The 57,671-nt window shown below is 37.0% G+C and carries 48 protein-coding genes (2 of these 48 cut by a window edge); 30 read left to right on the top strand and 18 right to left on the bottom strand.

Annotated elements, in window-relative coordinates; genetic code table 11:
• From ACFIO5_RS03455 to ACFIO5_RS03415, 9 genes are all read left to right on the top strand, one after another.
• On the top strand, nucleotides 1-157 hold the 3' end of the coding sequence (locus ACFIO5_RS03455; protein ID WP_375633902.1) for a nicotinate-nucleotide adenylyltransferase. The gene continues 437 nt to the left of window position 1, outside the view; 157 of the gene's 594 nt are visible here — the last part of the coding sequence; its start codon lies beyond the left edge, outside the window; the stop codon is at nucleotides 155-157.
• 111 nt (nucleotides 158-268) lie between these two features.
• Entirely contained in the window at nucleotides 269-655 is a 387-nt protein-coding gene (gene rsfS, locus ACFIO5_RS03450; RefSeq protein WP_375610572.1) for a ribosome silencing factor, read from the top strand.
• 1 nt (nucleotide 656) lies between these two features.
• Nucleotides 657-1,139 carry a 23S rRNA (pseudouridine(1915)-N(3))-methyltransferase RlmH gene (rlmH, locus tag ACFIO5_RS03445; protein WP_375633903.1) on the top strand — a complete coding sequence of 161 codons (483 nt, stop codon included), beginning with the start codon at nucleotides 657-659 and terminating at the stop codon, nucleotides 1,137-1,139.
• 133 nt (nucleotides 1,140-1,272) lie between these two features.
• Entirely contained in the window at nucleotides 1,273-2,514 is a 1,242-nt protein-coding gene (locus ACFIO5_RS03440; RefSeq protein WP_375634022.1) for a murein hydrolase activator EnvC family protein, read from the top strand.
• Complete coding sequence (locus tag ACFIO5_RS03435) at nucleotides 2,504-3,814, top strand: S41 family peptidase (RefSeq protein WP_273790634.1); 1,311 nt, start codon at nucleotides 2,504-2,506, stop codon at nucleotides 3,812-3,814. The genes ACFIO5_RS03440 and ACFIO5_RS03435 overlap by 11 nt, the downstream gene beginning before the upstream one ends.
• Nucleotides 3,815-3,853: 39 nt before the next feature.
• Nucleotides 3,854-4,381, top strand: a complete 528-nt coding sequence (locus ACFIO5_RS03430) for an RNA pyrophosphohydrolase (protein WP_375633905.1) — start codon at nucleotides 3,854-3,856, stop codon at nucleotides 4,379-4,381.
• 99 nt (nucleotides 4,382-4,480) lie between these two features.
• Nucleotides 4,481-5,041, top strand: a complete 561-nt coding sequence (locus tag ACFIO5_RS03425; RefSeq protein WP_375633907.1) for an invasion associated locus B family protein — start codon at nucleotides 4,481-4,483, stop codon at nucleotides 5,039-5,041.
• A gap of 327 nt (nucleotides 5,042-5,368) precedes the next feature.
• Nucleotides 5,369-5,662, top strand: a complete 294-nt coding sequence (locus ACFIO5_RS03420) for a YggT family protein (RefSeq protein WP_375633909.1) — start codon at nucleotides 5,369-5,371, stop codon at nucleotides 5,660-5,662.
• A 22-nt stretch (nucleotides 5,663-5,684) separates the two neighbouring features.
• On the top strand, nucleotides 5,685-5,999 hold the full coding sequence (locus ACFIO5_RS03415; RefSeq protein ID WP_375618079.1) for a DUF167 domain-containing protein: 315 nt from the start codon (nucleotides 5,685-5,687) through the stop codon (nucleotides 5,997-5,999).
• 53 nt (nucleotides 6,000-6,052) lie between these two features.
• Here the strand turns inward: ACFIO5_RS03415 and ppa are convergent, their stop codons facing one another.
• From ppa to mgtE, 3 genes are all read right to left on the bottom strand, one after another.
• Nucleotides 6,053-6,583, bottom strand: coding sequence for an inorganic diphosphatase (ppa, locus tag ACFIO5_RS03410; protein ID WP_375633911.1), 531 nt, complete (start codon nucleotides 6,581-6,583; stop codon nucleotides 6,053-6,055).
• Between the two features lie 79 nt (nucleotides 6,584-6,662).
• Nucleotides 6,663-8,489, bottom strand: coding sequence for a translational GTPase TypA (gene typA, locus ACFIO5_RS03405; RefSeq protein ID WP_375705097.1), 1,827 nt, complete (start codon nucleotides 8,487-8,489; stop codon nucleotides 6,663-6,665).
• 1,265 nt (nucleotides 8,490-9,754) lie between these two features.
• Nucleotides 9,755-11,131: a magnesium transporter gene (gene mgtE, locus ACFIO5_RS03400; RefSeq protein WP_375633915.1), complete on the bottom strand. Its 1,377-nt coding sequence runs from the start codon at nucleotides 11,129-11,131 to the stop codon at nucleotides 9,755-9,757.
• Between the two features lie 548 nt (nucleotides 11,132-11,679).
• On the opposite strand from mgtE, the gene ACFIO5_RS03395 reads away from it, so the two are divergent.
• Nucleotides 11,680-13,704, top strand: a complete 2,025-nt coding sequence (locus ACFIO5_RS03395) for a M3 family metallopeptidase (RefSeq protein ID WP_375634600.1) — start codon at nucleotides 11,680-11,682, stop codon at nucleotides 13,702-13,704.
• A 163-nt stretch (nucleotides 13,705-13,867) separates the two neighbouring features.
• On the opposite strand, the gene ACFIO5_RS03390 is transcribed toward ACFIO5_RS03395, so the two are convergent.
• Entirely contained in the window at nucleotides 13,868-14,944 is a 1,077-nt protein-coding gene (locus ACFIO5_RS03390; RefSeq protein WP_375634599.1) for an SGNH/GDSL hydrolase family protein, read from the bottom strand.
• A gap of 14 nt (nucleotides 14,945-14,958) precedes the next feature.
• Nucleotides 14,959-16,215 (bottom strand): lytic murein transglycosylase, encoded by a 1,257-nt coding sequence (locus ACFIO5_RS03385; protein ID WP_375633921.1) that lies wholly within the window; start codon nucleotides 16,213-16,215, stop codon nucleotides 14,959-14,961.
• A gap of 265 nt (nucleotides 16,216-16,480) precedes the next feature.
• On the opposite strand from ACFIO5_RS03385, the gene ACFIO5_RS03380 reads away from it, so the two are divergent.
• Together ACFIO5_RS03380 and ACFIO5_RS03375 are read left to right on the top strand one after the other, a co-directional pair.
• A complete protein-coding gene (locus ACFIO5_RS03380; protein WP_375633923.1) occupies nucleotides 16,481-17,371 on the top strand; it encodes a UTP--glucose-1-phosphate uridylyltransferase in 891 nt (296 codons plus the stop codon).
• Between the two features lie 39 nt (nucleotides 17,372-17,410).
• The gene (locus tag ACFIO5_RS03375) at nucleotides 17,411-18,403 is read left to right on the top strand and encodes a KpsF/GutQ family sugar-phosphate isomerase (protein ID WP_375634598.1); all 993 of its coding nucleotides are present in this window, start codon (nucleotides 17,411-17,413) and stop codon (nucleotides 18,401-18,403) included.
• A gap of 274 nt (nucleotides 18,404-18,677) precedes the next feature.
• Here the strand turns inward: ACFIO5_RS03375 and omp10 are convergent, their stop codons facing one another.
• Nucleotides 18,678-19,037, bottom strand: a complete 360-nt coding sequence (gene omp10, locus ACFIO5_RS03370) for an outer membrane lipoprotein Omp10 (protein WP_375618071.1) — start codon at nucleotides 19,035-19,037, stop codon at nucleotides 18,678-18,680.
• Between the two features lie 253 nt (nucleotides 19,038-19,290).
• Here omp10 and ACFIO5_RS03365 point away from each other — a divergent pair, with 253 nt between their 5' ends.
• The 3 genes from ACFIO5_RS03365 (at nucleotide 19,291) to guaB (ending at nucleotide 24,300) form a co-directional block, all read left to right on the top strand.
• Entirely contained in the window at nucleotides 19,291-20,676 is a 1,386-nt protein-coding gene (locus tag ACFIO5_RS03365) for a sigma-54-dependent transcriptional regulator (protein ID WP_375633926.1), read from the top strand.
• Nucleotides 20,677-21,079: 403 nt separating this feature from the next.
• On the top strand, nucleotides 21,080-22,651 hold the full coding sequence (locus ACFIO5_RS03360) for a phospholipase D family protein (protein ID WP_375633928.1): 1,572 nt from the start codon (nucleotides 21,080-21,082) through the stop codon (nucleotides 22,649-22,651).
• Nucleotides 22,652-22,800: 149 nt separating this feature from the next.
• Complete coding sequence (guaB, locus tag ACFIO5_RS03355; protein ID WP_375633930.1) at nucleotides 22,801-24,300, top strand: IMP dehydrogenase; 1,500 nt, start codon at nucleotides 22,801-22,803, stop codon at nucleotides 24,298-24,300.
• Nucleotides 24,301-24,479: 179 nt separating this feature from the next.
• Here the strand turns inward: guaB and ACFIO5_RS03350 are convergent, their stop codons facing one another.
• Nucleotides 24,480-24,626 (bottom strand): hypothetical protein, encoded by a 147-nt coding sequence (locus tag ACFIO5_RS03350; protein WP_273722522.1) that lies wholly within the window; start codon nucleotides 24,624-24,626, stop codon nucleotides 24,480-24,482.
• Between the two features lie 519 nt (nucleotides 24,627-25,145).
• Here ACFIO5_RS03350 and ACFIO5_RS03345 point away from each other — a divergent pair.
• From ACFIO5_RS03345 to ACFIO5_RS03315, 7 genes are all read left to right on the top strand, one after another.
• A complete protein-coding gene (locus tag ACFIO5_RS03345) occupies nucleotides 25,146-26,432 on the top strand; it encodes an RsmB/NOP family class I SAM-dependent RNA methyltransferase (RefSeq protein WP_375684040.1) in 1,287 nt (428 codons plus the stop codon).
• A 132-nt stretch (nucleotides 26,433-26,564) separates the two neighbouring features.
• Complete coding sequence (gene guaA, locus ACFIO5_RS03340; RefSeq protein WP_375634023.1) at nucleotides 26,565-28,121, top strand: glutamine-hydrolyzing GMP synthase; 1,557 nt, start codon at nucleotides 26,565-26,567, stop codon at nucleotides 28,119-28,121.
• A gap of 169 nt (nucleotides 28,122-28,290) precedes the next feature.
• Nucleotides 28,291-29,013: a glycerophosphodiester phosphodiesterase gene (locus ACFIO5_RS03335; RefSeq protein ID WP_375611843.1), complete on the top strand. Its 723-nt coding sequence runs from the start codon at nucleotides 28,291-28,293 to the stop codon at nucleotides 29,011-29,013.
• Between the two features lie 964 nt (nucleotides 29,014-29,977).
• Nucleotides 29,978-31,312: a sn-glycerol-3-phosphate ABC transporter substrate-binding protein UgpB gene (gene ugpB / locus ACFIO5_RS03330; protein WP_375633933.1), complete on the top strand. Its 1,335-nt coding sequence runs from the start codon at nucleotides 29,978-29,980 to the stop codon at nucleotides 31,310-31,312.
• A gap of 95 nt (nucleotides 31,313-31,407) precedes the next feature.
• Nucleotides 31,408-32,292 carry a sn-glycerol-3-phosphate ABC transporter permease UgpA gene (gene ugpA / locus ACFIO5_RS03325; protein WP_375621175.1) on the top strand — a complete coding sequence of 295 codons (885 nt, stop codon included), beginning with the start codon at nucleotides 31,408-31,410 and terminating at the stop codon, nucleotides 32,290-32,292.
• A gap of 10 nt (nucleotides 32,293-32,302) precedes the next feature.
• Nucleotides 32,303-33,154, top strand: a complete 852-nt coding sequence (ugpE, locus tag ACFIO5_RS03320; RefSeq protein ID WP_375633937.1) for a sn-glycerol-3-phosphate ABC transporter permease UgpE — start codon at nucleotides 32,303-32,305, stop codon at nucleotides 33,152-33,154.
• Nucleotides 33,155-33,156: 2 nt separating this feature from the next.
• Nucleotides 33,157-34,203, top strand: coding sequence for a sn-glycerol-3-phosphate import ATP-binding protein UgpC (locus tag ACFIO5_RS03315; RefSeq protein WP_375634596.1), 1,047 nt, complete (start codon nucleotides 33,157-33,159; stop codon nucleotides 34,201-34,203).
• Between the two features lie 1,934 nt (nucleotides 34,204-36,137).
• Here the strand turns inward: ACFIO5_RS03315 and ACFIO5_RS03310 are convergent.
• From ACFIO5_RS03310 to ACFIO5_RS03300, 3 genes are read right to left on the bottom strand one after another with little or no spacing between them, the layout of a single operon-like run.
• Complete coding sequence (locus ACFIO5_RS03310) at nucleotides 36,138-37,055, bottom strand: metal ABC transporter solute-binding protein, Zn/Mn family (RefSeq protein ID WP_375634595.1); 918 nt, start codon at nucleotides 37,053-37,055, stop codon at nucleotides 36,138-36,140.
• Between the two features lie 10 nt (nucleotides 37,056-37,065).
• On the bottom strand, nucleotides 37,066-37,935 hold the full coding sequence (locus ACFIO5_RS03305) for a metal ABC transporter permease (RefSeq protein WP_375618061.1): 870 nt from the start codon (nucleotides 37,933-37,935) through the stop codon (nucleotides 37,066-37,068).
• A 9-nt stretch (nucleotides 37,936-37,944) separates the two neighbouring features.
• Nucleotides 37,945-38,694, bottom strand: coding sequence for an ABC transporter ATP-binding protein (locus ACFIO5_RS03300; RefSeq protein WP_375634594.1), 750 nt, complete (start codon nucleotides 38,692-38,694; stop codon nucleotides 37,945-37,947).
• A gap of 680 nt (nucleotides 38,695-39,374) precedes the next feature.
• On the opposite strand from ACFIO5_RS03300, the gene nrdH reads away from it, so the two are divergent.
• From nrdH to nrdF, 4 genes are read left to right on the top strand one after another with little or no spacing between them, the layout of a single operon-like run.
• On the top strand, nucleotides 39,375-39,599 hold the full coding sequence (nrdH, locus tag ACFIO5_RS03295) for a glutaredoxin-like protein NrdH (protein WP_005774163.1): 225 nt from the start codon (nucleotides 39,375-39,377) through the stop codon (nucleotides 39,597-39,599).
• Nucleotides 39,599-39,997 carry a class Ib ribonucleoside-diphosphate reductase assembly flavoprotein NrdI gene (gene nrdI / locus ACFIO5_RS03290; protein ID WP_375618059.1) on the top strand — a complete coding sequence of 133 codons (399 nt, stop codon included), beginning with the start codon at nucleotides 39,599-39,601 and terminating at the stop codon, nucleotides 39,995-39,997. Before nrdH ends, nrdI begins: the two co-directional genes overlap by 1 nt.
• Nucleotides 39,979-42,129, top strand: coding sequence for a class 1b ribonucleoside-diphosphate reductase subunit alpha (gene nrdE / locus ACFIO5_RS03285; protein WP_375618058.1), 2,151 nt, complete (start codon nucleotides 39,979-39,981; stop codon nucleotides 42,127-42,129). The genes nrdI and nrdE overlap by 19 nt, the downstream gene beginning before the upstream one ends.
• An 11-nt stretch (nucleotides 42,130-42,140) precedes the next feature.
• Nucleotides 42,141-43,115 (top strand): class 1b ribonucleoside-diphosphate reductase subunit beta, encoded by a 975-nt coding sequence (gene nrdF / locus ACFIO5_RS03280; protein ID WP_273722534.1) that lies wholly within the window; start codon nucleotides 42,141-42,143, stop codon nucleotides 43,113-43,115.
• On the opposite strand, the gene prmC is transcribed toward nrdF, so the two are convergent.
• The 4 genes from prmC to secA form a co-directional block, all read right to left on the bottom strand.
• On the bottom strand, nucleotides 43,112-43,978 hold the full coding sequence (prmC, locus tag ACFIO5_RS03275) for a peptide chain release factor N(5)-glutamine methyltransferase (protein ID WP_375634593.1): 867 nt from the start codon (nucleotides 43,976-43,978) through the stop codon (nucleotides 43,112-43,114). The two genes, nrdF and prmC, sit on opposite strands and share 4 nt — an antisense overlap.
• The gene (gene prfA / locus ACFIO5_RS03270; protein WP_375627655.1) at nucleotides 43,975-45,051 is read right to left on the bottom strand and encodes a peptide chain release factor 1; all 1,077 of its coding nucleotides are present in this window, start codon (nucleotides 45,049-45,051) and stop codon (nucleotides 43,975-43,977) included. Before prfA ends, prmC begins: the two co-directional genes overlap by 4 nt.
• Nucleotides 45,052-45,273: 222 nt before the next feature.
• Nucleotides 45,274-45,765 carry a Fur family transcriptional regulator gene (locus tag ACFIO5_RS03265; protein WP_375618055.1) on the bottom strand — a complete coding sequence of 164 codons (492 nt, stop codon included), beginning with the start codon at nucleotides 45,763-45,765 and terminating at the stop codon, nucleotides 45,274-45,276.
• Nucleotides 45,704-48,421 (bottom strand): preprotein translocase subunit SecA, encoded by a 2,718-nt coding sequence (gene secA / locus ACFIO5_RS03260; protein WP_375633952.1) that lies wholly within the window; start codon nucleotides 48,419-48,421, stop codon nucleotides 45,704-45,706. Before secA ends, ACFIO5_RS03265 begins: the two co-directional genes overlap by 62 nt.
• A gap of 434 nt (nucleotides 48,422-48,855) precedes the next feature.
• Between secA and ACFIO5_RS03255 the strand changes: the two genes are divergently transcribed.
• The 3 genes from ACFIO5_RS03255 to mutT all read left to right on the top strand — a co-directional run bounded on the left by ACFIO5_RS03255 (nucleotide 48,856) and on the right by mutT (nucleotide 51,712).
• A complete protein-coding gene (locus ACFIO5_RS03255; protein ID WP_375633953.1) occupies nucleotides 48,856-49,809 on the top strand; it encodes a peptidylprolyl isomerase in 954 nt (317 codons plus the stop codon).
• Nucleotides 49,810-49,940: 131 nt separating this feature from the next.
• Entirely contained in the window at nucleotides 49,941-51,173 is a 1,233-nt protein-coding gene (argJ, locus tag ACFIO5_RS03250) for a bifunctional glutamate N-acetyltransferase/amino-acid acetyltransferase ArgJ (protein ID WP_375633954.1), read from the top strand.
• A gap of 125 nt (nucleotides 51,174-51,298) precedes the next feature.
• Complete coding sequence (gene mutT / locus ACFIO5_RS03245) at nucleotides 51,299-51,712, top strand: 8-oxo-dGTP diphosphatase MutT (RefSeq protein ID WP_375633956.1); 414 nt, start codon at nucleotides 51,299-51,301, stop codon at nucleotides 51,710-51,712.
• A gap of 921 nt (nucleotides 51,713-52,633) precedes the next feature.
• Here mutT and ACFIO5_RS03240 read toward each other — a convergent pair.
• From ACFIO5_RS03240 to ACFIO5_RS03225, 4 genes are all read right to left on the bottom strand, one after another.
• Nucleotides 52,634-53,497, bottom strand: coding sequence for a C40 family peptidase (locus ACFIO5_RS03240; RefSeq protein WP_375634025.1), 864 nt, complete (start codon nucleotides 53,495-53,497; stop codon nucleotides 52,634-52,636).
• 152 nt (nucleotides 53,498-53,649) lie between these two features.
• Complete coding sequence (locus tag ACFIO5_RS03235) at nucleotides 53,650-55,023, bottom strand: leucyl aminopeptidase family protein (protein ID WP_375633958.1); 1,374 nt, start codon at nucleotides 55,021-55,023, stop codon at nucleotides 53,650-53,652.
• Nucleotides 55,024-55,036: 13 nt separating this feature from the next.
• Nucleotides 55,037-56,035, bottom strand: a complete 999-nt coding sequence (coaA, locus tag ACFIO5_RS03230; RefSeq protein ID WP_375633960.1) for a type I pantothenate kinase — start codon at nucleotides 56,033-56,035, stop codon at nucleotides 55,037-55,039.
• Nucleotides 56,036-56,157: 122 nt separating this feature from the next.
• Nucleotides 56,158-57,147, bottom strand: coding sequence for an asparaginase (locus ACFIO5_RS03225; protein ID WP_375633962.1), 990 nt, complete (start codon nucleotides 57,145-57,147; stop codon nucleotides 56,158-56,160).
• Between the two features lie 220 nt (nucleotides 57,148-57,367).
• Between ACFIO5_RS03225 and hslV the strand changes: the two genes are divergently transcribed.
• Nucleotides 57,368-57,671: the 5' portion of an ATP-dependent protease subunit HslV gene (gene hslV / locus ACFIO5_RS03220; RefSeq protein WP_375633964.1), read on the top strand. The gene runs 278 nt beyond the window's last position; 304 of the gene's 582 nt are visible here — the first part of the coding sequence; the start codon lies at nucleotides 57,368-57,370; its stop codon lies off the right edge, out of view.

The following is a 57,671-nucleotide window of genomic DNA, read 5'->3' as shown; positions in this document are numbered from 1 at the left end:
TTCTCCTATGGCACATATTTATCGCCGTTTTCGTTTGGATGAGAGAGAAAGTAAGCGATTACCTTTTATCAAGCCACCAGTTTGGACTTATTTGCATGGACCTTTATCTTTTCAGTCTTCAACAAACCTTCGTTTGAAGAAGAATGATTTTTCTTGAACATTTCATAAGATTCTGCTTCTCTTTAGAGAAGTCTCTTTTTTAGATTCCACAACGATAAGAAAGGATATTGATCTGAAAAACGTTGCACACAAACACTCTTACAATATTATGCCTTCAAAAGAAAAAAAAGTTTTTTCTGTGAGTGAGAGTCTTGAAGTTATTCTCAAGAGTTTAGAAGATACAAAAGCAGAAGATATTGTTGCTATTGATATTCGAGGGAAGTCATCTTTGGCTGATTATATGGTCATAGCTTCAGCAAATTCGCAGCGTCATGTATCGTCTGTTGCTGATCATTTATTACATACTTGGAAAGATAGTGGGCAGGGGCTTGCGCGTGTAGAAGGGCTTGCTGGAGGTGACTGGGTATTGATTGATACAGGTGATATTATCATTCATCTTTTTCGTCCAGAAATTCGTCTTTTTTATAATTTAGAAAAAATATGGATGACGCCGGATTTAAACGATACGGCTTTGCTTCTCTTCGGAGATCATTAAAATGCAAATTTCTGTTTTTGCGGTTGGTCGTATGAAAAGTGGGGCGGAGCAAAAATTAGTTCAGCATTATTTGGATCGTTTTTCTAAAATTTCTGGAGATGTAGGCTTGCATTTAAAAAAGTTACAAGAGATACCAGAAAGTCGTGCTCAAACAGTTTGTCAACGTATGGATGAAGAGGGGAGAAAACTTATTGAATTTTTACCTGAAAAATGTCGATTAATTGTGTTAGATGAGCGTGGAGAATCGATTTCTTCAACTTCTTTTTCTGAAAAATTGAGGTGTTATCGTGATGAGGGCATTCGAGATGTCGTCATCGCTTTGGGAGGACCTGATGGGCATAATGAACAAATAAGGAAGCGTGCTGATTTTCTTTTATCTTTTGGTTTGATGACGTGGCCACATCAAATTGCACGTATTCTTCTTACAGAACAACTTTACCGCGCTGTAACAATTGAAAATAATCATCCGTATCATCGTTTTTAATATTTTTGTTCAATTTTTAGCACTTATTTATATGTTTATTAATATTGTTTTAGCTGACACCATTTAAAGCATCTCTAATGTATACGATGAGGTGTCATGGTTTTTGCAAATGAAAAAGCTTCTTCATAGAAAGATGCTATATTTATATGAGGAGTGCGTCATATTTGTCATTCTGCTCTTGAGTATGTTTTTTTGCTTTTCTGTATCGCATGCGGAAGAAATGAGGAGTACGGAAGTACATAAAGAATTGGGAGAAATTCGCCAAAATATTTCACTTTCGCGTGAGCGTGTTACTTTTCTTATGCATCAAGTTGAGCATTTAAAAAAAGATCAACGTGTTTTGAGTGATGCACTCATAAAGGCGGCTAAAGAAGAACGTATAGTAGCAGATGATATTGCTAAAAGGGAAGAAAAGCTTAAAAAAATGATAGAAAAGCGGGTACAAGTCTATCAAAGTTTAAAAAATCGTCGTGCTGAATTTGCGGAAGTTCTTGCAATTTTGGAACGTATGGGATTGAATCCGCCTCCTGCTCTTATGATACAGCCAGAAGACGCGTTGGCTTCTATACGTAGTTCTGTTTTATTAGGTACTGTTATTCCTCAGATGCAAGAGAAAACACGAGATTTAAAAGGGGAACTCAAGGAGTTGACCAATTTGAGTAATTCCATTACTACGGAATATACGGCATTAAAGACAAAACTGCAAAATCAAGCAGAGCAGCGAAAACGTCTAGAGCTTTTATTAGACCAAAAAAACAAACTACAAAAAAAATCAGAAAAAGAACTTACAGAACAGCAACAAAAAAATATTGCTCTTGCTAAAAAAGCGCAGTCTTTGGAAGAATTGATTTTAGAGCTCGATCGTCAGTCAAAACTTAGCTCTGATGCATCAGTACAGGTACGGAAAAGTTTACAATTGTTAGAACAGTCCAATTTTGAAAGCCGAAAAGGTTCTTTACTTTTTCCTGTTTCAGGAAAAAGAATACATCACTCTAACAAAAGTTCGCAGATTACGCGCTTTGGTGAAACGATAGAAACAGAGTCAGGAGCTGTTGTTATTTCACCTGTGGATGCTTTTGTTGCTTTTGCTGGGCCATTTCGTTCTTACGGACATTTAATCATTCTCAATGTTGGAAATGGTTATCATATCATTTTTACTGGAATGTCGAGAATTAATGTAAAACAGGGGCAGTTTGTTCTTTCAGGTGAGCCTCTGGGTATAATGGAGATGCAATTTATTTCAAACAGTGTTGCATTGGATATAGGAAAAACTTCTCCAATGCTTTACATTGAGTTTAGAAAGCAGGGAAAACCTGTAAATCCAACTCCTTGGTGGCAGACTGAAAAAATAAGAAGGAGCCAAAATGATTCGTAAAGTTATTCTTTTGGTCGCTGGGGTATTGCTCGGCGCCTGTTCAATGATTATGGTGCAGTCTGTTGCTGCGAATAATGAAGATAATGCATATAAAAAGCTAGCTATATTTGGCGATGTTTTTGAGCGTGTGCGTATGCAATACGTTACAGTTCCAGATGATAAAAAGCTTATTGAAAATGCTATCAATGGCATGCTCACATCACTGGACCCTCATTCATCTTATTTGAATGCTGAAGAAGCCAAGGATATGCGGGATTCTACGAAAGGAGAGTTCGGAGGTCTTGGTATTGAGGTCACTATGGAAAAAAACTTAATTAAAGTTGTTTCACCAATGGATGATACTCCCGCTTCAAAAGCAGGTATTCTAGCAGGAGACCTTATTTCAAAAATTGATGATGTACAAACGAATGGTCAAACATTGAATGAAGCTGTTAATAAGATGCGAGGTGCTCCTGGAACACCAATTACCTTAACAATTATTCGTTCTGGCGTTGATAAGCCATTTGAAGTGAAGATTGTTCGTGATATTATCAAAGTAAAAGCGGTGAAATATCGGGTTGAGGGTGATATTGGATATTTAAGAGTTATCCAGTTTTCTGAACAGACATTAAATAATCTTCTAGCGGCAATTAAAGATATCCAATCTAAAATTCCTGAAGATAAGCTAAAAGGTTACGTCCTTGATTTGCGGCTTAATCCGGGTGGGCTTTTAGATCAAGCTGTTAATGTTTCGAGTGCTTTTCTCAATAAAGGTGAAATTGTGTCGACTCGTGGGCGCAAAAAGAGTGATGTGACAAGATTTGATGCGAAGCCAGGTGATGTCATCAATGGAAAACCGCTCATTGTTCTTATTAATGGTGGTTCAGCAAGTGCTTCTGAAATTGTTGCGGGTGCATTGCAAGATCATCGTCGTGCAACAATTTTAGGGACGCAGTCTTTTGGTAAAGGATCTGTTCAAACAATTATTCCTTTGGGTGAAAATGGGGCTTTACGCTTAACAACAGCACTTTATTACACGCCATCAGGCACTTCTATTCAAGGAACAGGGATTACGCCTGATATTATTGTAGAGCAACCACTTCCTGAAAAATATAAAGGTTATGATGTAAAAGTTGGTGAGTCTGCATTAAAAGGACATATCAAAGGAAAACGAGAAAGTAATAAAGGATCTGGTTCAGCTGCTTTTGTTCCCAAAGACCCTAAAGATGATATTCAATTGAATGAGGCCTATAAACTGTTACGAGGTGAAATGGCAAATGCAGCATTTCCACCAGATCCCAATAAGGATGTGTTAAAGTGAGAATTGATATCTATAGCTTGCGATTTTGAGGAATATTAAATGGATGCAGATATTAATTTGAAGATTCTTCCATATCGCAAATGTGTTGGGATTGTTGTCTTTAATCATGAGGGGAAAGTGTGGGTTGGGCGTCGTTTAATGATGCCCATTCATGCAGATGCAGATATTGACATATCTCATCGTTGGCAGCTTCCTCAAGGAGGGATTGATGAAGATGAAAAACCATTAGATGCGGCATATCGTGAACTTTATGAAGAAACGGGTATTCGATCTGTAAAGTTGATTAAAGAAGCACAAAATTGGTTCCATTATGATTTTCCACAAGAACTTATTGGGTGCACATTAACAAATAAATATCGTGGGCAAATACAAAAATGGTTTGCTTTCCAGTTTACAGGAAAGCTTTCTGAAATTGCGATTAATCCGCCACCAGATGGCAATAAAGCAGAATTCGATCAATGGAAATGGATTGATCTAGAAACCCTTCCGTTGATTGCTGTTTCTTTTAAAAAGCACGTTTATACGAAAATTGTCAGCGAATTTCGAGGTAGCCTTAGACCATTATAAAAGCTATATGATTATGAGAAAGCTTTTTTTATTAAGATGCTTTATATTATAATAAATAATAAACATGTTTATCTTTTATGTAAAGAACAGGAATATAAAATGAAAAAGTTATTTAATTTACTTATAGTTTTTACTCTCTTGAGTATTTCATCTGTTGCATTTGCAACAAGTTCAAAGCCTCCTGCATCAAAAGATGCGGCAGCGACATTGCCAAATGGAGCTTCTTCTTTGACTGAAACCTACGGTTTGTGGACTATTAACTGTGGTATACAAGAAGGGAAAAGAATTTGTTTTATGCACCGTCAAGAAGTGAATGAGCAGGGGCGTGTTGTTGTGGCTATGGGACTTACTCTCGATGCTGAGGGTGTTGTATCTGGTAATTTAACAGTTCCTTTTGGCATTTTGGTTTCTAAGCCTGTTCGTTTACAAGTTGATGAGGGAAAAGCTGTTATCGAAACCGGTATCCGGACTTGTGTACCAGCAGGTTGTGTAGTTCCTGTCGTTTTTGACAAAAATCACGTAGCAGCTTTACGTTCTGGAAAAAAGTTAAAGTTGGCGATGACAATTGCTGCTGCAGGTGAACCAGCTTTGAATGATTTATTTGTTCAGCTAGATGGTTTTAGCAGTGCTCTTAATCGTTTGACTGCTTTGCAGAAATAATTTTAAAACTAAAAGCGGACTTTAAAAGGCCGCTTTTAGTTTGTTTGTTTTTTATAATTAATAATTAAAACGATGAGATTTAAGATTAATCCTATTAAGGAATATTCAGATTTTTTGCTGTTTCTTCTATTTTATGTGCTATTTTTAATTTTGATATTTGTTTTCTAACTGCATCGTCATTAAATAGAGAGATGAAGAATTTAGATGTCTGGTTTTTATTCAAGAAAAAAGAGTATTGAAATATAAAACCATTTTTTGATACACAGACCTGCTTTAATGAAGGTTTTCTATACGCTCTTCTGTTTCCTTGATTGAAAGGGATGACGCATGATTTATGCATTGCTTCGAACGATTGATTTGATTTTTGAGATTTATATTGATATTTTAATCGCTAGTGTCATTTTTTCTTGGCTTTATGTCTTTAATATCATAAATTCGCGCAATCGCTTTGTTGTTTTGATAGGAAGCTTTCTATATCGTCTTACAAATCCCATTCTAAGCCGTATCCGGCAAATTTTACCAAATTTTGGAACAATTGATATTTCACCTATTATAGTTTTTATTATTATTTATTTTATTCGTACTTTCATGTGGCGCGTTTACGCAAACATGTATTTATAGAAATATTACTTGAGGCGAATACATGTTTTATCAAGTTGATGAAAATAACTTGATTTTGTTTGTATATCTCATTCCTAAATCATCCGTTGACAAAATAATAGGGGTTGAATGTAGGGATGGTGAAAAACAATATCTGGTTATACGCCTTCGGGCTGTTCCTGAAGATGGAAAAGCGAATAAAGCTCTCATTAAATTTCTTGCGAAGCAGTGGAAAATCCCATCTTCTTCTATTTCTCTGAAAAGCGGCGCAATATCTCGCTACAAACAACTTTACTTTTCAACACATTTAGAAGAGCTAAAGCAGATATGGCAATCCTTTAGAGATTACATCTCGTAGAAAAAATAAATAACAAAGCCTATTTTTTTATAGGCTTTATTTTATTAAAATCTTTATACTTTTTTATTGCGCTCAACAGCTTGCTTAATTAATTCATGAGCAAAGTTTTTATCACGCCATCCTTCAATTTTAGCCCATTTTCCAGGTTCCAGATCTTTGTAATGCTTGAAGAAATGTTCAATTTGTTTGAGTGTAATCTCGGGCAGATCTGTATAGTCATGAATATTGATATAGCGTTTTGTTAATTTTGTAGTGGGAATGGCAATAATTTTTTCATCTTTACCACCATCATCTTCCATCATTAGAGCTCCGATGGGGCGAACATTGATAACACAACCAGGCATAAGTGGACGGGTATTACAGATAAGAACATCAATAGGATCACCATCATCTGAAAGCGTATGAGGGACAAAACCGTAATTTCCAGGATAAACCATTGATGTATGAAGAAAACGGTCAACAAATAATGCACCCGACTTTTTATCCATCTCATATTTTATTGGTTGACCACCAAGGGAGACTTCCACAATAACGTTAATATCTTCTGGTGGATTTTTGCCTACGGGTATTTCCTTAATATTCATAGAGACATCCTTTCTGGAATATAGTGAGGCTCAATACAATTAAATATTTTATAAATATTTTACCAAAGAGATTATGAAATTAACTTGAAATTGATGCACGTGTTTTTTCAAAACGTTTACGTTCATTAGGATCAAGATAGAGTTTGCGGAGACGAATATTTTTAGGGGTTACCTCCACAAGTTCATCATCTTGTATCCACGATAAGGCACGTTCTAATGTCATTTTAATGGGAGGCGTTAACTTTACGGCCTCATCTTTTCCAGAAGCGCGCATATTGGTAAGTTTTTTCCCTTTTAAGACATTGACTTCTAAGTCATTATCTCGTGAGTGGATGCCAATAATCATACCTTGATAGACTTTCACACCCGCATCGATGATCATAGGACCACGATCTTCAAGATTAAAAAGAGCATAAGCGACAGATTCACCGTTGTCATTTGAAATCATAACACCATTAACACGACCAGCAATGTCTCCTTTATAAGGTTCATAAGCATGGAAAAGGCGATTCATAATTGCTGTACCACGTGTGTCCGTTAAAAGTTCAGATTGATAACCAATGAGTCCTCGGGTTGGTGCATAAAAGACAAGGCGGACACGATTACCTCCAGAAGGACGTAATTCCACCATTTCGCCTTTACGTTCAGACATTTTTTGTACAACAGTACCGGAATATTCTTCATCAACATCGATAACAACTTCTTCGATTGGCTCAAGAGTTATTCCATTTTCATCTTTTTGCATAACAACACGTGGGCGTGAAACACTAAGTTCAAATCCTTCACGGCGCATATTTTCAATGAGAACTGCAAGCTGTAATTCTCCTCGTCCTGAAACGTAGAAAGAATCTTTATCGGCTGATTCTTCAATTTTAAGAGCGACATTGCCTTCTGCTTCTTTTAACAATCGGTCACGAATGACACGGCTTGTTACTTTATCGCCTTCAGTTCCAGCAAGGGGACTATCGTTGACGAGAAAACTCATAGTAACAGTAGGAGGATCAATTGGTTGGGCAGTAAGGGGTTCATTGACAGTAGGATCACAGAAAGTATCAGCTACGGTACCTTTTTGTAGACCTGCAATCGCAACAATATCACCAGCACTTCCTTCTTCAATAGGTTGCCGTTCTAAGCCACGAAACGCTAAAATTTTTGAAATACGCCCAGTTTCTAAAAGTTTTCCATCTTGTCCAAGAACTTTGACATTTTGATTGGGTTTTAGAGAGCCAGAATGAATCCGCCCTGTAATAATTCGTCCCAAAAACGGATCCGCTTCAAGAATAGTTCCAATCATGCGAAACGGTCCTTCTGCTACACTAGGAGAAGGGACATGCTGCGTCACAAGATCAAATAAAGGACCTAATCCCTGATCTTTTGGTCCTTCAGAGGCTTCAGCCATCCATCCATCGCGTCCAGATCCATAAAGAATAGGAAAATCAAGCTGTTCATCGGTTGCATCAAGAGCAGCGAAAAGGTCAAAAACCTCATTGATGACTTCATCAACGCGTGCATCCGGTCGGTCAATTTTATTAATAGCAACAATAGGGCGCAATCCTACTTTCAATGCTTTGCCAACAACAAATTTTGTTTGTGGCATTGGTCCTTCAGCAGCATCAACAAGTACAATGGCTCCATCAACCATATTGAGGATGCGTTCAACTTCTCCACCAAAGTCGGCGTGTCCTGGTGTATCAACAATATTAATTCGAGTATCTTTCCAAACAACAGATGTCACTTTCGCTAGGATTGTAATTCCGCGTTCTTTCTCAATATCGTTTGAATCCATCATACGTTCGCTTGTACGCTGATTATCACGGAAGTTTCCTGATTGCTTGAGAAGCCCGTCTACAAGCGTTGTTTTCCCATGGTCAACGTGGGCAATGATGGCAATGTTACGCAATTGCATAAATTTTCTTCTTTTCGTTTAATGAAATTTCATTTGAGGCAAAGTCTTTACATTCTTTGCCTGACTATTAGAAAATCTTTTACATGTTTTTTTATAATTTTGGAAGATGGAGGCAATATTTTTATGGCAAAACTATTTATCCAAGTCTTTAAGGCTCTATTGAGCTTCAATTTCTGAAGCTTCGTAAAAGTTTTTTATAGTACGTATGTTCTATTCTCGAGCTAAGAATTATCTCAAAAATCACAGTCAATTTGATTTTTATCAATATGACACAAGAAATTTATATGAATTCTTGTAAGAGTAAGTAAGTATAAAGCTAGCGGTATTGTTGTTGTTGTTTTGCAAAGAGATTGATAAAAATCCGGAATATCTCTCAATCCATAGCCAATTTATTGACAACTTTACAACATTTTTATTCTAAATAAAGCTTTTTCTTATTCCATAACTTGTCAATCAAAATACAGATCTAATGCAATCGTGTATTTGAGGTAAATATTGAGACGATTAAGAATTTTATAAGAAGTTCTAGCTTTTGTATGCCAGATTAGGGCAAGAGTTATATCTGTTTGATTTATTTATGAACCCGGCATACAGTCTTATTTAGAAAGAATATGAAGGCATCCAAAGAAAATTCCCATCTTTGCTGTTAATCCAATTTATGATTTCAAAAGCATCTAAAGTAATATCTTTTAAACCATGGAGATAGTGCATTGCCTTACACTTTTGTTAATTGCACTCTCTAATAGGAGTATGCTTTTTATGCCAAACAGAACACTTTAAACAGAGTATACTTTTTGTTGCATATTCATGTACTTAAGAGAGATTTCTTAACGTACACTACATCCATTCCATGATAGGGCTCATAAATGATATAACATACGCGAATAGTATACTATTAACGCCTTTGTGAAGAAATATAAAGCCTGTTGAGTATCATCATTATTATTTTTTCTCAGCTGTCAATATTGCGCCAGTTTTTGATACGAGAGAGAGGATATAAGAAGTATTTTATTTTTTCTTGAATAGTTTTTAGCCATACACCGATCTCGTTTGTGACTGGCAAGAAGATGACTTTAATCGATTTAATATGAGAAGCTTTATGATGAGGTAAAATTACGTTATCCGGAGCTGTTATTCAAAAAAATAATAAATTATCTATAGAGCGGTGCGCTAGAAAATAAATAATAAAGCTTATTCTCTTATGGAAAGAATCTTAGGTTACATGACGAGATTTTTCCATAAGTAAGAGTTTTTACTTTACATGTTTAAAGAAGAGTTCCTGACAAAATGAGAGAAGCTACAGAAAAATAGATTATAATGCCCATGACATCTACTAAAGTTGCCACAAAAGGAGCAGAAGCACTTGCTGGATCAAATTTTAAACCTTTAAGAATAAAAGGCAACATAGATCCAGAAAGAGAACCAAAGGTAACGATTCCAACTAAAGCTGTACCCACTGTTGTCGAAATAGCAATCCAATGTTGGCCATAGTCGTAGATACCCAGTTTTTGCCAAAGAGCAATGCGCGTAACACCAATAATTCCTAGTAAGAGACCAAGGGATAGTCCTGTTGGAATTTCACGAATGATCACTTTCCACCAGTCTTTCAACGTGAGTTCACGTAAAGCCAATGCACGGATAATAAGGGATGTAGCCTGTGAGCCGGAATTTCCTCCTGAGCTCATAATGAGAGGTATGAACAGTGTAAGAATAATCGCTTTTTCGAGTTCTGTTTCGAAATGTTGCATAGCGCTTGCTGTCAGCATTTCACCGATAAAGAGTAAAGCGAGCCAGCCTCCGCGTTTTTTCATCATTTCAGGAAACTTAATTTGCATATAGGGCTTATTAAGTGCTTCCATACCCCCAAATTTATAGGCATCTTCATTCATTTCATCGACCATAGTATCAAGCACGTCATCAACGGTTACAATGCCAATGACATGGTTACTTTCATCAACTACAGGCACAGAGAGAAGATCATGGCGCTGGAAAAGGCGTGCGATATCTTCATGATGTGTGAAAGGTGATATTGTAATGGGCGAGTCATGGGTAGGGACATTAAGAATTTGTTCATCAGGTGAGGCAAGAATAAGGTTACGCAGGGAAACAGCTTTGAGAAGAGTACCTGTTTTGGGGTCAATTACATAGCTGGTATAAACTGTTTCACGTGTTCGCTCGACCTCACGAATGTGATCCAAAGTTTTTTGTATGGTCCAGTTTGAAGGAACGGCTATAAACTCTGTTGTCATCAGTGCTCCTGCTGTATGATCAGGATAACTGATGAGTTTTTTAAGTTCAGCGCGCGTTAAGGGGTTAAGCAAGGCATAAAGTCGTGTACGGGTTTCCTTATCCATTTCTTGAAAGACGTCTGCAGCAGCATCGGCAGACATGCCATCAAGAATTTCAACAGCACGATTTATAGGGAGAAGTTCTAGGATGGCAGCAGGTTGCTCAAGCTCTGGTTTATCAAAAAGTTCGATAACATAATCAAGAGGCAGAAGACTAAGAATAGTTACACGTTCCATGATATCGAGCTCATTGATGATATCAATAGAGTCTGCAAAATGCTGGTTCTTTAACTTTTCAGCGAGAGCTTCAGGAGAAAAATTTTTGAAGTCGAAGGCCGTTTTGATTTCAGTCATGATAAAGTACCTCCTGAAGAGTTGGAGAGTTGTAAATCTAGATAATAGATGAGATAAAAACAAAAGTTTATGGAAGATTTAAAAAAACTCCCCAACTATATTCCCAATTGTTAATATTTGAAGTAAAGTCAAGGATAAATTATAAGTTATAAACAAGTTTCTGAATCACTAAAACGAGAATACAGCTTAATTTGAGGATAATATAAAAACGTAAATGTAAAAATCAGTTCTGATTTTACCATCATTTCTTTAATGCAGTTTGCGATTTTCAAAATAATCTACAGCAATATTTTATAAAGAGTGGAGATTATGCTTTTCTCCAAGTGTTTTTGTTAATATGTAATTCTATTGTGATGTGCGAGCGAATAATCTTTATTGCTTCAATATAATATGGTTTGAATGAAAGAATTTTACGATTTTCAGGTTTTTTATTCAATAGCGTTTTGAAAGGTAGTTTTGAAACTCACGAAATAGTTTTAGTATGTTATCAATTTGTGTCGTAAAGATAATTGTTACAGTTTAAATTTATAATGGAGACATAAAGTATTATGACAAAAGCAGCAGTGCTGGACTGGAAGGGATTTTCAGGTCTTCCTGATTTTTCTTCTATAAGTGACGAAGATTTTAAACCCGCTTTTGAACAGGCACTTCAAGAAGCAGAAGAAGAACTAGAAGCAATTGCGATGGTGCAAGAACCACCAACGCTTGAGAATTTTTTGCAGCCTTTTGAGCTTTGCGGCAAAGCGCTTGATCGTGTCTGTTCAATATTTTTCTTACGCACCAGTGCTCATACGAATGTATTAATTCAACAGCTAGAGCAAGAGTTCGTTGTAAAACTTTCTCGTTATTCTTCAAAAATGATGATGGATGCACGGATATTTGCGAAAATAGATATGCTTTATAAACAGTCGCAGTTGGGCACATTTGAGAGTGAAACAACACGTGTTCTGGAATTATGGTGGAAAAAGTTTGTTTGTCATGGGGCAAAACTCGATGAAAAAGCTAAGAAACGGCTTTTGGAAATTAATGAAAGACTTGCTTTTTTAAATGCTACTTTTGGACAAAATGTCTTAAATGATGAAGCTGAATGGATTCTGTTTTTAAAACAAACAGACTTATCTGGTTTACCGCAAGATCTCATTGCTTCAATGAAGGAAATTGCGTGTGAAAGAGGCAATGAAAAAGCGTATGCATTAACACTAGCACGTTCGATTGTTGAACCTTTTTTAAAATTCTCTGATCGTCGTGATTTGCGTGAGGTTGCATTCCAAGCTTGGGCTAAACGTGGTGAAAATAATAACAAGAATGATAATAAAACAATTATTGTAGAGATTGTTGCGCTTCGAGATGAGCAGGCTAAATTATTGGGATATAAATCTTTCGCAGATTTGAAGCTCGATAATACTATGGCTAAAAGTGTTGATTCCGTTATGGATTTGCTTATGCCTGTATGGGAGCGCGCAAGAGCGAAAGCTTCTACTGAGCAAATTGACTTACAAAATTTTGCCAACAATCAGGGCAGCAATGAATCTTTAGCTGCTTGGGATTGGCGTTATTATGCTGAAAGACTTCGCACTGAAAAACTTTCTTTCGATAGCGCTGAGATTAAATATTATTTTCAGCTTGATCTTATGATTAAAGCGGCTTTTGGGGTAGCCGAAAAACTCTTTAGCATTACATTTGAAGAAAAAAACGCTGTTACACTTTGGCATCCTGATGCACGTTTGTGGGAAGTAAAAAAGTCTGATGGAAGTCTACTTGGGCATTTTATTGGTGATTATTTTGCGCGTTCTTCAAAACGCTCCGGTGCGTGGATGAGTAGTTTGCAATCACAACATAAATTGGATGGCGGACAAAAGCCTATTATCTACAATGTTTGTAATTTTGCTAAACCACCTAAAGGGGAAGTTGCTCTTTTATCACTTGATGATGCACGTACGCTTTTCCACGAATTTGGACATGCATTGCATGGTTTGCTTTCTGATGTCACATGGCCATCTGTGTCGGGAACATCTGTTTCACGTGATTTTGTTGAGCTACCTTCTCAACTTTACGAACATTGGTTAACAGTACCAGAGATATTAAAATCTTATGCTATACATACAAAAACAGGTCATCCTATGCCACAAGAGTTGATAGATAAAGTCTTAGTAGCACAGACATTTAATGCAGGATTTTCTGCCGTTGAATTTATCTCATCAGCTTTAGTGGATATGGCTTTTCATCAAGGCGAAACAGTCACTGATCCAACAGTGTTTGAACGCCAAGAATTAGAAAAGCTGCAAATGCCTGATACAATTATTATGCGTCATCGTCCCCCACATTTTATGCACGTGTTTGCGGGGGATGGTTATGCATCTGGTTACTATTCTTATATGTGGTCGGAAGTCCTTGATGCTGATGCTTTTCAAGCTTTTGAAGAAACGGGAGATGTTTTTAATTCAGAGCTTGCTGATAAGTTGAAACGTTTTATTTACTCCGCTGGAGGAAGTCGTGATCCAGAGGAGCTTTATAAAGCTTTTCGGGGACGAATGCCTTTACCAGAGGCAATGATTAACAAACGTGGACTATAAGATATAACGGTATGGTTAACACCATGCCGTTTTCATATTATTCGAAAGGTGCAGTTGCGATTTATGCAAATTTTTTCTTCATTATAGCTCTGTAAACAGAGTTTTTTTATCGTATTCGCTTTTTGTTTATAGAGGAAAATAGATTTTGTATTTTAAATAGACATTATGGGAAAGAAAAATTATCAGCTCGATCTTTTTGATGCCCATTTGGTGGAAACCATGATTTTTTTATAAAACTTGACTTTCTTTTGCCTAAAAGGTGAGTGTTTTTTTGTACCATATCATCGAGGCTCATTGGAAGCTGACGCATAATTTTACTCCGCTCTTGATTCTCTGATTCTTGTATAAGTTTTTGAATAGCTTTATCGGTTGAGTATGAATTTTCATGAGAAAAGGCGTGAAAATTTAAAATATTTTTCAATGGTTTTTCTAAATAAGAGGCAAGTTTTTTCTTTCCTTCAGGGGTGAAATGCATGCCATTATTGGTGCGTAATTTGGTTGTTTTTCCATTAATATCATAGCCTGAAAAAGAAAAAATTCCTTCTTCATCACTAAAGCCGCTCCAGATATCGAGAAAATACCCTCCTGCTGTTTCTGTTTCTTGTTTATAGAGCGCATTAAAAATTTTCATTTTTTGTGTCAAAAGGTCATTTCCAAAAGAAGGTTGACCTATCCATATCCATGATTTTCCAGAGGCGTGAAGACTTTCAGTAATTTCGATAATTCTTTGTTTGTAGATGCGTATCCATTCTGACTGATCTGTGTTAATCATGTTATGAGAGTCTGTGATGGGTTGATTATCATTTGCACCGATCATCATGATAATAACATCGGGGCTATTTTGGTCAATGAGTTTAGAAATATTGCTTTGCCAAGAATAATAATCCGTTCGAACTAAGCCGGAAGCTGGTATTGTGTTGTTCATGATAACGATATCGCTATTATTTATAAAAAACTTTTTAAGTGCATCGGCAACAGCGGAGGCTGCAAAATCCCCTACAACAAGAATGCGTTTTGCATTCTCATTTTTTAGCTTTTGTATGTTTTTTTGTGTTACGATCTTTTTTTGCGGCTTGTCTATTTTTTGTTCTATAATTTGCGGTGGCTGCTGTGTCTGTTTGTTTTGTTGTGATAACCATTTGAAGAAGTTCGTTGCTTTACTTGGGGATGGCTGTAAGATCCCCACAATAGAAAGTGAAAACAGCAATAATGTCAAGTATATCAGGCGAAAAGAAGACAAAACCTTAGTCTCCATTATTGTTTGCGAAGGAGAAAAAGCACTTGAGATGATGGATATCCATTTTCTTTTAGACCGTAATGCAGCTGAAAAGCTTTGATTGCTTTGCGAGAGGCGGTTCCGATTTGTCCATCAATATCTCCTTTATAATATCCCAATGCACTTAAGCGAGATTGCAGTTCTTTGCACTCTTGGAAGGTAATAGGCTGAAAAGGTCTTTGCCAATCATGCACTAATCCAAGATGTCCAGCAATACGATCAGCAAGAAGGGAAACAGCAAACGCATAACGATCTGCATTATTATAATGTTTCAGAACAAAGAAATTTTTTGTGACTAAAAATATAGGTCCTTTTGCTCCATCTGGATATTTTAATATTGCTTGTTCAGCTGATGTAGGAAGAGGGTGCCCATTTGCGTGTTTTACACCTAATTTTTTCCATTGATCAAAGGAATACCAGCCTTCAGGAAGGTTTTTCCCCTGCGGCACTTTTACCTCTACTCCCCAAATAAGATTAGGTTGCCAGCCATTTTTGTGGAGAAGGTTAGCAGCAGTAGCCAGAGCATCTGGAACAAAGTTCCAGATATCACGCCGTCCATCTTGATTTATATCAACAGCATAGGCGAGATAACTGCTTGGAATAAATTGTGTATGCCCCAATGCACCGGCCCAAGATCCTGTGAGTTGAGAGCGTTTAATTTCGCCACTTTGTAGAATTTTCATAGCAGCAATCAGCTGTGTATATGCATATTTTGCACGTTTTTTATCAGCATAGGCTAAAGTTGCAAGAGAGCGAATGGTATCACGCATTACACTTTTATTGGCTAAAATTTTCCCATAATTGCTTTCCATTGACCAAATAGCAAGCAGAATATTACGGTCAACACCAAAACGTTCTTCAATTTGAAGAAGCCATTTGTTCCATTTTTTTGCTTGGCGCCGTCCTTCCACAATTGCGATATCATGGACACGATTATCAAAATAGTTCCAGGAAGGAGCAACAAATTCCGGTTGGTATGCGGCGCTTTTTAGAACTTCAGGATCAATGGCATTAACACTTTTAAACGCCATATGAAACGTAGAAGGGGTAATATTGTGAGCAATAGCTATTTTTTTAAATTCTTTAATCCAGTGTTTAAATCCGCTATCAGCATATGAAAGGGATATAAAAAACATAAAAAAAGCAGAAAAAATAACGGCAGAGACAGTGAAAAGAGTTCTCCAAGCTATTGACTTCTCTAAAAAAGAGAAAGTCTTCAATTCTGTTTTTTGCATTTTGAAATCCCCATTAATATTCAATTTATTAGATGTGCAATAACTTTATTTTGTATTTAGTTTAATCGATAATATGATCAAGAAGAGGAAAAAACTGAAATAAATAATTCGTTTAATCCTTTCAATAAATTCTCAGACTCTTTTTACATTTTTGATTGCCCATTATAATGATAATCAAAACAATAAGATATCTTTTTTACCATTTCGTAAAAACATATGATAAATAAAACAAAAAAGTTATATGAATTCATTGAGGAGGGTGAGTGTGCGTAAAATCCGGAAAGCAGTATTCCCAGTAGCAGGTCTTGGTACGCGTTTCCTTCCTGCGACAAAAACGATTCCTAAAGAAATGTTAACAGTTGTTGATAAACCTGTTATTCAATATGTTGTGGATGAGGCGAGGGAAGCTGGTATTGAGCATTTTATTTTTGTGACTGGACGTAACAAAGCAGTCATTGAGGATTATTTTGATGCGCAAGTTGAATTATACACGACACTTGCTGAATGTGGAAAGAAAGAAGATCTTGCACACTTATACCGTTTACAGCCATTACCAGGGTCAACTTCTTTCACTCGGCAACAGCAACCTTTGGGATTAGGGCATGCTCTTTGGTGCGCGCGTGAATTAGTTGCAGGGGAACCTTTTGCTTTATTATTACCCGATATGTTGATACAGGCGAAAAAGGGCTGTCTTTCTGAAATGATGAGCCTTTATGAAAAGGTGGGTGGGGGAAATATTATAGCAGTTCAGGAATGCGATCCTAGAGAAACACATAAATATGGTATTGTTGGGAAAGGCAAACAGATTGCAAATGGTTTTGAAATCACAAAAATGGTAGAGAAACCGGCACAAGGAACGGCACCATCAAATTTGTACATCAATGGACGTTATATTTTGCAGCCAGAAATTTTTAATATTCTTTCCACTCAAGAACGGGGAACAGGAAATGAAATTCAATTAACAGATGCTATGATACGGCTTTCAAATGAGCAAGATTTTTGGGGTTTGCAAGTAAAAGGGCGCACTTTTGATTGCGGTTCTAAAGCTGGTTTTATTGAAGCCAACGTTGCATTTTCTTTGGCACGCGCTGATATGCACAGCCACGTTTCTACTTCATTGAAAAATTTACTAGAAACCATTAATGTTGAAAAGTGATATAGATCTCTCACTTAATTTTATTGATCGAATTTGATTATGACAATACCGTCTCCTCATATGGCTTTGCAAGGTGCAGTTGCATCAGCGCTTAAAACACTTGCTAGTGAAAAGCAGGGGCTTGAAGCCCTTGAAAAAGCTCTTCTGGAAAGTCTTTCTTCTTCTTTTGAAGCGGCTGTTCAAACTATTAGAAATGCTCGTGGACATGTGGTCATTACTGGTCTTGGAAAAAGTGGTCATATAGGGACAAAAATTGCAGCAACCTTAGCCTCAACTGGAACACCTGCCTTTTTTGTGCACGCTGCAGAAGCCAATCATGGTGATCTTGGTATGATTGGTTCTGATGACGTTATTCTTGCTTTATCATGGTCTGGTGAAACTCAAGAGTTAAGTGGTATTATGAGTTATGCGGCGCGTTTTCGTATTCCTCTTATTGCGATGACATCAAGTAAGCACTCTGTGTTAGGACGACAAGCTGATATTGTGCTATTATTACCAAAGATAGAAGAGGCTTGCCCCTATGGTTTAGCCCCTACAACTTCAACAATTATGCAATTGGCAATGGGAGATGCATTAGCGGTTTCTCTTTTAGAAATGCGTGGTTTTACCGCAACGGATTTCAAAATATATCATCCTGGTGGCTCTCTTGGTGCAAGCCTTAAATACGTGTGTGATATTATGCATGAGGGTGATAATATTCCTTTGGTTATGCAGGGAACAGCTATGACTGAAGCGATGAATGTTTTGGTGGAAAAACATTTTGGTTGTGTTGGTGTTGTGAATCAAGAAGGTGAACTAATCGGAATTGTAACTGATGGCGATCTTGCACGTAACATTCATTTTAATTTATCAAAATTTAATGTTGACGAGGTGATGACCAAAGCTCCTAAAGTTGTAAAGCCAAATACACTTGTTGGTGCAGCAACAGCTTTTATTAATGATCATCAGATTGGTGCATTTTTTGTGGTTGAAGATAAAAAACCGATAGGAATTGTTCATTTTCATGATCTTTTGCGCATTGGCGCTGCTTAGATTAAGCTTCCCTATCAAATAAAATGTTATAGGTTGAAATAGATTGAATGATACAAAGTTACAATTTTATTGTGAGGTGGCTTTATTGATATTTTGTGGAAGAAAATGATTATTTTACGCATTTCATAATGTTTAAAAAATTCTCAGGGGCTAGATTATACTAGCCTCTTTGCGTATTTTAGAGAGGATTTTCTATCAGGAGGAGAAAGGATATCGCCTTCTGCTTAATGTATGTGCTCCCTCTGTTCTTAAGAGAGGTTTCCCTTGTACTTTGTTAAGATTTCCGCTTAAGGAAAAACTGTGCTCCTGTATGCGAGGTGCAGAGAAGTTGTGTGGCGTCATATGACATTGTACAATTGACTCTAGAAATTGTTCCACGGAGAATAGAGCGTATTTCAATTTCTATATTTTGGGCATTGAGATAATTATATGCTCCTTCTGATAGTTTTTCTTCTGTATCTGCTGCACGCGTTTCAAAAACACCATTGTGGAAAGAAGAAATAATACCATTCTCATCAACCCATTTTCCATCAATTCCAGTTGGCATATTTGAGTTATAATATCGCGAAAAGTTACAGGCACTTAACAGCAAGGCGGTAATTGTAAGACATAAAATATGATAGGGATGTTTCATTTATTGCACTCTATTTAGATTATTTTGCTCTCTAGTTTCTATAACATTATTAAATTACCCCATGAGTCAATATGAAAAATTTGATAAAAATCAATGAAAAAGCAAAAAAATGGAAAAAAATGCCTTAATGTTGTATTTAATTGACAGCTTGATGAAGTTCGTAAGTGAAACACAAGAGGTAAAATATTTCTTATGGTTTACAACAATTTTTATATTAAGCTGCTAAGTAGTCTCAAAGGAGATTATTGACATTATGGTTGGTCCCATTCTTGTTGCGAGTGAAGATTATGGAAGACGTATAGAACTTTCTTCTATGCTGCGAGGTTTTGGTTATCGTGTCATTGAAGCAGAAAATGGTCTCCGTACGATTGATCTTTTACACAGGCGTAAAAACATTGTGCTTGCACTCCTTGATGTTGTTATGAGTGATTTGAGTGTGAGCGATTTGATTAAAATGATTAGAGTTGCTGGTGTTTCTGTTCCTATTGTCGTTATAGCACAACAAGAGAATCAGCATTTACTCCAGAAAGCTTTAACAGCTGGAGCTATTGATTATTGGATCCATCCAGTAACATTATTACGCGTAAGAGTTACTTTGGATATCCTTGCTCTTATTTCTGCCTTGGAGCATGAGGTTCGAGATATTCGGCGAAAAAAAGAGAATCATTTACGGTTTTCTGATCTTTGCGTAAAAAGTAGAGCTATGCAGATAGTGTTAGAACAATCGAGACAAGCAGCAACTTCTTTACAGAATCTTTTGATAGAGGGGGAAGCTGGAACAGGACGTGAGACATTAGCTCGGATTATTCATCATGAGGGATTATTTTCGGAGGGTGTTTTTGTTCGCTTTCAATGTTCAGCCATCGTTGATCCAGAAGAAGAAAATCAGCAGTGGTTTAAAGAATTCCTACCATTGGTTTCTTCTCTTGAAAAAGGGACACTTTGCCTTTGTGATATTGATCGACTTGAGCCCATACAGCAAAAACGGTTTGCTCATTACCTTAAAGAAAGGGAAAGGGATAAAAAAGGAGATTTTTTTCCTTTTCGGATCATCGCTATTTCAACATCGCGTTTAAAGGACTTGGTTAATGAGAACTTTTTTTTGCATAGTTTGTTTGAACAATTTTCTCACTTGTCTATTAGCGTCCCTGCTTTACGAGAATTAAGGGATGATTTTCCAGAGATCACACAACGTTTGATTGATCGCATTATCACAGAAACAGGGCGATCACATGTCCATGGTTTAGCAGGCTCTGCTCTTTCCTTGCTTATGCAGTATGATTGGCCTGGCAATAGAAATGAGCTTGAAACCTTTTTATTTCGTGCGATTTTACTCAGTGAAGGACCGTTATTAACTGTTCGAGATTTTCCGCAATTAATGGGAAATTCATTAATGAATGTTCCCAATATCATTGAGGGTAATATGCAAGAAGATAATGAGCAAGAATCGATAAAATTTTTGAATACTGATGGGCATGTACGTACTTTTGCAGAGATGGAACATGATATTATAGAGAAAGCGATTAAACATTATAAAGGACATATGAGTGAGATTGCGCGCCGCCTTCATATTGGTCGCTCTACACTTTATAGAAAAATGGAAGAATTGAGAGCAATAAGAAATCAAGAACGAAAGTAAAATTCATAACAAATTTCTCTTCATGACAAGCATGCGTTTCAAAAAAATAGAGTGGATTTTGATAAAGTCCGTGGAGGAAGCTTAAGAAAACAATCATTTATTGTAAAATTTATCTATAGAGGATGATTTTGTAGATTTAAATCAAATATAAATTTTATGTGACTATTTTAATCGTTTGTTTCAATTTATACAATTTTAGTTAAGTTTACATTTATTAAAAAAGAGAAGCATTTTTAAAAACTTTTAAATACTACCGCTAAAATTTTTGTATCATCAATATTAAATTTATACTCTCTTAAGCAAGAAGTGGCATTTTATTTGCTATACGATTAAGATAAAGTGATTAGTGTTATCGTTTGCATTACTGATGATGTGATAGTTTAAAATAGAAAGTTTACCCTCTTTGACTCTTTTACAGATTGTTATTGGTTTTGTCCTCTTTTTTTTTATTGCATCTATGTTGGCAATCTACACCTATGGGCGTTTTGTGAAAAATGCTAGGGGGCAATGTTCTTATGCGTTACCTATTCAGAAAGATGAAACTAAGCTTGATCGTATCGTCAGTCAATTAGCTGAGGAAGAAAATGGATTGGGGATTGATAAAGATGCCCTTTCCCTCATTATCAGCAATTTGGATGCGTTTTGTGTTCGTGCAATAGGAGCTGCAGAGGCTGGGCGTAGCCTTGATCTGATGTATTATATTTGGGATGATGATTTAACGGGGCGTCTATTATTAAGTGAAATAGTTGAGGCAGCTGATCGAGGGGTTCGGGTACGGCTTCTTTTGGATGATATTAATGCTCAGGCACGTGATCCAGCTTATATTGCGCTAGATAGACATCCTCATATTGAGGTGAGAATGTTTAATCCAGGGCGATCGCGTAAAGGTGGTTTACGCCGTGGTTTAGAAATTATATTACGGGCAATTACTGTAACACGTAGAATGCATAATAAAGCTTTTATTGTTGATGGCAGGGTCGCTTTTGTAGGAGGACGTAATCTTGCAGATTCTTATTTTGATGCTGGTAAAGAATCCCATTTTCGAGATTTAGATTTGATGTTAATCGGTCCTTCTGTTAAAAAGGTAGAAAGTATCTTTGATGATTTTTGGAATAGTGCTGTTGTTTTGCCAATTCATACTTTGGTTGTTCCTAAAAGCGCAAGTGATCTTAGCTATTGGAAAGATAAATTACGAAAGTTTCGTGATTCCAAGGTTGCAAAAGTTTATTTAGATTATGTCAAAGAGCACATTAACTTTAATTGTTTTATCCAAACAGGAAAGCGGTTATTTTTAGCAGACAAAGTTGTTGTTCTTTCTGACCCTCCAGAAAAAGCATTGCGTAAAAAAGCAAGCAATTGGCTTATGAAGGCACTTTCAAAGGTTATTGGAAATGCCAAAAAAACGGTTCAGATTACGTCACCTTATTTTGTTCCTGGTAAGGTTGGCACGCAGAATTTTAGTAATTTGGTTTCAAAGGGTGTTGATGTCAAAATTCTGACAAATTCTTTAGCTGCTACTGATGTAGCATTAGTGCATGGTGGTTATGTACCTTATCGTAAGGCATTGTTGAAAAGTGGTGTTAATCTTTATGAATTAAAAGCGGAAGGCAATACTCATGGGTTGCGATTGTTTCGATCGAGTAAGGCAAGTTTACATGCTAAAGCTTTTTTAATTGATCGTAAAACAGCTTTTATTGGATCTTTAAATTTTGATCCAAGATCAGCATCATTAAATACAGAAATGGGCATTCTTTTTGAATGTGCTCCCATTACAGCAAGATTAGATTTGTTGTTTTCTGAAGAAACCACAGGGGAAATGAGCTATCATCTGCGTCTTGGTGATAATAATCGTATTTATTGGGATTTTATTGAAAATGAAAAAAAATATAGCATTGACTATGAGCCAGAAAGTAATTTTTGGCGTCGCGCATTTGCAAAAATAATAAGTTGGTTACCTATTGAATCACAATTGTAAATTTTTATAAACCACACTTAAAAAAATATTTATTTTTCTTTTCATTTTGTTTGTAGCATGGCATAATTTTTTGCCAATCTACCATGTATGAGAACCGCAGTTGTATTTTAAAGCTTCTTGCGGTGTTTTATTATAAAAGGAATTTTGATATGGCAAAGATTGTTGAAACGGGGACAGGTGCATTGGCACTGACTTTTGATGATGTACTTTTACAACCCGGTCATTCTCTTGTTATGCCTAGTCAAGTGGATCTCAGTACGCGCATTGCAGCGGATATTAAGCTCAATTTGCCATTGCTTTCTGCGGCAATGGATACGGTAACAGAATCGCGTTTGGCAATTGCTATGGCTCAAGCTGGTGGTCTTGGGGTTATTCATCGTAATATGTCTCCTGCAGAGCAGGCAGAAGAAGTTCGCCAAGTAAAAAAGTTTGAATCTGGTATGGTTGTTAATCCAGTCACCATTGGACCAGATGCAACACTTGAAGAAGCAAAATCTTTGATGCGCTCTCATGGTATTTCCGGTATTCCGGTTGTTGAAAATGGTGCTAAAGGTGAAACTGCTGGACGGCTTGTTGGCATTTTGACAAATAGGGATGTGCGTTTTGCAACGGATCCCAAACAAAAAATTTATGAATTAATGACGCATGAAAATTTAATCACAGTGCGTGAAAATGTTCAACTCAATGAAGCGAAGTATCTTTTACACCATCATCGTATTGAAAAATTATTAGTTGTGGATGAACAGAATCGTTGTGTCGGACTGATAACAGTTAAGGATATTGAAAAAGCAAAATTAAATCCAAACGCTGCCAAAGATTCACAAGGTCGCTTGCGTGTTGCAGCTGCAAGTAGTGTAGGGAACGATGGGTTTGAGCGGGCTGAACAATTAATTGATGCAGGCGTTGATATTCTAGTAATTGATACTGCACATGGACATTCTCAGCGTGTATTAGACACTGTTGAGCGTATTAAAAAAATGACGTTTTCTCCAGCTATTATTGCTGGTAATGTGGCGACTGCTCAAGCAACACAGGCTTTGATTGACAGTGGTGCGGATGCTATAAAAGTTGGGATTGGTCCTGGTTCTATTTGCACAACGCGAATTGTTGCAGGTGTTGGTGTTCCTCAGCTTGCAGCCATTATGAATGCTGCAGAAGTTGCTGAAAAAGCGGGCATTCCCGTTATTGCTGATGGGGGGATAAAAGCTTCCGGTGATTTTGCTAAAGCCTTAGCAGGTGGGGCTTGTGCTGCTATGATTGGCTCTCTTTTAGCGGGTACAGAAGAAAGTCCTGGCGAAGTTTATCTTTATCAAGGACGATCCTTTAAAGCTTATCGCGGCATGGGATCTGTTGGTGCTATGGCACGAGGATCGGCAGATCGCTATTTTCAAGATGATGTTCGTGATGAACTTAAGTTAGTTCCTGAAGGTGTGGAGGGGCAGGTGGCTTATAAAGGTCCTATAGCATCAGTTCTACATCAGCTTGCTGGTGGACTTCGTGCTTCGATGGGGTATGTTGGAGCAAAAGATCTCGTAGAGTTTCGTGAAAAAGCAACGTTTGTACGTATTACGAATGCGGGACTCCATGAAAGTCATACGCATGATGTTTCTATCACACGAGAGAGTCCAAATTATCGTGGACCAGTTTAAAGATACAAGATCCTAATATCATATTGCATAAATATAAAATTTTCCGAGAACAAGAAAGAGAGACTGCGCTTTTTTCTGTTTGTAATTTGGTGTAATAATCCCAAAAAGGAAAGAATTAGAGGTTAAAACTCTAATTCTTTCTGTTAAGACTATATGAAATAAGTTATATAAAATTAGAATTAACTTTTTGTTGTCTTCCGTCCAGTCTTTGACGCACGTTGGCGAGTGTTTGTCTGATCACTTTGGACGGATTTCTTTCCGTTGTTTGAGGGCATTGTATTATGACGGCTTTTAGACGAAGTTGTTTTTCCATTATTATAAGTCATTATTTTCTCCTTTAAAATTGTCTGGCAGTTGCCATTAGAGTAAAAACGGTCATGCCAAATAGTGGTTCCAAGCATTTTCTAAAAAGTTAATTTTTTGTTGAACGTAAGATGAACTTGTTTAATTTTATGAGAAGATTTTTTCTATTTTTTCAGAAGGATAGCCATATAAAGATGGGAGATATTTGATTTTTTTCTATTGTTCAGACAATCCTCGTAAATTTTATTTTACGCAAATAAATTAAAGAGTTTGGTTTTTTCGTAATGCATGGCGGAAATAAGTTCTTTATGGATGGCTACGTATCTTTTAGCATAAGAGGTAGAAGGATAAAAAGCGAATGGGCAGAAGATGAAAGGAAAAATTTAAATACTCTAAATTGGATCTTATAAAAAAGTATGATCAGATCATTTTAATATTGAATGTAAATTTTTTATGGCTTTGAGAAGGTTTCATTGGCAAGAAGGCGATAATATTATTTTTTTAGATGATTTAAAATTTTATTATTTTAATGGGAGAAATGAATGCGATTAGGTGGGCGTTTGCAAGCAGCAATAGATGTTCTCACAGAGATAGAAGTGAAGCATCGCCCAGTAGGAGAAGCTTTAAAGGATTGGGGTCTTTCTCATCGCTTTGCTGGAGCAGGTGATCGTGCAGCTATTGGTACAATCGTTTATGATGTTTTAAGACGACGTTATTCTTTGCAATGGCGTATGGAGAGTGATGATATCCGAGATATCGTTTTTGGTGCCTTATTAGATTCTGAAAAAATGACGCTGGAGCAAATTGACGGTGAATTGGCAGAAGATCGGTTTGCACCGCAGTTATTAGGGGCTAAACAGCGTAAATCGTGGCAAGGTCAGCAATTAGTGGATGCTCCAGACTATATTCGTGGTGATATTCCGCAATGGTGTCAAGCGCATCTGCGTCCTTTATTTGGTGATAATTGGATCACTGAAGCGGCTGCGTTAGCAACGCGTCCTTCTTTAGACCTACGGGTAAATAACCTAAAGGCAACACCAGAAAAGGTGCTGAAAGAATTAGCAAAAACCAAACTTAAATCTTTTCCATGGTTTGGGCAAGCTTTAAGAATTGCACCGATTGAAAAGTTTAATCGTCATCCCAATGTTCAAGTGGAACCAGCTTTTCAAAAAGGACACTTTGAAATACAGGATTTAGGATCTCAAATTGTTGCTCACCTTGTGGAAGCGCAAGAGAGAATGCAGGTATTAGATTATTGTGCAGGTGCTGGGGGCAAAACATTAGCTTTAGCTTCCGATATGAACAATCGTGGGCAAATTTATGCTTATGATTTTGATAAAGCGCGCTTAGCTCCTATTTTTGATCGTCTTCGACGCGCTGGTGTTCGTAATGTACAAACACGAGCACAAAAAGAAGAATTGAAGCCATTAATAGGCCAGATGGATAGAGTTCTACTAGATGCACCATGTAGTGGGACAGGAACATGGCGTCGTCGTCCAGATGCGAAATGGCGTTTAACATTAGTACAGGTGAAACAACGCCAAACAGAACAGAGGGATATTTTGAATGAAGCGATAGCTTATCTTAAGCCAAATGGGCGCCTAATCTATATTACCTGTTCTCTTTTTACAGATGAAAATGAGGAACAAATTTCCCATTTCCTTCAACAACATTCTCATTTTTCTCCAATAGATATGCCAGCGCTTTGGCAGAAACATTTTAGTTTTTCTCCTGTGCAACCAGTTTTTTCAAATTATGGACTTACTTTGTCGCCGGCCACAACACAAACAGATGGGTTCTTTTTATCTGTGTTGCAAAAAAAACATTGATCCATATTCTTACACTTTTTATCATAAACTTTACGAGAATAATCTTTTTCTTAAGAAAACAGGCTTGTGAAAAGAGAAAGATTGAATCATAACTCTCATGAGTTTTCTTTTACAATTGTTGATTGGTTTTCTATGAGCATATCACATCCAGACACTGTTCTTATTATTGACTTTGGTTCACAAGTTACACAACTTATTGCACGACGGGTACGAGCAATGGGAGTGTATTGTGAAATTACTCCTTTTCAATTGGCTTTAGAAGCTGTGCGCCGCATAAATCCTAAAGCTATTATTTTATCAGGGAGTCCTTATTCCGTTATTGATGAGGGCTCTCCGCGTGCTCCAATGGAAATTTTTGAGGCGGGTGTTCCGATTTTGGGCATTTGCTATGGTGAACAAGTCATGTGTGTTCAGCTTGGAGGAAAGGTTGAAGCTGGACATGAGCGTGAATTTGGGCGTGCTTTTTTGGAAGTTCAAGAAGAGAGTGCCCTTTTTGATGGAGTGTGGGAAAAAGGTTCTCGTTATCAAGTATGGATGAGCCATGGTGACCGTGTGGCAGCTTTACCAGAAGGTTTTCGTGTCATAGGAACCTCAAAAGGAGCTCCCTATGCGGCTATTGCTGATGAGAAAAGATATTTTTATGCGGTACAGTTTCATCCTGAAGTTATCCATACACCGGATGGTACAAAACTTTTGCAAAATTTTGTTCATAAGATCTCTGCTATTAAAGGCAATTGGTCAATGGCTTCTTATCGTGAGCAGGCAATTGCTACGATACGACAAAAAGTTGGGAAAAGTCGTGTGATTTGTGGTCTTTCAGGGGGAGTGGATTCATCTGTTGTAGCGGTACTCCTTCATGAAGCCATAGGAGATCAACTGACATGCATTTTGGTAGACCATGGGCTGATGCGCAAGAATGAAGCTGAAGAAGTTCTCACGCTCTTTCGTGATCATTATAATATAGAGCTTATTCACGTTAATGCTGCCGATATATTTCTTAATGCTTTAGAAGGTGAGACAGATCCAGAAAAAAAGCGCAAAACGATTGGTCGCCTTTTTATTGAAGTTTTCGAAGAAGAAACTAAAAAAATAGGAGGTGCAGAGTTTTTAGCACAAGGAACACTTTATCCAGATGTTATTGAGAGTGTGTCTGCTATTGGTGAAACGGTAACCATTAAAAGCCATCATAATGTGGGGGGGCTACCAGAACAGATGAATATGAAACTTGTAGAACCGTTGCGTGAGCTCTTTAAGGATGAGGTTCGCTTGCTAGGGCGAGAGTTAGGATTACCGGAGCAGTTTATTGGTCGCCATCCTTTTCCAGGTCCTGGTCTTGCAATTCGCTGTCCAGGTACTGTGACCCGTGAAAAATTAGAAATTTTACGTGAAGCAGATGCTATCTACCTTGAGGAAATCCATAAAGCTGGTCTTTATGACGAAATTTGGCAAGCTTTTGCTGTTCTTCTTCCTGTTCAAACTGTTGGCGTGATGGGGGATGATCGCACTTATGAATTTGTTTGTGCTCTTCGCGCCGTCACATCTGTAGATGGAATGACTGCTGATTTTTATCCCTATGATATGGCGTTTTTAAGTAAGACAGCAGCACGTATTATTAACGAAGTTAGAGGGATTAATCGTGTTGTATATGATGTAACCTCAAAACCTCCTAGTACTATTGAATGGGAATAATTAAAATGAAGGATAAGTTTTTTAAGAATAAAATATGACTGAGGGTTTGATATTCGAGAAGTGTAGAAAAAATCATTTAAAAATGATTGTGTATTTTCATATGATATAAGCCTTTATCTGACAATCTGTACGTCAATATCGTTTAAAATTGAGAAGTGTGGGATTTTGCATGTCTGAGAAAAAAATTGTTGCACACCGTGGAGGAGCTCATCTTTATCCTGAAAATACCCTTTCGGCATTTAATAATGCTATAGCGTTAGGTGTTGATGAAGTTGAATGCGACGTTCATTTGCTAAAAAGCGGTGAAGTGGTTGTCTTTCACGACTTCCGTCTAGACCAATTGGTTGGAAAAAAGGGGTATATTCATGACATTGATAATGAAACACGCAAACAACTCTGCGTAAAAGGAAGCCAAGAAGCACCTCCCTTATTAGAAGAAGTGCTTGATCTTTTAGCACCAACGAATGTTGCATTGCATCTTGAAATCAAGACATGCGGTGAAGTGGAGCGCGAAACAATATTATCCCAAAAAGCGCTTGCGCTAATAAAAAGCCGAAATTTATCAGAACGGGTTTCTGCAATTAGTTTTGATCCTTTTATCCTTCGTCCTTTTATTGAAGCAGGAATACCATCTGGTCCATGTGTTGATAATTTTGAAGGTGATATGTACCGTCATTTTTCTGAATGGAAGCAATTAGGTTATTCTGACCTAAGTTTAGATGGCTCTATTGTTTCACAGAACTTTATTGAATCAGCTCTTGAGGCTGGTTTTACTGTAGGGGTATGGACAATTAATGGAAAAGCTCGGTTATCATATTGGCTTGATATGCCTGTACATTATATTACGACAGATCAACCTGATCTCGCATTGCAATTGTGTGCACAAAGGTAAAAATACATCAACACAAAAGGAACTATATATCTTCATAAAGTTAGCGTAATGAAAGAAGAAAAATTATCTAATATATAACAATAATACATTGATTTATAATGATAATTAATATTTTACTCATGTGAGTAAGAGACCTTAATACGTAAGATTCTCTTATTTCAAATATTTTTACAATGAATCAATCAAAATCATTTGTTTGAACATTACAAGTAGGGTTGGTGTGTGGATAAAAAATAATTGAGAAAAGAATAAAAATATTCATTTAACGTATTTCAAATGCAAGGCTTATTAAGCATTAGGGTCTCATATGATGATGTCGTTTTGCACTTTTATGAAGTGTAAAAATGATGGCATACAAAAAGTCTTATATACTTTAATGGAGAGGCTTTATGTCTTATTTTACAGGTTCTATCATGAAATGTAGATGTATTGAAAGATTTTTTAACAGCATGGAAATTGGTCATACAGTGTCATTTTGTTTTGCATGAGGGGTGTGATCTTGTTACAGGGAAAGAGACTATTAAGCGCTTCAAAATGATTTTCTTAATTTTAAAAAAATTCTATTTGTCTCTTCTTTAAATTCAGTAGCAACATCGTGTTAAAGTTATAAGCCGAAAGTTATAAGACAAATAATAAAAGAATAAACAATTCTTTTTAAAAAAGTAAATCCAGATATTAAAATAGTCATTGAATGATATTTACGATCCATATCTTTTTACCAAGTGGCTTTGCTTATTTAAGCCATCTCACTTTTTTCAGATAGTTACAAACGCGTATTTCGTGAATATATAAGAAAGCTTATAAAAGAAAATAAATAAATTTAAATAAATTCATTTGACCTTTAGGTGGTTCCTGTTTAAATGAGAGAATATGTTTCTGAAATAAAACTGTCATAGCATGTTCATGTGTAATACTATAAATTTAGGGGGTAGTTTGTATTCCATCACTTCAGAAAGGGTGAAGCATGAGTCGTTTTTATCTTTCCATAGCGGCCACGGTTGCTATCATAATGTCCACAGCGGGGATGACAGAAAGTTTTGCACAGACAAAAATCAGCTTTTGGCATTCTATGAGTGGTGAATTAGGAAAGCAAACTGAAAGTCTCATTAACGATTTTAATGCAAGTCAATCTGAGTATAAAGTTGTTTCTTCATTTCGCGGTGAATATGAAGAGGGATTGATTTCACTCATTGCAGCATTTCGTGGAAAGAAACAGCCAGTACTTGCTCAAATTTATGACGTTGGTACTGGAACTATGATGGCTGCAAAAGGCGCAATCTACCCATTTTATCAACTTATGGCTGATACAAAACAAGAATTTGATCCTACAGATTATTTCCCTGTTATTAGTGGTTATTACTCCGATGAACAGGGACGTATCGTCTCTATGCCATTTAATATTTCAACACCCATCCTTTATTATAACAAAGATATCTTTAAAAAAGCAGGGCTTGATCCAGAACAGCCTCCTAGAACGTGGCAAGATATAGAAAACTTTTCCAAGAAAATTCTTGAGACTAAAGCGGCAAATTGTGGTTTTACAATGGCTTATGCCGCTCAATGGATTGGTATAGAAAATTTTTCAGCGTTGCATAATGTTCCTTTTGGAACGAAGGAAAATGGCTTTAAAGGACTTGATTCAGAACTTACATTTAATGGACCTTTACAAGTGCGTATGTGGGCTGACCTGAAAAAGTGGTCTGATCAAGGTATTTTCCGTTATGGTGGTCCAGCAGGTGCATTAGATTCAACACCAATGTTTATGGCACAAAATTGTGCAATTTTTATGCAATCTTCAGGATCACATGCTGGGATTGTTTCTGAAGCTCAGTTTAATGTGGGGGTTGGTATGCTACCGTACTATAAGGATACAGAAGGAGCACCACAAAATTCAGTTATTGGGGGAGCTTCTATTTGGGCGTTTAAGGGCCATACTCCAAAGGAATATGCAGGGGCAGCCGCTTTTCTTAAATTTCTTTCAAAAACAGAAAATCAAGCAAAGTGGCATCAGGAAACAGGTTATCTCCCAACCACAAAAGCGACTTATGAATTGAGCAAAAAACAACATTTCTATGAAAAAACGCCAGGTGCGGATATAGCTATCAAACAGATTAATCTTAATCCACCAACAGTTAACTCAAAAGGGATAAGATTTGGTAATTTACCACAAATTCGTGCCATTCTTGATCAAGAGTTGGAAGCTGTTCTTAGTGGTTCAAAAACGCCGAAAGATGGTTTAGATGAGACCGTTGAACGTGGAAATAAACTCTTGCGTGAATTTGAAAGATCTAATCATTAATTTCGTTTTATTGTTAAACATTAAAGACTCAACAAAAACGGTTGAGTCCTTTTTGTTTACTTTTTTAAAGTCTCTACATTTAAAGAGCCCTACGAATGCAAGAAAAACATGCATATTTTAAAAATAGTCTACTTTCTTACGGACTGCTTTTTCCTCAGCTTCTTGTGACTTTTTTGTTTTTCTTTTGGCCTGCTGCTCAAGCAATAAAATCATCTTTTGAGCGTGAAGACCCTTTTGGCTTTACAACAACCTTTATTGGTTTTGAGAATTATCTAACCGTTCTTTCTGATCCTACATATCGGCAATCGCTTCTTACAACCGCAGTATTTTCCATCTCAGTTACTGTCGCTTCAATGACAATATCACTTCTCTTAGCTGTCTGTGTTGATCGTGTCATCCGTGCAAAAAAGGCTTATACAATGCTTTTGCTCTGGCCCTATGCTGTTGCTCCAGTATTGGCAGGTATATTGTGGCTGTTTATCTTTCATCCCACCATCGGAATTATCCCTTTTTTTCTCGAGAAAATAGGGGTGCTATGGAATTATCGTATTAATGGCACTCAAGCAATGATTCTTATTGTCATTGCGGCTAGTTGGAAACAAATTTCTTACAATTTTCTCTTTTTTCTTACAGGTCTTCAGTCTGTTCCGCGTTCTCAAATAGAAGCAGCCGCCATTGATGGTGCTGGTCCCTTTAAACGATTTTGGACAGTGGTTTTCCCGCAAATTTCACCAACGACGTTTTTCCTTCTTATTGTCAATGTCAATTATGTTATGTTTGATACTTTTGGTATTATTGATAATACAACTTCTGGAGGTCCTGCGCGTGCAACGAGCATCCTCGTCTATAAAGTATATGACGATGGCTTTAGAAATCAAATAATCGGTGCATCAGCAGCACAATCAACAATATTGATGTTGATGGTTATTGTCTTAACGTTTATCCAGTTTCGCTGGATTGAGCGCCGTGTACAATATTAGGAAACAAATTATGGTTGAAAATCGCCCTGTTTTGAAATTTCTAACCCATATTACTCTTATTGTTGGTATTATCATTATTTGCTTTCCAGTTTATGTTGCTATCATTGCATCAACTCATAGTTCAGCAGCATTTAACTCAGGAACACTTCCTCTTTTGCCTGGGAAATATGCTCTGGAAAATTATAAAACAATCTTTGGTGATGGCCTTGCACAGCTGGGTTTGCCCAACCTCTGGCCACTCTTAATGAATTCATTCATTATGGCTCTTGGGATTAGCGTTGGAAAAATTATTATTTCACTTTTGTCTGCTTATGCAATTATTTACATGCGCTTTCCCTTCCGAAAAACTGCTTTTGTTCTTATTTTTGTTACATTGATGCTCCCTGTCGAAGTTCGTATTCTTCCAACCTATGAGATTGTTGCGAAATTGGGGATGGTTAACACCTATAGTGGAATGATTATTCCACTTATTGCATCTGCAACCGCTACATTTTTATTTCGCCAGTTTTTTTTGACTGTTCCAGATGAACTCTTAGAGGCGGCACGTGTTGATGGTGCAGGTCCAGTTAAATTTTTTAAGGATATTCTTCTTCCTCTTAGTAAAAGCAATATCGCTGCTTTATTTATCATTATGTTCATTTATGGATGGATACAATATCTCTGGCCTCTTATCATCACAACGGATCAAAATCATCAAACGATCCTTATTATTTTAAAACAGCTTATTGTCGAATCACTTCAACATGATCCTCAATGGAATATACTCATGGCAGTATCGGTTGTTGCCATGGTTCCCCCTGTTCTTGTTGTTATCTTCATGCAGCGGCTTTTTATCAAAGGCCTTATTGAAACGGAGAAGTAATTGTGGCCATAATCCAGTTATCAAATATAAAAAAACAGTATGACAACGGCATTCTGGTCATTGATGATTTAAATTTAACTGTTGCCGATAAAGAACTTCTTGTTCTTGTCGGTCCTTCAGGGTGCGGAAAATCGACCTTATTACGTATTATAGCAGGACTTGAACAAGTTACTTCAGGTGAATTATGCATTGATAACGAATGTATCAATGATCGTGAACCAGCTGATCGTGATATCGCTATGGTTTTTCAAAATTATGCCCTTTATCCCCATATGACAGTTCGTGGAAACTTAGAATATGGTCTTAAAAATCGTAAAACTCCTAAAGAAGAAATTAAAAAACGTATCGCACATGCTGCAAAGCTTTTGGAGATAGAACCATTTCTTGATCGTAAACCACGACAATTATCAGGAGGACAACGTCAGCGTGTTGCAATGGGGCGTGTGATTGTACGTCAACCCCGTGTTTTTCTCTTTGATGAACCTCTTTCAAATCTTGATGCAAAATTACGGGCGCAAATGTGTATTGAAATAAAAACACTACAGCGTTCATTAGGAACAACGAGCCTCTATGTTACCCATGATCAACTAGAAGCTATGACATTAGCTGATAGAATAGTCGTTTTGAATAAAGGAGCTATCGAGCAAATTGGAACACCAATGGAAATTTACGATACTCCAGCAACAACATTTGTTGCTGATTTTATTGGTTCTCCTCCTATGAATTTTCTTGATCGCCATGTCTTAGAACAACATTTAGGGCATTCATTTTCTTATGGCGAAGAAACTGATCTTTTGGCATTCAGACCTGAAATAATCTTATTGGGACAACATCCAGATAAAGGGCCTGTCTTTCACACAAAAATTGAGCTTATCAAGCTTATTGGAACAGGTTGCCATGTTTTAACGCGTTGGAATGGTATCATCTTTACGATTGAAATAAAAGAACGCTTGACACAAGACTATGGTCAAAAACTAAGTTTCACAGTTGCTCATCAGAATTTTCATACTTTTAATAAAAACACAGGAAAGCGCACAAATAATAAGTAAGCATTACTTGATGTGACACGACTCTCTTTTATGCTGCGTCATGATAATGTTGTGTTTTGACTTTCTCGATTACATTTACAAACTCAGGTTGTAACCGATGGGATTAAAAACAAAATTTTAACAGTTTTGGTAATGATCCATTGTCCCATGGCGCTGAGAATGTCAAAACATTTATATGAAGAAATTTTGCATTTTCACGGTCTGTAAGAAGAATATAATTTTCAAACATCATTTTCATTATAAAAAAATATCAATATAGAATAAATCTTTATTAACCATATTTTTACTCATTTATAATTTTGTTATAAAAAAAACATATTATAATATGTTTCTTGATGTAATAATTTATGTGTATTATAAAAGTAAATGAGAGAAATAGAGAGAAAAAATGAGTCACAGATAAGGGAGGATGCGCCCCATATCTTGGCTTTGACCCCTAACATAAGAAGTCTACTTGATCCACAAAATACGACGCTGTTTTAAATAGTCTGTACGAAAATAGGCGCATTCTATTTTACCGCTGGCCATATGATCTAAAATGGTTTCAGAGCTCCTATAAGAAGCATTTGTTTTTTCTACCAATCACATAAATTAGAGAGAAACCTATGCGCGCATGCTGCAAGTTTATTTTTTTCTCATGTAAATCACTATGCAATTCTCAGCGAGGGTATCTGATAAGTTGCAAAAAAATCACTGAGAGATAGAAGGCGTGCTTGTTTTAGAATTTTCATTACTTTTAACGATAAAAGCAGATGAAACACATCTGTAACATCTCATCGATCTTTTCTATATTCTTGAGTTAAAAATTGCCTATAGATCATCCTCAAACAGATCTTTATGAATATAGCATAAGGGATCGATGCGAACACCTATAAGAATCAGCAGAGACAAAGACAGTTATATTATTGTTTTACAAAGCATTTTATAAAAGCTGGTATATTTTTTCAATATATTACCAGTCTATTAATGGTTTTATGATATTACTTTCTTATAAAGCGCGTGCTTTTTGTTGCTTATAAATCAACCTAAACTTTATACAGCAGTATGTTTGAGACAAATATGAAGACGGTTCAGTGCTGTATTCAGTTTTGTATGCCAGAGTAGAATAAGCTTATCTGCTTGTGTAATTTTTAAAATGAGGAGACAGCTTAATTTAGGGGGGGGAATATGAAAGCATCAAGATAAAAAATAGATTCTGTCTTTAGCATCATCTTTTAATTTAGTATTGCAATTTTCAAAAACATCTGAGCCAGTGTCTCTTACATAATGGCGATTAAGCATTGCCGAACACATTTTTTTACGTTCTTTGAATAGAATTGCATCTCTCATACAAAACAGAATACCTAAACAGAAGGCTATTGGGTTGCCAATTTACGCACTTTTTTTAAAAAATATCTTGCAAGGTTGTTCCAACTATTTATTCACGCAGTCGTTTATAAGTAGTATAACATAAAATCCATTGTGTATCGCCATCTTTATGCTTATAAAAATGCAAGCTGGGGCCATCATCATACTCTCTTTCAGTCTCCAACATTGCAACAATTATTGTGTTGAGACTCTTCATAAGAGGCATTTTTTCTTCAAGTGGTTTTTATTCATACACTAATTCTACTTGCATGTTATAAATGAAGTTGGATAGATAAAAATACTTTAAGAAAAAGACACCAAATTCTTCTTATGAATCGTTTCAAGTGTCGAGAGTTATTGTAAAAGAAGCATTGAAAAATAGAATGCTACTGCTGACAGTTTGGGCACCATGAGGCAATAAATCCACTTACTTTATCTATCTTAGAATCTATAGAGTATAAATTTCTCTGTAAAAGTAACTTTATTTCATATCAATGTTATCAATTATAGCTGTTGGAGCATCATTAGTAACATAATCATAGACCTACGATTTTATGAACTCTTTTTTATCTCTTTTATAGAAGATCTTAATGTTTTGTGATAGCATCAATGATGGTATTCACATTGTGTTCCATCATATCGAGATAAGTTGCTGCAGGGCCATTTTTGTTTGACAATGCATCAGAATAAAGTGTTCCACCAATTGTTAAACCTGTTTCTTTTGCAATCTGTTTTATGAGACGGGGATTAGAGATATTTTCAACGAATAGGGCAGTTGCTTTATTCGCTTTAATTTGTTTTATAAGTTTAGCAACATCGGCTGCGGTTGCTTCAGTTTCTGTTGAAGCACTTTGAGGGGCAAGGATAGTAAAACCATATTCCTTGGCAAAATAGCCAAAGGCATCATGAGATGTGATAATGATACGTTTATCTTTAGGAATGGTAGAAATTTTTGTTTTCAGGGTATCTTGTGCTATTTTAAGTTTTTGGATGTAGGTTTCGGCATTTTTTTTGTAGCTGGTGCAGGATTGTGGATCGATTTTACAAAAAGCAGCAGCGATATTTTTCACATAGATTTTGACATTGGGAATTGTTTGCCAAGCGTGTGGATCAATAACGCTATGGTGGTGATGGGCATTATGTTCTTGATTTTTCATTTTGAGAGAGGGAATGTTAGCGCTAACTTCGACAAGAAGTGCTTTTGTACCGCTTGCTGTAATGAGGCGATCAATGAATCCTTCTAAATGAAGCCCGTTGATGAAAATAATTTGAGCATTTCTAAGCGCTTGAGCATCATGGGGGGTAGGTTCATAAGTGTGGGTATTCGCATTTGGACCTACAAAAGTAGTCATAGAGATATGGTGGTCTCCTACATTTTTTACGAGATCTGCGAGAATAGAAAAGCTCGCAACAACTTTGATTTTATTGTGTGCAGAAGCAGAAAATGGAGAAAGGGCAAGCAATAAGGCTCCAAGAATAACAAATTTTTGAGCAAACTTAGGCACATTTTTTTCCTTAAAGTGAGGAGGTATAAAAGAGGTGGGGAAACCATGTTACAATAAAGCCACGTGGACTTATCAAACAGGAAACGAGATAAATAAATCCTGCGGCAATGATGATAGCAGGGCCGGAGGGAAGTGAAAGATGAAAAGAAAGCAGGAGACCACATACGCTAGAAATGATTCCAAAAAGAGTGGAAAGCGCGCAAATAGGGACTAGCCGTGAAAACCAAAAACGGGCTGTAATGGCTGGAATCATCATAATACCAACGGAAAGTAATGTTCCTAGTGATTGAAAGCCTCCAACCAGATTCAACACCACAAGTCCAAGCAATGAAATATGAATATATTTACTCAATGGAGAGAGTGATTTAAAAAAGAGGGGGTCAAAGCTTTCTAAAACGAGTGCACGCCAAAAAATACAAAGGCTGCATAGTGTAATCAGCATTATAGTAGCGATTAACCAAAGGGCTTGTGCATCAAGTGCAAGAACCGATCCGAATAAGAGATGAAGCAGCTCAATTGTTGAGTCTTTCAGTGAGATAATAATAACACCTGCCGCGAGTGCAATAAGATAAAAGACGGTCATGGATGCATCTTCTTTCTGAAAGCTGTTTCGTGAAATCAAAATGGTTGCTAAAGCAACAATAAGACCAGCGAAGATGCCACCAAGTGTCATAGATATGAGGGAAAAACCACAAATCAGAAAAGCAGTTGCAACACCAGGAAGAATGGCATGAGAAATAGCATCTCCTGTCAAGCTCATTCCACGGAGCATCAAAAACACACCAACAGGACAAGCGCTAATAGACAGAAAAATAGAACCGATAAGGGCGTTTTGCATAAATTGGAAATCAACAAAGGGGGCAAGAAAAAATGCATACACGTCTTATACCTAAGTAAGAAAGAGAGGATCATTGATGGGAAGATTTTGTTTTTGTGCGCTAATAGGGAAAGAATTGGATGTGAGAGGTGGCATAACGTGATGAATGGTGTTGTTTAAAAACTGTGTTGTTTCTCCATAAAAGGCGTTTTGTTGATCAATTTGAATCATTTGGGGGAAAAATTCTTGCACGATGAGAGGATTATGGAGTGCTGTGAGAATTGTGCGTCCTTGCTGTTGCCAGTATGTGATCAGTGCAAGAAGGTCTTTTTGGGTATTATGATCTACACCATTGAAAGGTTCATCAAGTAAAATAATATTGGCATCTTGTATAATGATACGTGCAAAAAGAGCGCGTTGCAATTGCCCGCCTGATAATGTTTCAAGCGAACGGGATGCGAGTTCTGTAAGCCCAACCATTTTAAGAGCATTTTGAATCTTAGAATCATAAGGGCGCTGATTCTTCCATAATCCACAAAAAGACCACAGTCCTGTTTTTACAAGCGTTTTCACATCAATTGGAAATGTTTGATCTATATTACATTGCTGAGCAAGATAAGCAATGCAGCTTTTTTTTGGTTTTGTAATTTTTCCTTTAAGAGGTTTAATCAATCCGGCGATAGCTTTTAGCAGTGTCGATTTTCCAGCGCCATTATCACCTGTTATTGCAACCAATGAACCAGCTTTTAATTTTGCTGAAAAGTTCTTTATTGCTATTCTATTCCTATAGCCTAATGTTGTCTTATTGAAGTGCAGATCCATATTTTTTACCATCGTTGCTTATTATTTTGGAAACTATGTAATAATATAACGTTTGTCAACAAAATGTTATATTATTACATAGTTTTGAGTACTGAAAATTTTAGTGGGAAGATCGTGGAAAATTAAAAATAATAATTGAATTCACCTTGACGAAAGAGAGAGAGTATATACTATATATAGTATCAAAATGATTGGTGATTCTAAATAAGCACAAGAGAGGGTGTTAGTGTGTTTCGTTTGGTATCTAAGTTATTTCCATTATTGTAAAGAGTTTATTGGCCAAAGGTATAGCAGTATTTTTACTGAAGGGTCTCTTTTGGAGGGATTTCCTTTCGTTTTTGTAATTGATTTTTGCCGTAAAAGAGCAAACAGAGCTCTTGAAAAACGGTAGTTTAGAACATTAGTTTTTTAGACAGCAGGAGGGAATTGTAATGCAAGCAAAAGATTGTTTTATAACTAGGGGGCTTTGCCATTTAAGTTGTAGAATAATCGCTTATTCTCATCATAGTTTTTGAAGTTATTTGATGAGGAATTCTGTTATGTTCAGGAAGCTGTGTATTATTTGAAAATAATCACATGTTTTGCGTACAATTTCTGTTTTTTGTTATTCTTGAGTACCTATAAAATTATTAGATTGACCTTTCAGGGTTGATTGTTTGGAATTGTGAAAGTTGAAGAAAATGTCGATCACTATTTATAGCAAACCATCTTGTGTCCAATGTGATGCTACACGCCGCGCTTTTGATGCAAAAGGCATTCATTATCGTGTTGTTGATATTTCCTGTGATGAACAAGCATACAGTTTTGTTCAATCTCTGGGGTATCGTCAGGTTCCTGTCGTTGTTTGTGGTGAAAATCATTGGTCTGGTTTTAGACCAGATATGATTAGTGGTCTTTGTGCTTAATGGGGCTTATTGTTTATTATTCGAGTGCAACGGGTAATACAGAACATTTTGTCTCGCAGCTTGGTCAACGACTCTTCAAAATTGATAAAAGAAAGCCTTCTGCATTGGTTGGTGAACCTTATGTATTGGTTGTTCCTACATATGCAGATGGTGAAGGAAGAGGGGCCGTGCCGAAAGCCGTTGTCCAGTTTCTTAATGAAGCTGAGAACCGAAAATTAATTTGTGGTGTTATTGGCGGTGGGAATCGTAATTTTGGTCGCTATTATAATTTAGCAAGTAAAATTATTGCTGAAAAATGTTGTGTACCTTGCCTTTATCGTTTTGAGCTGCGTGGAACTGATGAAGACGTTATTTATGTAAAAAAGGGATTGGAAAGATTTTGGAAACAATTAGCATAGGACAATCGCAGAAATCGGATCAGATTACTGATTATCATGCGTTGAATGCAATGCTTAATCTTTATGATGAAAATGGTCATATTCAATTTGATATGGATCGGCTTGCTGCGCGGCAATATTTTCTTCAGCATGTTAATCAAAATACAGTTTTTTTTCATAACCTGAAGGAAAAAATAGATTACTTAATAGAAGAAGGTTATTATGAAAAAGCTTTATTTGAGCTTTATGATTTTTCTTTTATTAAAAAGCTTTTTAAACGTGCTTACGCATTTAAGTTTCGTTTTCCTACCTTTTTAGGCGCATTTAAGTATTATACCAGCTATACACTGAAGACTTTTGATGGAAAACGTTATCTTGAACGTTATGAAGATCGTGTCTGTCTTGTAGCTTTATATTTGGCACAAGGGAATAAAGCTCTTGCTGAAAGTTTTGTGGATGAAATTATTACAGGACGTTTTCAACCGGCAACACCGACATTTTTAAATGCTGGGAAAAAACAACGAGGTGAATTGGTTTCGTGTTTTTTGCTACGTGTTGAAGATAATATGGAATCGATAGGTCGTTCGGTTAATTCGGCTTTGCAGCTTTCAAAACGTGGTGGAGGTGTAGCGCTTTGTTTAACGAATTTGCGGGAAGCTGGGGCGCCAATTAAGCAAATAGAAAATCAGTCCTCAGGTGTTTTACCGGTGATGAAACTCTTGGAAGATTCTTTTTCTTACGCCAATCAGCTTGGGGCACGACAGGGGGCTGGAGCTGTTTATTTGCATGCTCATCATTTAGATATTATGAAGTTTTTGGATACAAAGCGTGAAAATGCTGATGAAAAAGTTAGAATCAAAACGCTTTCGCTTGGTGTCGTTATTCCTGATATTACTTTTGAGCTTGCACGGAATAATGAGGATATGTATCTCTTCTCATCGTATGACATCGAGCGTGTGACAGGTAAGCCCTTTAGCGATATTTCTTTAACGGAGCATTATCGTTCTTTTGTTGATAATGCAAAGATTCGTAAAAAGAAAATAAGTGCACGCGTTTTTTTCCAGACATTAGCGGAAATTCAATTCGAGTCGGGTTATCCCTATATTTTATTTGAGGATACTGCTAATCGATCGAATCCGATAGCTGGGCGCATAAGTATGAGCAATTTATGTTCAGAAATTTTGCAGGTGAGTGAGGCGAGTGAACTGGAGACAGATTTAACTTATCGCACGATTGGAAGTGATATATCCTGTAATCTTGGATCCATGAATATTGCCAAAGCAATGGAAAGTCCTGATTTTGGACAGACCGTGGAATCTGCTGTTCGTGCTCTGACTGCTGTTTCGGATATGAGCAATATTGCTTGTGTGCCTTCCATTGCGAAAGGCAATGCTGAAAGTCATGCGATTGGTTTGGGACAAATGAATTTGCATGGGTTTCTAGCGCGTGAGCAGATCTATTATGGGTCTCCAGAAGCGATTGATTTTACCAATATCTATTTTTATATTGTGACATATCACGCCATACGGGCTTCCAATTTAATTGCGCACGAACGTCAAGAAATGTTTGCAGGGTTTGAAAAATCAGCTTATGCAGATGGACGTTTTTTCGAAAAATATATTGAAAAAGAATGGAAACCGCAATTTCCACTTGTGCAAGAGCTTTTTGCACGGAATAATATTGTTATTCCAGATCAAAAGGATTGGCAGGAACTCAAAAAATTAGTTATTGAGTATGGGCTTTATAACCGCAATTTGCAGGCAGTTCCACCTACGGGATCTATTTCCTATATTAATCATGCCACTTCTTCCATTCATCCAATTGCTTCAAAAATTGAAATTCGCAAAGAGGGAAAAATTGGGCGCGTTTATTATCCTGCTCCTTATATGGATAATACGAATTTGAATTTTTACCAAGATGCTTATGAGATTGGTCCTGAAAAAATTATAGATACCTATGCTGCTGCAACACAGCATGTTGATCAAGGTCTTTCATTAACATTATTTTTTCCTGATACAGCGACCACACGTGATATTAACCGCGCACAAATTTATGCTTGGAAAAAGGGAATCAAGAGTATTTACTATGTACGATTACGGCAAGTAGCATTAAGTGGAACAGAAGTTGATGGCTGTGTTTCGTGCAGTTTATAGGAGATCATCATATGACAAAGATTACAACCAAAAATCCTGTTGTGTGCGCTGTTAATTGGAATAGATTACATGATGAGAAAGATCTTGAAGTATGGAACCGCTTAACTGGGAATTTTTGGTTACCTGAGAAGGTTCCACTTTCCAATGACATTCCTTCATGGTCAAGCTTAACGGATGAAGAACGTAAGCTAACGATTCGTGTTTTTACAGGACTAACGCTTCTCGATACAATTCAAAACACTGTAGGAGCCATTTCGCTTCTGGCTGATGCGATAACGGAGCATGAGGAGGCAGTTTTGACGAATATTGCTTTTATGGAAGCTGTTCATGCACGTTCTTATTCCTCTATTTTTTCAACCCTTTGTTCGACGGTAGAAGTTGATGATGCGTTTAGATGGTCAGAAGAAAATATTCATTTGCAGAAAAAGGCTAGATTAGTACTTGAGCGTTATGAAGCAAATGATCCACTTAAGAAAAAAATTGCTTCGACTTTGCTGGAAAGCTTTTTATTTTATTCTGGTTTTTATTTGCCCATGTATTGGGCCAGTCGCGCTAAGTTGACCAATACAGCAGACCTCATTCGACTAATCATTCGTGATGAAGCAGTCCATGGTTATTATATAGGTTATAAATTCCAATTGGGCTTTGCAAAGCTTGATGAAGCCAAAAGACAAGAAATTAAAGATTTTGCTTTTAACCTGCTCTTTGATCTTTATAACATCGAGTGCAAATATACTGAAGATCTTTATGATGCGCTTGGATTGACAGAAGATGTTAAAATTTTTCTTCATTATAATGCTAACAAGGCTTTAATGAATTTAGGTTTTGAAGCTCTTTTCCCCCCTGAGGTTTGTCGTGTTAATCCCGCTATTTTGGCGGCTTTATCACCAAACTCTGACGAAAATCATGACTTTTTTTCAGGAGCAGGTTCTTCTTATGTCATTGGCAAGGCTGTTGCTACTACGGATGATGATTGGGAATTTTAATGTTTGCATGCAAATAGAAGTGCGCGGGGTATTCCACTTAGATCTTTGCGCACTTCTAAACATTGAAAACCATTTTTTTCAAACAAATTGCAGGCTTCATTTTCTTGAGAGAAACCAATTTCAACAGCGACATAGCCGTTTTCTTTTAAGTAATTGGCTGCTTCATGGGCGAGTTTTCGATAAAAATCAAGTCCATCTTCCCCTCCTATCAGAGCGCGCAATGGGTCATGTAAGCGCACTTCTTTTGCAAGTTTTTTGATATCTTTTGCGGGAATATAAGGTGGATTGGAAACAATAAAATCAAAGCGATCTGTGACAGAATCAAACCAGTCGCTAAGAAGAGGTGTGAAGCGGTGTGCTACTTCAGCATTTTTTGCATTTTTTTTCGCTGTTTTAAGGGCATCTTCAGAAATATCGACTGCCACCGCATAGGATTGGGGAATTTGTTTAAGGAGTGCAATAGCAATGGCGCCACTTCCTGTTCCCATATCAAGGAATGTTGTTCTTCTCGAATTTTCGACCTGTTTTTGGAGAAAAGGGAGAACAAGATCTATCAGCGTTTCTGTATCAGGACGAGGTTCTAACGTCTCTTGAGACAATGTAAAAGATATACCATAAAATTCTCGTACTCCTATAATACGGTAAACGGGTTCGCCTGCAATACGCCGTTGTAAAGCCTGTTCTATTTGTATAATATGCTCAGAAGATAGATGCATATCTGGTTTAGAAATTCTTTCAGCAGCATTTATTCCTGTTATCCATTCAACGAGTATTTTCGCATCGAGATCGGCTTCAGCAATCCCTTTCGTGCGCAATTTTTCTTGCATTTGTTGGATAACATTCTTGAAAGAATATTTGCTCAATTATTATCCATTTCCATTAGCAGTGTTGTTTGATGATCTGAGATGAGTGCATGAAGAAGTTCATCAAGATCTCCCTCTAGAATGCGATCAAGCTTATACAAGGTTAAATTAATACGGTGATCCGTGACACGTCCTTGTGGAAAATTATAGGTACGAATACGTTCTGAGCGATCACCAGAACCAACTTGGCTTTTACGAGAAGCTGAACGTTCACTTTCCGCTTTTTGTCGTTCGATATCGAATAAGCGTGCCCGTAAAATTTGAAGGGCTCGTGCTCGGTTCTGATGTTGTGATTTTTCTGCTTGTACGACCATAATTCCTGTTGGAATATGCGTGATACGAACAGCTGAATCCGTTGTATTAACATGCTGTCCTCCTGCTCCGGATGCACGCATTGTGTCGATACGAATATCTTCAGGACGAATATCAATATCAATATCTTCAGCTTCTGGAAGCACAGCAACGGTAGCAGCAGATGTATGGATACGCCCACCTGTCTCTGTTTCAGGGATGCGTTGCACACGATGAACCCCCGATTCATATTTCAATTTAGAAAAGACACCTTTTCCTGAAATGCTAGCAATAATCTCTTTATATCCGCCAACTTCCCCCTCACTAAGTGAAATAACTTCTACTTTCCAATGGTGAGCATGGGCATAACGTTCATACATGCGGAAAAGATCACCGGAAAAAAGTGCTGCTTCTGAGCCACCCGTTCCTGCTCGAATTTCAACAATAGCGTTTTTTTCATCAGCAACATCTTTAGGCAATAACAGAATTTGGAGTTCTTTTTCAAATTGCTCCACTTTTTTATATAACGATGGTAGCTCTTCTTGGGCAAGATTACGCATCTCTATATCTGTTTGTTTATCGTTGATAATCGTTTCTAATTCTGTAATCTCTTCGTAAAGAGCATTTAATGCGCGTATAGAGGTAATAACGGGTTGTAGTTCTGCATATTCAGAAGCTAATTTGACATATGTTTCAGCATTTGGATTCGTCGTCATTTGGCTTTCAATTATTTCAAAGCGTTTTTCAAGCTGTCTCATACGATCTTGTGGCAAAGAAACCATGATAATATTGGCCTAATTTTTCATAATACAATTTTTATAATATTTTGTTGCAATGATTTTTTGTTATAATATTGGCAATGAATTACCGTATAGCATCATACAAAGAGGGGTAATAAAGCAATTCTTTTTTTTTGCCAATGAAAACTATTATATTTTAAAGGTAAATTTTTATAAAATTTGATTTGCCTGAGGTATTTTATCTAATGATATATGATTACTTTTTTAAGAGTTTTTTTTTCCGTAAAGTTCAAGGCGGTGATGAATAATATCATAGCCAAGGGATTTTGCAATTTCCTCTTGCAGCTTTTCAATAACATCAGAATGAAACTCGATAACTTGTCCTGTTTCTATATCAATGAGATGATCATGATGTTGCCCATCTGCTTGCTCAAAACGAGATGGACCACCACTAAAGCTATGGCGATGAATTGTTCCATTTCCTTCTAATATTTTCATGGTTCGATAAACAGTTGAGAGTGAAATATTCGAATCTATTTTGTTTGCACGCTGAAAAATTTCAAATGCATTAGGATGATCATTTGTATCAGTCAAAATATCAAGAATAACTCGTCGTTGACGTGTTACTCTTAAACCAGCTGTGCGCAATTCTTGCTCATAATTTCGCTTTTTATTCATTTGCATAATTTGCTTTTCAAACAAAGGCTCCATGACAGTGTTTGTATTTTTTTTCTGAACCGCAAGGACAACGCTCATTACGTCCAACTTTTCCCCATGTGGTTATATCGTTAGGGTCACGATCTTGTGGATTAACAAATCTATTTTCTTGTGATCGTGCCCATAAGGTGGGAGCATTTTCTTGACTTTGATCATTAAAGACAGAAGAAGCAGCATCAGTTTGCTCAGGCATGGTCGGTTCTGTGGGGTGTTGAATGATTTCAAAGCGCATAAGCTTAGAAGTGACAATTCGGCGCAAATTTTTCAACATACTTTGAAAGAGTTCAAATGATTCTGTCTTATATTCATTGAGCGGATCCCGCTGCGCATAACCACGAAACCCAACAACAGAACGCAAATGGTCTAAACTCATCAGATGTTCACGCCATAACGTGTCAATAGTTTCGAGCAATACTGCTTTGTGAAAATAAGCCATAACTTCTGGAGAATATCGTTCAGTACGCTCATTTTCAAGTTTTGTAACAGCATCTGATACACGCTCTAGAATTTGCTCCTCGGCAATTCCATCTTCTTTTGCCCATTCTTCCACTGGAAGCTCAAGATTAAAGAGTTGTTGAAGCTCTTCTTCGAGAGTTTTTGCATCCCATTTTTCAGAATATGTCCCTGATGGAATATAAGCTTCTACGAGATCCTCTACGACTTCATTGCGCATTTCAAGGATCATTTCTGATAAATCATCTGCGTTCATAACCTCCATACGCTGTTCAAAAATAACCTTGCGTTGATCATTCATTACATCATCATATTTTAGCAGATTTTTACGAATTTCAAAGTTTCGTGCTTCGACCTTTTTTTGCGCTTTTTCAAGGGCTTTATTAATCCATGGATGGATAATAGCTTCATTTTCTTTCAATCCAAGTTTTTGCAGCATACTATCCATACGGTTAGAGCCAAAGATACGCATAAGATCATCTTGAAGAGAGAGAAAGAATTTTGAGCGACCAGGATCGCCTTGGCGACCAGAACGTCCACGAAGCTGGTTATCAATACGACGGCTTTCATGACGTTCAGTAGCGATAACGTAAAGCCCTCCAGCCGCTAAAGCTTTTTCTTTAAGCTTCTGAACATCTTTTTTTATTTCTTCAATTTTAGCTGTCCGCTCTGGACCTTCGGGGATATCCTGTAACTCTTGTCGGATGCGCATTTCAACATTACCACCAAGCTGTATATCCGTACCGCGTCCTGCCATGTTGGTTGCAATAGTGAGAGCTCTAGGAACTCCTGCTTGCGCAATGATATATGCTTCTTGTTCGTGATAGCGAGCATTTAAGACTCTAAAATCGGTAATGCCTTCTTTTCGCAAACGCTCTGCCAATTGTTCTGATTTTTCAATAGAGGTTGTTCCAACAAGAATAGGCTGTTCTTTTTCGTGTGCTTGACGGATATCACGCACAATTGCCCGATATTTCTCTTCTGCTGTTCGATAAATCTCATCATCTTCATCAATACGTTGTATTGGCAAATTGGTAGGGACTTCGACAACGTCAAGACCATAAATATTTCTGAATTCTTCGGCTTCTGTTGTTGCAGTTCCAGTCATGCCAGATAATTTTCTATACATACGGAAGTAATTTTGGAAAGTGATGGAAGCAAGTGTCTGGTTTTCTGGTTGAATAGCAACATGCTCTTTAGCTTCTAACGCTTGATGAAGTCCTTCAGAATAACGCCGCCCAGGCATCATTCGCCCTGTAAATTCGTCAATAATAACGATTTCATCATTGCGAACAATGTAATCTTTATCACGAGCAAACAGTTTATGAGCTTTTAGAGCATTATTGACATGATGAACGATAGCGACATTTTCTATGTCATAAAGACTCTCACCTTTAAGATGCCCAGCTTGTTCGAGCATTTTTTCAATTTTTTCAGTACCAACTTCGGTAAAGGTCGTTGTTTTTTGTTTTTCGTCTATTTCATAGTCTTCTGGAGTTAAGGCAGGAATAAATGTATCAATAAGGTTATAGAAGTCAGTACGATCTTCTAGAGGACCAGAAATAATAAGGGGGGTACGGGCTTCATCAATAAGAATCGAATCAACTTCATCAACAATTGCGTAATGATGTCCACGTTGGACCATTTGACTATGATCGAAGGCCATATTATCACGCAAATAATCAAAACCTAGTTCATTATTTGTGGCATAGGTAATGTCGCATGCATAGGCCTCTCGGCGGGCATCACTATCAAGATCATGAAGAATCACGCCTGTTGTAAGCCCTAGAAAACTAAAAATTTTCCCCATTGTTTCAGCATCACGACTGGCGAGATAATCGTTTACTGTCACAACATGAACGCCTTTACCTTCCAATGCATTGAGATAAATTGGTAGAGTTGCCATTAATGTTTTACCTTCACCAGTACGCATTTCAGCTATGCCACAGTCGTGAAGGACCATTCCACCAATAAGTTGCACGTCAAAAGGACGCATGTCATAAACACGTTTTGCGGCTTCACGAACAGTCGCGAAAGCTTCTGGTAAGAGCAAATTAACACTTTCACCTTCACTAAGACGTTTACGAAAGGCATCTGTTTTTTGGCAAAGCTGCTCATCACTTAATTTTACGAATTGTTCTTCCAAAGCATTAATTTGTGCAACTTTTTGGCGGAGTGCTTTGAGATGTCGCTCATGAGCTGAACCAAAAAACTTACGGGCAAAAACACCTAAACTGACCATCTCTGGCCCTTTCTTTTAATTGTTGTCACTCTTGTTGGGTAATTCATATGCTCTCCCCATACTCTACATTTCCTTCAGGTTGTCTGATATCATTGGAGACATCATGAAATGCAGATGGTACCATTATACTTGCTGGTGTGCAATTTTTCACTCTAATTGTAAAGTAGAGATAAGAGGCTAAGCGCTTTATGTCAACTTTAAGTATGCTATTTAACTGATACAATACAAAGTAATTTAAGATACAATATGTCATTTTTCTCTATTATCATGCTTTTCATCTGCATTAGATAGGATTGGAGAAACTGAGATAAAAGGATAATTTTATACTTTTTTAAAATAAATTACTAATTTATTTCTCTATGTTTAAAGATTAAAGTGTTATGTTAAAGAAAATTGGAATCTTGAACCTGCCTTCATTTTTAAGGAGTATATTTATGAAATTTAACTTTATCGCGCTTTTTTTAGCATCAACTTTATTGGCAAGTACAAGTTTAGGGGTGAGAGCCCAAGAAGGTTTGAATTCATCGTCGAATGATTTAAAGACTTTGGAGAAAGCTTCTGAAAAAGCCGTTTCTCCTTCTCATGTTATGGCGGTTATTGATGGGAAAAATATTACAGCAGGCCAATTGGATGATTTAGCACTTGAAATAAATCCTAATTTAGCACGTTTTCCTGATGAACAACGTCGTATGATGGTTCTAAAAGCTTATTTAGATATGCAGGCACTTGCAAAAGCAGCAAGAAGCAAAGGTCTTGATAAGACAGAAGCTTACGATAAACGTATGGCAGTCATGCGTGACAATGTTCTTCAACAGCTTTATTTTAAACAGGCGATTGTTGACAAAATATCGGATACTGATTTGGAAGCTCTTTATAAGCAAGAAGTTGCTGCTTTACCTAAAGAGGATGAGGTTAAAGCGCGTCATATTTTGGTCAAAACGAGAAAAGAAGCAGAAGCTATCATTAAGCATTTAAATAAAGGCGAAAATTTTGAAGAGATTGCAAAGAAAAGTTCAACAGATGGTTCTGCTGCCGTTGGGGGTGATCTTGGTTATTTTAGCCATGGTCAAATGGTCAAGCCTTTTGAAGATGCTGCATTTGGTTTGAAAGTTGGCGAATACACTAAACAACCCGTTGAAAGTCCTTTTGGTTGGCATATTATTAAATTAGAAGATCGTCGTGTAAAACAACCGCCTGCATTTGATGATGTTAAAGAGATGTTGCGGACACAGCTGATAAAAAAGCGCTATCAAGAACTAATTGTTGATTTACGTAGCAAGATAGATGTGAAATACCCTGATCCTAATGTTACAAAAATCATGGAATCGCTTCATCAAAATGGGACGCTACTTCCCGATGAAACATCTGATGAAGAAGATACGGAATAGCTAGGAAAAATAGGTGGATAGCCTCTTTAATAGATAATTTGCTAGGTTAGTTTTGTTCAAAAAGCCTAGCAGTTTTCTATGAGAGGTTATTGATCTGCAATCGTTTCATTTGTTTTTATAGAAAGCATATTGTGGTTTTGAAAATTTCTCCTTTGTCGCCTCAAAAGATCCAGGAGCTTTCTCCATTATCTGGTGTACGGATAGCAACAGCTGAAGCTGGGATTAAATATAAAGATCGTACAGATCTTCTTTTCATCATATTTGATAAGCCAGTGAGTGTGGCCGGTGTTTTTACTCGTTCAAAATGTCCATCTGCCCCTGTAGAGCATTGTCGTGCATCGCTTCCTCATGGGGTTGCGAGGGGTGTTGTTGTGAATTCTGGAAATGCAAATGCTTTTACAGGAAGCAAAGGAAAGCACACAACCGATGCAATTATTTGTGCAGCAGCGAACGCTTTAAAGGTTAGAGAAGATGAAATTTTTATAGCTTCTACGGGTGTTATTGGTGAGCCAATGGATGCATCGGGTATTGTCAATCTTTTACCAAGTATGACAGAGACAGCAGAAGAGGGAAATTGGTTGGAAGCTGCAAAAGCCATAATGACAACGGACACATTTCCAAAACTTGCGACGCGCACTTTTGACTGTGGGGGAGAGCGTGTTACCATTAATGGAATTGCAAAAGGTGCTGGTATGATTGCACCCGATATGGCGACAATGCTGTCATTTGTGGTTAGTGATGCTACCATTTCTTCGGATGTACTCCAATCCATGTTATCAGAGGCAGTTGAGGGTTCTTTCAATTCAATTACTGTTGATAGCGATACCTCAACTTCAGATACGCTTATGTTGTTTGCGACAGGGAAAGAACATTTTCCATGTCTTACAAGTAAATCTGATCCGCGTTATGGGGTTTTTGTGAAACAATTGAGTGCACTTCTGCATGAACTTGCACTACAAGTTGTTTGTGATGGTGAAGGTGCTCGTCATTTAATTGAGGTTAATGTGGTGGGTGCTACAACAAATAATGCAGCTAAAACTATTGCTTTATCAATTGCAAATTCACCGCTCGTAAAAACGGCTATTGCCGGTGAAGATGCGAATTGGGGGCGGGTCGTTATGGCAGTTGGGAAGGCCGGTGTTGAAGTCGATCGTGATCTATTGACGATTTGGTTTGGTGAGCATCGTGTGGCCGTGAATGGCGTACGAGATCCTGAGTATTGTGAAGAAACAATAGGTACTTATATGCAAGGTAAGCACATCACGATTCGTGTTGATATCGGTTTGGGTAAGAGCACGGCGACGGTTTGGTCTTGCGATTTAACAAAAGAGTACGTTATGATCAATAGCGATTACAGAAGTTAATGGATGCACTTTATATTTAACAGTTTATTATTTTTCAGAGCAAATGGGGTATGTGAGCTCTTTTAGGAGCAGAGGGGATATGATAGAAAAGTCAGTTATCTTTATGTTCCCTATTGGGGAGTGATATGTGTATGAAAAGTTCCATTCTTCTTGTTGTTGCATGCGCACTGTTAGATCAGAATAATCGTGTTTTGCTTACACAGCGTCCTGAAGGAAAATCGCTGGCTGGTTTATGGGAGTTTCCTGGTGGCAAGGTTGAGCAAGGTGAAACTCTGGAAGCATCATTGATTCGTGAACTAGAGGAAGAGCTTGGTATTTATGTTCAACCAAATAATTTACACCCTTTAACATTTGCAAGTCATAGCTATAAAACATTTCATCTCTTAATGCCATTGTATCTTTGTGACCATTATGAGGGCGTTGCGCAAGGACGAGAAGGGCAAAATTTAGAATGGGTTTTTATTAATGATCTTGATAAATACCCTATGCCTGATGCTGATAAACCATTGGTTCAGGTATTGAAAAATCACCTTCTTTAATGTGTCATAAGAAGGAAATATTGTTTAAATATAAATCAATATATTGAGTTATAATAATAATTTATAATTTTTTTTTATGTTGAATGGGGAAGTCCAGGGTCATAAAAAATTTTTTCATTTCAAATCTGTTTTATGTTAAATTAATCAAAATCATTCTTTTGCACGTTCCAAGTGGGGCGGGTCATATGGATAAAATTATTTAAGACAGAAATAAATAAAATACGTGCTGAAAGAACACTCTTCAATAGCCAAGGGTTATCGCAACATTGAGAATTGGCAAAAAGTGTATAATGATGCCTTTGCGCGCTTCATAAGCATAAAAATGGTGGTAGATAATGGATTTATACTTTTCGCGATTATTATTGAGAGATTGTCTTGGATGCATCGAGAGATATTAGGAGTATTTATTTCATAAGATATCGATAATAGGAAAAATTTCAAAAAATGTTGCTTTTGATTAAGAGGGGCATATCCCTTACGTAATATAGAACGCCATTGTGTTGCATATTTACGGGGTTGTTTAAAAGAGACATCTCGCAATATTCCAAAGCCCATTTCGTGCTGGCACTCGTGAATGGTATAATGGTAAAGCCTTATAAGATAAAATCTATTGAGCGCCACTATCTTTACGCTTATGAAGGAGTAAGCTGGTTCCAATGTTAGTTATGATAGCTCTTGGCATTTGAGAGCATTCAGAAGGGATATTTTTTCTTTTCGTAATCATTTTTACTTATACATCAATTTCGCTTGTGATGAACAAGCAAGCGATTTTGATTGATTCAACATAAAAACAGATTTGAAATAAGAGAATTTTACGATATTTAGAATGCTTGATGCAGAGCGAATGATGGATAGTTATCCTTATAAATCAATCTATTGTATAATAAAAACATTCAATTAACTTTTTATAGGAGGCATGTATTAAGTTTCTTGAATTGGACGGCGTTTTGCGATGGGATATTGATTTTTTTTAGCGATACGCGTAATTGTTTTTTCCAATGGCTCAATCATAACGTCCATAGAAAAACCATTTGCGTGAATAATATTTGCGTGATCGACCATAATAGCAACATGATCTTTCCAAAAAATTAAATCACCTCGTTGAAGTTTATCAGTATCTGTAAGAGGACTGCCTATAGTTTTTTGCTGCATATCGGTGTCACGTAAAACTATTTGATCAGTCATCATCATAGAGAGCTGAATGAGTCCCGAACAATCAATTCCAAAACCGCTGACACCACCCCAAAGATAAGGTGTACGGATAAAGGTTTCTGCAACTGTGACATAATCTTCATATACGCGTCCAATGGGGCTGAGATGGCTCGTAATGATTGCTGTTCTATTTTCAAGAATAGAATACATTGTGTCACGGACTTCAATTTCATCAACAACACTGACTTTGCTTCCCATAGATAATGGGGATACTATTGGTCCACGTAAGTCAGCGTGTAAATATTTAAATGTGCGTGGTACTGAAACAACATGGGTTTGTTTTATGGTTGATGTACAAAGAACTTTTGTATCAATATAACCGACATAACCATCTTTGAGTGATTGTCCCCACGACAATGTTTCCCCTTGTTCAAAAATGAGAAGTTCTTCTCCCAATAAGCATTCTGTTTGTCTTTCACTTTTTTTACTATTTTCTTTAAAAAGTTCAGCGACCGCTGTATTAACACGTCTTTTTTCACCTTGAACAAAGCGCTGAGCTGTAATTTCTGTTTCAAGACGTTGATCTGCTAGATCATCTCTGAATGCATGAAGTCTTGGGTCTTTAGAGATCATCTTTTTGCTGTCCATTTTGTTACTCCTTACCTTTAAACAAACTCATGAAAACTGTATTGGTAAGGTTTTTATCCTCAAACAAAACTAAGAACACAGTGTAAGACCAATTATTCTTTAAGCTGCAAAATTGTCCATTTTTGTGGATATTTGTGTCAAAATTCATTTTTAAAAATATTATAAAGGGCACGAATAGTTTGTGCTGATCCACCAATAGGGTATCCTGGTTTTTCTTTTGGAACCCATCCATAAAGGTCAAAATGCGCAAAATGTTCAGCTTTTTCAACAAAAGAATTAAGAAATAAAGCAGCCGTTATAGAACCAGCAAAGCTATTTCCAGTTACATTGTTAAGATCAGCAATTGGTGATGATAACATCTCTTGATAAGGTTTCCAAAGGGGCATTTGCCAAAGAGGATCAAAGACAGCGTGAGCAGATTCAGAAATTTGTTGTGCCCATATTGAATCATTACAATAAAATGCGGGAAGATCTGGTCCTAATGCTATACGCGCTGCCCCTGTTAAAGTAGCCATACAAAGCATGAATTGTGGACTTTCTTCATCACCATAGGCGAGTGCATCGGCAAGGACAATTCGCCCTTCAGCATCTGTATTACCTACTTCAACACTTAAACCTTTACGACTTTTGAGAATATCACCTGGTCGGTAAGCATTCCCAGAAATTGCATTTTCTACAGCTGGAATCAAAACGCGTAAACGGAAAGGCAATTTTGCATCCATGATAAGTTTAGCCAATCCCAAAACGTTTGCTCCACCCCCCATATCTTTTTTCATAAGCAACATGTTATTGGCTGATTTAATATCGAGACCTCCAGTATCAAAAGTTACGCCTTTGCCCACCAACGTTATTTTAGGATGATGTTCTTGCCCCCAGAGTAACTCAATCAGTCGTGGTGCAGTGCTGCCTGCTCGTCCTACAGCATGAATCATCGGAAAGTTATGGATTAAGAGATCGTCTCCACAAATACTTTTGATATGAGCACCGTAGGTTTTTCCTAGTTTTCGAGCTTCTTTTTCGAGAGTATCAGGGTTCATATCATTGGCTGGAATATTAATGAGATCACGGACGAAAAAGACAGCTTCATAAATTCGTTGGAGCTCATTAAGATCAATCGCCTCATTGACATGGATAGATAATGATTTGAAAGAAGAATTTTGACGATAGCGATTAAATTGATAGCTACCAAATGCCAATCCAAGATAGGTATTTATTTCATCAGAGGTTGTACCTTCTAGATGCCATTGACCAGCAGGAAGCTTTTGAGCAAGCAGTCCTGTGATAAAAGGATCGTTACCATTGCCAATTCCAAATAAAACTTTTTTTAAATGTCCCGTTTCGTGAGGAATAAAGAGTATTTGTCCTGCTTTACCAGTAAAGTCATTAACTTTTATCCATGCTGTTGTTGACGCATCAAGTGATAAGTTGGCAAGAGTTCTTTGGTTTACCAAGATGATAGGGCAACTGTTATCGATACGCGTTGAGGTAAAATGAATGTGGTGGTGCTGCATAGTTATGAGATCCTTATAGTCGTCTAAGTGCGACATATTCGACCAAATGATTTTTTCCCTTTCGTAGAATGAGATTGGACCGTGGTCGTGTTGGCAATATATTTTCCTGTAAATTTTTTAAATTAATCGTTTGCCAAAGATCCTCAGCGATTTTTGAAGCTTCTTTTTCATTGAGGTGGGCATAACGATGAAAATAGGATTCAGGATTTTGAAAAGCTGTTTTACGCAAACGTTTAAAGCGCTCTAAATACCAGTGACGAATGACTTCTGTTTCGGCATCGACATAGATTGAAAAATCAAAAAAATCTGATACGAAAGGAATAACTTTCCCATCTTTAGGAAGATCACTGACCTGTAATACATTAATACCTTCAACAATTAAAATATCAGGACGATCAATGGTAATAGTCTGATTTTCTAGAACATCATAGATCATATGTGAGTAAAGCGGGGCACGGACATTTCCGATACCTGCTTTTATCGCCGAAAGAAAGCACAGCAACTTTTTAATGTCATAGGAATCAGGAAATCCTTTGCGATTCATTCGATTTTTTTGCTGTAAGATTGCGTTAGGATAGAGAAAACCATCCGTCGTTATCAGATCAACTTTAAGGCTAGATGTCCATCTTTTCAACAGTTCTTGAAGAATGCGAGCCGTGGTTGATTTTCCTACAGCTACAGAACCAGCAATTCCAATAATAAAGGGCGTTTTTCTACTCTCTTCTTGATGGAGAAACTGCTGACGTTTGTGAAAAAGTTCCTGTACTGCTTCAACATGGCATGATAATAGACGCGATAAAGAAAGATAAATGCGTTGGACTTCTTTAAGATCAATAGGATCATCAATAGAGCGTAAACGCTTAATTTCATCAAAAGTCAAAGTAAGAGGTGTGTCTGCACGAAACTCTGACCATTCTTGTGCAGTAAAAACGCGATAGGGTGAATATCGGTCAGAAACGGATTTGACCAGATTATCTTTCTGATTAATTTTTTGTATAGTCGTATCAATCATTTGTATTGGTCGAGAATTTTTTGCAGCAGCAATTGATTAAGAGCAGACAGATGAGCGGCTTTATTTTCAAGTAAATTTTGTTTTGCATGCTCTCTTCTTTTAAGATAATAGATCATTTTTCATTAACTTATAGTCCAGTCATTCCAGTTTGCACGGATTTGTGCTAATGAGTACCCTTGTGCCCAAAAAGCCCATAAAAGTAGGCGCGCTTTTACGGCTGATAAATAACCAGACATGAGAGCACCAGAAGCAATCATATCGATTTCGGAGCCTTTATAGCCATAAGTTATACGAGTTGTTGAGCCATTACAACAACGACTAGCAATAATGATTGGTATTTTTTGTGCATATTGTTGTACAAGGTCTGCTTCTTGAAAACTACAGTGTCCTGCACCAAAACCAGCAATAACAACTCCAGCATAATACCCACTTTCAAGGCATAGTTTCATTAATTGTGCATCAGATGATAAAGAGGAATAGAGGAGTGCAATTTGATGATCATGGTTTTGGGGAAGATCAAACGTTTTTGGGAAAAATTTTCGATCATTGAAATAAATAAGTTTTCCCTCTAAAATAGTTCCTAAAATACCTGCAAGACCTGATTGAAATGTTTCGACTTTGACGGTATGACTTTTATAGAGCCAATAAGGTGAATGAATTGTATCATTTATGACAACAAGAACGCCCCTGTTACGACTTTGTGTGGCTGCTGCGACACGAGTGGCTGCTAAAATGTTGGCGGGGCCATCGGCGCCTGCTTCATGAGGCATGCGCATAGCACCGGTTATGATGAGTGGTTCGGCTTCTTTCCAATAAAGAGAAAGAAAAAAAGCTGTTTCTTCCAGAGTATCAGTCCCTTGTGTTAAAACAATACCTTCTGCACCAGCGTTTATTTGTTGTTTTGCCCACTTAATTATTTCAAAAAGCATTTGAAACGATAAAGATCCACTTGGTATTTGCATTAATGTTTGTGCATTAATATCAGCAACGTTATTTAAATCAGGAACACTTTTTATGAGGTTATCTGAAGTTAAAGTCGGTTGCATGTGACCAAAACTATCAGCAGTCATTGCAATTGTTCCACCTAAGGTCCCTATGGCTATTTTTTTCATAATTTTCCTCTAAAAAGCACAAACTGTTTATATAAAGCTATTTAGCAGTAATTTACATTGACAACAATGATATCATTTTTCCATTTTCAACAAATTGAGTTATGCTGAATCATTGTGTTTTGCTGTATATGTTCTTAAATAGGACAATAGTAATTGAGTTTTACATTGTATGAAAAGAAATCAATATTAAAAAGTAAAGTTAATATTAAGGAGTTTCCTTATGACAGAACATAAGCCAGACATAATGTATGGTACAACAATTATTACGGTACGAAAAGGTGGAAAAGTCGTGATGTCCGGGGATGGTCAGGTCTCTCTTGGACAGACAATTATGAAAGGTAATGCACGTAAAGTGCGTCGTCTTGGAAAGAACGGAGTGGTTATTGCTGGTTTTGCTGGTGCTACGGCAGATGCTTTTACATTACTGGAGAGATTGGAAACAAAGCTTGAGCAATATCCTGATCAGCTTATGCGTGCTTGTGTGGAACTTGCAAAAGATTGGAGAACAGATCGCTATTTGCGTC

This window comes from Bartonella sp. AA86SXKL, from assembly GCF_042196885.1.
The sequence above is the reverse complement of the archived record's forward strand: the minus strand, read 5'-3'. Positions and strand labels throughout refer to the sequence as shown.

Bases quoted from the DNA above. Each gene is read 5' to 3' on its own strand.
- rsfS (WP_375610572.1), top strand. From the start codon at position 269: ATGCCTTCAAAAGAAAAAAAAGTTTTTTCTGTGAGTGAGAGTCTTGAA.
- rlmH (WP_375633903.1), top strand. From the start codon at position 657: ATGCAAATTTCTGTTTTTGCGGTTGGTCGTATGAAAAGTGGGGCGGAG.
- ACFIO5_RS03440 (WP_375634022.1), top strand. From the start codon at position 1,273: ATGCTATATTTATATGAGGAGTGCGTCATATTTGTCATTCTGCTCTTG.
- ACFIO5_RS03435 (WP_273790634.1), top strand. From the start codon at position 2,504: ATGATTCGTAAAGTTATTCTTTTGGTCGCTGGGGTATTGCTCGGCGCC.
- ACFIO5_RS03430 (WP_375633905.1), top strand. From the start codon at position 3,854: ATGGATGCAGATATTAATTTGAAGATTCTTCCATATCGCAAATGTGTT.
- ACFIO5_RS03425 (WP_375633907.1), top strand. From the start codon at position 4,481: ATGAAAAAGTTATTTAATTTACTTATAGTTTTTACTCTCTTGAGTATT.
- ACFIO5_RS03420 (WP_375633909.1), top strand. From the start codon at position 5,369: ATGATTTATGCATTGCTTCGAACGATTGATTTGATTTTTGAGATTTAT.
- ACFIO5_RS03415 (WP_375618079.1), top strand. From the start codon at position 5,685: ATGTTTTATCAAGTTGATGAAAATAACTTGATTTTGTTTGTATATCTC.
- ppa (WP_375633911.1), bottom strand. From the start codon at position 6,583: ATGAATATTAAGGAAATACCCGTAGGCAAAAATCCACCAGAAGATATT.
- typA (WP_375705097.1), bottom strand. From the start codon at position 8,489: ATGCAATTGCGTAACATTGCCATCATTGCCCACGTTGACCATGGGAAA.
- mgtE (WP_375633915.1), bottom strand. From the start codon at position 11,131: ATGACTGAAATCAAAACGGCCTTCGACTTCAAAAATTTTTCTCCTGAA.
- ACFIO5_RS03395 (WP_375634600.1), top strand. From the start codon at position 11,680: ATGACAAAAGCAGCAGTGCTGGACTGGAAGGGATTTTCAGGTCTTCCT.
- ACFIO5_RS03385 (WP_375633921.1), bottom strand. From the start codon at position 16,215: ATGCAAAAAACAGAATTGAAGACTTTCTCTTTTTTAGAGAAGTCAATA.
- ACFIO5_RS03375 (WP_375634598.1), top strand. From the start codon at position 17,411: ATGACAATACCGTCTCCTCATATGGCTTTGCAAGGTGCAGTTGCATCA.
- omp10 (WP_375618071.1), bottom strand. From the start codon at position 19,037: ATGAAACATCCCTATCATATTTTATGTCTTACAATTACCGCCTTGCTG.
- ACFIO5_RS03365 (WP_375633926.1), top strand. From the start codon at position 19,291: ATGGTTGGTCCCATTCTTGTTGCGAGTGAAGATTATGGAAGACGTATA.
- guaB (WP_375633930.1), top strand. From the start codon at position 22,801: ATGGCAAAGATTGTTGAAACGGGGACAGGTGCATTGGCACTGACTTTT.
- ACFIO5_RS03350 (WP_273722522.1), bottom strand. From the start codon at position 24,626: ATGACTTATAATAATGGAAAAACAACTTCGTCTAAAAGCCGTCATAAT.
- ACFIO5_RS03345 (WP_375684040.1), top strand. From the start codon at position 25,146: ATGCGATTAGGTGGGCGTTTGCAAGCAGCAATAGATGTTCTCACAGAG.
- guaA (WP_375634023.1), top strand. From the start codon at position 26,565: ATGAGCATATCACATCCAGACACTGTTCTTATTATTGACTTTGGTTCA.
- ACFIO5_RS03335 (WP_375611843.1), top strand. From the start codon at position 28,291: ATGTCTGAGAAAAAAATTGTTGCACACCGTGGAGGAGCTCATCTTTAT.
- ugpB (WP_375633933.1), top strand. From the start codon at position 29,978: ATGAGTCGTTTTTATCTTTCCATAGCGGCCACGGTTGCTATCATAATG.
- ugpA (WP_375621175.1), top strand. From the start codon at position 31,408: ATGCAAGAAAAACATGCATATTTTAAAAATAGTCTACTTTCTTACGGA.
- ugpE (WP_375633937.1), top strand. From the start codon at position 32,303: ATGGTTGAAAATCGCCCTGTTTTGAAATTTCTAACCCATATTACTCTT.
- ACFIO5_RS03300 (WP_375634594.1), bottom strand. From the start codon at position 38,694: ATGGATCTGCACTTCAATAAGACAACATTAGGCTATAGGAATAGAATA.
- nrdH (WP_005774163.1), top strand. From the start codon at position 39,375: ATGTCGATCACTATTTATAGCAAACCATCTTGTGTCCAATGTGATGCT.
- nrdI (WP_375618059.1), top strand. From the start codon at position 39,599: ATGGGGCTTATTGTTTATTATTCGAGTGCAACGGGTAATACAGAACAT.
- nrdF (WP_273722534.1), top strand. From the start codon at position 42,141: ATGACAAAGATTACAACCAAAAATCCTGTTGTGTGCGCTGTTAATTGG.
- prfA (WP_375627655.1), bottom strand. From the start codon at position 45,051: ATGGTTTCTTTGCCACAAGATCGTATGAGACAGCTTGAAAAACGCTTT.
- ACFIO5_RS03265 (WP_375618055.1), bottom strand. From the start codon at position 45,765: ATGAGCGTTGTCCTTGCGGTTCAGAAAAAAAATACAAACACTGTCATG.
- secA (WP_375633952.1), bottom strand. From the start codon at position 48,421: ATGGTCAGTTTAGGTGTTTTTGCCCGTAAGTTTTTTGGTTCAGCTCAT.
- ACFIO5_RS03255 (WP_375633953.1), top strand. From the start codon at position 48,856: ATGAAATTTAACTTTATCGCGCTTTTTTTAGCATCAACTTTATTGGCA.
- mutT (WP_375633956.1), top strand. From the start codon at position 51,299: ATGTGTATGAAAAGTTCCATTCTTCTTGTTGTTGCATGCGCACTGTTA.
- ACFIO5_RS03240 (WP_375634025.1), bottom strand. From the start codon at position 53,497: ATGATCTCTAAAGACCCAAGACTTCATGCATTCAGAGATGATCTAGCA.
- ACFIO5_RS03235 (WP_375633958.1), bottom strand. From the start codon at position 55,023: ATGCAGCACCACCACATTCATTTTACCTCAACGCGTATCGATAACAGT.
- coaA (WP_375633960.1), bottom strand. From the start codon at position 56,035: ATGATTGATACGACTATACAAAAAATTAATCAGAAAGATAATCTGGTC.
- ACFIO5_RS03225 (WP_375633962.1), bottom strand. From the start codon at position 57,147: ATGAAAAAAATAGCCATAGGGACCTTAGGTGGAACAATTGCAATGACT.